The organism is Prevotella sp. C0209C1 (assembly GCF_056583855.1).
This window is the reverse complement of record NZ_JBWPJP010000001.1, coordinates 1-57,671: the sequence shown is the minus strand read 5'-3', so window position 1 is coordinate 57,671 and position 57,671 is coordinate 1. Positions and strand designations below refer to the sequence as shown.

The 57,671-nt window shown below is 35.5% G+C and carries 44 protein-coding genes and 2 pseudogenes (1 of these 46 running past the window's edge); 34 read left to right on the top strand and 12 right to left on the bottom strand.

Annotation, left to right across the window (positions count from 1 at the left end):
* From AC1DCD_RS00230 to AC1DCD_RS00190, 9 genes are all read left to right on the top strand, one after another.
* Nucleotides 1-338 carry the end of a LicD family protein gene (locus AC1DCD_RS00230; RefSeq protein WP_008449772.1) on the top strand. 496 nt of this gene lie to the left of the window's left edge, so 338 of the gene's 834 nt are visible here — the last part of the coding sequence; the start codon falls outside the window, past its left edge; it ends in the stop codon at nt 336-338.
* A gap of 37 nt (nt 339-375) precedes the next feature.
* Nucleotides 376-1,095 carry an IspD/TarI family cytidylyltransferase gene (locus AC1DCD_RS00225; protein ID WP_019036084.1) on the top strand — a complete coding sequence of 240 codons (720 nt, stop codon included), beginning with the start codon at nt 376-378 and terminating at the stop codon, nt 1,093-1,095.
* 1 nt (nt 1,096) lies between these two features.
* Entirely contained in the window at nt 1,097-2,137 is a 1,041-nt protein-coding gene (locus AC1DCD_RS00220) for an NAD-dependent epimerase/dehydratase family protein (protein ID WP_464639308.1), read from the top strand.
* Nucleotides 2,137-3,030, top strand: a complete 894-nt coding sequence (locus tag AC1DCD_RS00215; RefSeq protein ID WP_353585552.1) for a hypothetical protein — start codon at nt 2,137-2,139, stop codon at nt 3,028-3,030. The genes AC1DCD_RS00220 and AC1DCD_RS00215 overlap by 1 nt, the downstream gene beginning before the upstream one ends.
* Nucleotides 3,031-3,169: 139 nt before the next feature.
* Nucleotides 3,170-3,622 (top strand): thioredoxin-dependent thiol peroxidase, encoded by a 453-nt coding sequence (gene bcp / locus AC1DCD_RS00210; protein ID WP_036855239.1) that lies wholly within the window; start codon nt 3,170-3,172, stop codon nt 3,620-3,622.
* Between the two features lie 52 nt (nt 3,623-3,674).
* Nucleotides 3,675-4,466 carry a TIGR02757 family protein gene (locus tag AC1DCD_RS00205; protein WP_019036088.1) on the top strand — a complete coding sequence of 264 codons (792 nt, stop codon included), beginning with the start codon at nt 3,675-3,677 and terminating at the stop codon, nt 4,464-4,466.
* 22 nt (nt 4,467-4,488) lie between these two features.
* Nucleotides 4,489-5,427 carry a helix-turn-helix transcriptional regulator gene (locus AC1DCD_RS00200; RefSeq protein ID WP_036855174.1) on the top strand — a complete coding sequence of 313 codons (939 nt, stop codon included), beginning with the start codon at nt 4,489-4,491 and terminating at the stop codon, nt 5,425-5,427.
* A 490-nt stretch (nt 5,428-5,917) separates the two neighbouring features.
* Entirely contained in the window at nt 5,918-6,154 is a 237-nt protein-coding gene (locus AC1DCD_RS00195; protein ID WP_036855175.1) for a hypothetical protein, read from the top strand.
* A 10-nt stretch (nt 6,155-6,164) separates the two neighbouring features.
* The gene (locus AC1DCD_RS00190; protein WP_036855176.1) at nt 6,165-8,948 is read left to right on the top strand and encodes a hypothetical protein; all 2,784 of its coding nucleotides are present in this window, start codon (nt 6,165-6,167) and stop codon (nt 8,946-8,948) included.
* A 289-nt stretch (nt 8,949-9,237) separates the two neighbouring features.
* On the opposite strand, the gene AC1DCD_RS00185 is transcribed toward AC1DCD_RS00190, so the two are convergent.
* The 6 genes from AC1DCD_RS00185 to AC1DCD_RS00160 all read right to left on the bottom strand — a co-directional run bounded on the left by AC1DCD_RS00185 (nt 9,238) and on the right by AC1DCD_RS00160 (nt 15,886).
* Entirely contained in the window at nt 9,238-9,717 is a 480-nt protein-coding gene (locus AC1DCD_RS00185) for a hypothetical protein (RefSeq protein ID WP_060933204.1), read from the bottom strand.
* Complete coding sequence (locus tag AC1DCD_RS00180) at nt 9,707-10,219, bottom strand: RNA polymerase sigma factor (RefSeq protein ID WP_024992651.1); 513 nt, start codon at nt 10,217-10,219, stop codon at nt 9,707-9,709. Before AC1DCD_RS00180 ends, AC1DCD_RS00185 begins: the two co-directional genes overlap by 11 nt.
* Before the next feature lie 155 nt (nt 10,220-10,374).
* Nucleotides 10,375-12,267 (bottom strand): biosynthetic arginine decarboxylase, encoded by a 1,893-nt coding sequence (gene speA / locus AC1DCD_RS00175; RefSeq protein ID WP_008449602.1) that lies wholly within the window; start codon nt 12,265-12,267, stop codon nt 10,375-10,377.
* 50 nt (nt 12,268-12,317) lie between these two features.
* Nucleotides 12,318-12,899, bottom strand: a complete 582-nt coding sequence (locus AC1DCD_RS00170; protein WP_464639303.1) for a shikimate kinase — start codon at nt 12,897-12,899, stop codon at nt 12,318-12,320.
* Nucleotides 12,900-12,920: 21 nt separating this feature from the next.
* Nucleotides 12,921-15,269, bottom strand: a complete 2,349-nt coding sequence (topA, locus tag AC1DCD_RS00165) for a type I DNA topoisomerase (RefSeq protein ID WP_464639301.1) — start codon at nt 15,267-15,269, stop codon at nt 12,921-12,923.
* An 86-nt stretch (nt 15,270-15,355) separates the two neighbouring features.
* Nucleotides 15,356-15,886, bottom strand: coding sequence for an NUDIX hydrolase (locus AC1DCD_RS00160; protein ID WP_036855187.1), 531 nt, complete (start codon nt 15,884-15,886; stop codon nt 15,356-15,358).
* A 279-nt stretch (nt 15,887-16,165) separates the two neighbouring features.
* On the opposite strand from AC1DCD_RS00160, the gene AC1DCD_RS00155 reads away from it, so the two are divergent.
* Together AC1DCD_RS00155 and AC1DCD_RS00150 are read left to right on the top strand one after the other, a co-directional pair.
* A complete protein-coding gene (locus tag AC1DCD_RS00155; protein ID WP_464639299.1) occupies nt 16,166-16,990 on the top strand; it encodes an alpha/beta hydrolase in 825 nt (274 codons plus the stop codon).
* A gap of 77 nt (nt 16,991-17,067) precedes the next feature.
* A complete protein-coding gene (locus AC1DCD_RS00150; RefSeq protein WP_464639297.1) occupies nt 17,068-19,383 on the top strand; it encodes a glycoside hydrolase family 95 protein in 2,316 nt (771 codons plus the stop codon).
* An 80-nt stretch (nt 19,384-19,463) separates the two neighbouring features.
* Here AC1DCD_RS00150 and AC1DCD_RS00145 read toward each other — a convergent pair whose 3' ends face one another.
* Nucleotides 19,464-20,618 (bottom strand): TlpA disulfide reductase family protein, encoded by a 1,155-nt coding sequence (locus AC1DCD_RS00145; protein ID WP_036855195.1) that lies wholly within the window; start codon nt 20,616-20,618, stop codon nt 19,464-19,466.
* Between the two features lie 618 nt (nt 20,619-21,236).
* Here AC1DCD_RS00145 and rimP point away from each other — a divergent pair.
* The 8 genes from rimP (at nt 21,237) to AC1DCD_RS00105 (ending at nt 31,731) form a co-directional block, all read left to right on the top strand.
* Nucleotides 21,237-21,704: a ribosome assembly cofactor RimP gene (rimP, locus tag AC1DCD_RS00140; RefSeq protein WP_353585542.1), complete on the top strand. Its 468-nt coding sequence runs from the start codon at nt 21,237-21,239 to the stop codon at nt 21,702-21,704.
* A 4-nt stretch (nt 21,705-21,708) separates the two neighbouring features.
* Nucleotides 21,709-22,974, top strand: a complete 1,266-nt coding sequence (gene nusA, locus AC1DCD_RS00135; RefSeq protein WP_008449634.1) for a transcription termination factor NusA — start codon at nt 21,709-21,711, stop codon at nt 22,972-22,974.
* Nucleotides 22,975-23,116: 142 nt separating this feature from the next.
* Nucleotides 23,117-26,017 (top strand): translation initiation factor IF-2, encoded by a 2,901-nt coding sequence (infB, locus tag AC1DCD_RS00130; protein WP_036855199.1) that lies wholly within the window; start codon nt 23,117-23,119, stop codon nt 26,015-26,017.
* 132 nt (nt 26,018-26,149) lie between these two features.
* The gene (gene sufB, locus AC1DCD_RS00125) at nt 26,150-27,595 is read left to right on the top strand and encodes a Fe-S cluster assembly protein SufB (protein ID WP_008449708.1); all 1,446 of its coding nucleotides are present in this window, start codon (nt 26,150-26,152) and stop codon (nt 27,593-27,595) included.
* Between the two features lie 180 nt (nt 27,596-27,775).
* Nucleotides 27,776-28,531, top strand: a complete 756-nt coding sequence (gene sufC / locus AC1DCD_RS00120) for a Fe-S cluster assembly ATPase SufC (RefSeq protein WP_464639293.1) — start codon at nt 27,776-27,778, stop codon at nt 28,529-28,531.
* 7 nt (nt 28,532-28,538) lie between these two features.
* Nucleotides 28,539-29,882: a Fe-S cluster assembly protein SufD gene (sufD, locus tag AC1DCD_RS00115; RefSeq protein WP_008449723.1), complete on the top strand. Its 1,344-nt coding sequence runs from the start codon at nt 28,539-28,541 to the stop codon at nt 29,880-29,882.
* 15 nt (nt 29,883-29,897) lie between these two features.
* Nucleotides 29,898-31,115: an aminotransferase class V-fold PLP-dependent enzyme gene (locus AC1DCD_RS00110; protein WP_008449620.1), complete on the top strand. Its 1,218-nt coding sequence runs from the start codon at nt 29,898-29,900 to the stop codon at nt 31,113-31,115.
* Nucleotides 31,116-31,128: 13 nt separating this feature from the next.
* On the top strand, nt 31,129-31,731 hold the full coding sequence (locus tag AC1DCD_RS00105) for a ribonuclease HII (protein WP_464639291.1): 603 nt from the start codon (nt 31,129-31,131) through the stop codon (nt 31,729-31,731).
* A 46-nt stretch (nt 31,732-31,777) separates the two neighbouring features.
* Here AC1DCD_RS00105 and AC1DCD_RS00100 read toward each other — a convergent pair whose 3' ends face one another.
* On the bottom strand, nt 31,778-34,315 hold the full coding sequence (locus AC1DCD_RS00100) for an ATP-dependent helicase (RefSeq protein WP_464639289.1): 2,538 nt from the start codon (nt 34,313-34,315) through the stop codon (nt 31,778-31,780).
* A 6-nt stretch (nt 34,316-34,321) separates the two neighbouring features.
* Nucleotides 34,322-35,011, bottom strand: coding sequence for a monofunctional biosynthetic peptidoglycan transglycosylase (mtgA, locus tag AC1DCD_RS00095; protein WP_464639287.1), 690 nt, complete (start codon nt 35,009-35,011; stop codon nt 34,322-34,324).
* A 365-nt stretch (nt 35,012-35,376) separates the two neighbouring features.
* Here mtgA and guaB point away from each other — a divergent pair, with 365 nt between their 5' ends.
* From guaB to mutL, 5 genes are all read left to right on the top strand, one after another.
* The gene (gene guaB, locus AC1DCD_RS00090) at nt 35,377-36,861 is read left to right on the top strand and encodes an IMP dehydrogenase (RefSeq protein WP_008449700.1); all 1,485 of its coding nucleotides are present in this window, start codon (nt 35,377-35,379) and stop codon (nt 36,859-36,861) included.
* A gap of 94 nt (nt 36,862-36,955) precedes the next feature.
* Nucleotides 36,956-38,113, top strand: coding sequence for a peptidylprolyl isomerase (locus tag AC1DCD_RS00085; protein ID WP_464639285.1), 1,158 nt, complete (start codon nt 36,956-36,958; stop codon nt 38,111-38,113).
* Nucleotides 38,100-39,557 carry a peptidylprolyl isomerase gene (locus AC1DCD_RS00080; protein WP_464639283.1) on the top strand — a complete coding sequence of 486 codons (1,458 nt, stop codon included), beginning with the start codon at nt 38,100-38,102 and terminating at the stop codon, nt 39,555-39,557. Before AC1DCD_RS00085 ends, AC1DCD_RS00080 begins: the two co-directional genes overlap by 14 nt.
* Before the next feature lie 50 nt (nt 39,558-39,607).
* Nucleotides 39,608-41,497, top strand: a complete 1,890-nt coding sequence (locus AC1DCD_RS00075) for an OstA-like protein (protein ID WP_464639281.1) — start codon at nt 39,608-39,610, stop codon at nt 41,495-41,497.
* Nucleotides 41,498-41,824: 327 nt separating this feature from the next.
* Complete coding sequence (gene mutL / locus AC1DCD_RS00070; RefSeq protein ID WP_464639279.1) at nt 41,825-43,762, top strand: DNA mismatch repair endonuclease MutL; 1,938 nt, start codon at nt 41,825-41,827, stop codon at nt 43,760-43,762.
* 414 nt (nt 43,763-44,176) lie between these two features.
* On the opposite strand, the gene AC1DCD_RS00065 is transcribed toward mutL, so the two are convergent.
* Together AC1DCD_RS00065 and AC1DCD_RS00060 are read right to left on the bottom strand one after the other, a co-directional pair.
* Nucleotides 44,177-44,956, bottom strand: a complete 780-nt coding sequence (locus AC1DCD_RS00065) for an ABC transporter ATP-binding protein (protein WP_464639277.1) — start codon at nt 44,954-44,956, stop codon at nt 44,177-44,179.
* 45 nt (nt 44,957-45,001) lie between these two features.
* Entirely contained in the window at nt 45,002-45,748 is a 747-nt protein-coding gene (locus AC1DCD_RS00060; protein WP_008447545.1) for an MlaE family ABC transporter permease, read from the bottom strand.
* 151 nt (nt 45,749-45,899) lie between these two features.
* On the opposite strand from AC1DCD_RS00060, the gene lptB reads away from it, so the two are divergent.
* The 10 genes and pseudogenes from lptB (at nt 45,900) to AC1DCD_RS00010 (ending at nt 57,182) form a co-directional block, all read left to right on the top strand.
* Nucleotides 45,900-46,751, top strand: coding sequence for an LPS export ABC transporter ATP-binding protein (gene lptB, locus AC1DCD_RS00055; protein ID WP_008447544.1), 852 nt, complete (start codon nt 45,900-45,902; stop codon nt 46,749-46,751).
* A 191-nt stretch (nt 46,752-46,942) separates the two neighbouring features.
* Nucleotides 46,943-48,310 (top strand): trigger factor, encoded by a 1,368-nt coding sequence (gene tig / locus AC1DCD_RS00050; protein ID WP_464639274.1) that lies wholly within the window; start codon nt 46,943-46,945, stop codon nt 48,308-48,310.
* A 184-nt stretch (nt 48,311-48,494) separates the two neighbouring features.
* Nucleotides 48,495-49,160, top strand: coding sequence for an ATP-dependent Clp endopeptidase proteolytic subunit ClpP (clpP, locus tag AC1DCD_RS00045; protein WP_019036115.1), 666 nt, complete (start codon nt 48,495-48,497; stop codon nt 49,158-49,160).
* A 10-nt stretch (nt 49,161-49,170) separates the two neighbouring features.
* Complete coding sequence (clpX, locus tag AC1DCD_RS00040; protein WP_008450764.1) at nt 49,171-50,403, top strand: ATP-dependent Clp protease ATP-binding subunit ClpX; 1,233 nt, start codon at nt 49,171-49,173, stop codon at nt 50,401-50,403.
* A 114-nt stretch (nt 50,404-50,517) separates the two neighbouring features.
* Nucleotides 50,518-52,701: a DNA helicase RecQ gene (gene recQ / locus AC1DCD_RS00035; RefSeq protein WP_353585529.1), complete on the top strand. Its 2,184-nt coding sequence runs from the start codon at nt 50,518-50,520 to the stop codon at nt 52,699-52,701.
* 251 nt (nt 52,702-52,952) lie between these two features.
* A pseudogene (locus AC1DCD_RS00030) lies at nt 52,953-53,084 on the top strand (helix-turn-helix domain-containing protein); the annotation flags it as partial.
* Nucleotides 53,085-53,104: 20 nt separating this feature from the next.
* Nucleotides 53,105-53,386, top strand: coding sequence for a BRO family protein (locus AC1DCD_RS00025; RefSeq protein WP_353585528.1), 282 nt, complete (start codon nt 53,105-53,107; stop codon nt 53,384-53,386).
* Nucleotides 53,387-53,446: 60 nt separating this feature from the next.
* Nucleotides 53,447-54,982, top strand: coding sequence for an McrB family protein (locus AC1DCD_RS00020; RefSeq protein ID WP_464639271.1), 1,536 nt, complete (start codon nt 53,447-53,449; stop codon nt 54,980-54,982).
* A gap of 12 nt (nt 54,983-54,994) precedes the next feature.
* Entirely contained in the window at nt 54,995-56,050 is a 1,056-nt protein-coding gene (locus AC1DCD_RS00015) for a DUF2357 domain-containing protein (RefSeq protein ID WP_464639269.1), read from the top strand.
* Entirely contained in the window at nt 56,043-57,182 is a 1,140-nt protein-coding gene (locus AC1DCD_RS00010; protein ID WP_464639267.1) for a nuclease domain-containing protein, read from the top strand. Before AC1DCD_RS00015 ends, AC1DCD_RS00010 begins: the two co-directional genes overlap by 8 nt.
* Nucleotides 57,183-57,320: 138 nt before the next feature.
* Here the strand turns inward: AC1DCD_RS00010 and AC1DCD_RS00005 are convergent.
* Nucleotides 57,321-57,553: pseudogene (locus tag AC1DCD_RS00005) on the bottom strand (transposase); the annotation flags it as partial.
* Nucleotides 57,554-57,671: the final 118 nt, after the last annotated feature.

The window sequence follows — 57,671 nt, the reverse complement described above, 5'->3', positions numbered from 1 at the left end:
TATCGGTTAATGTCAATCTAAAATTATCTGGTAAACACCCACACTTAGCACAGTTATGTTACACAATATTGCATAATATAGTGTTCCCATGTTTTCGTGTCTTTGGCAAAATGTTTGGCAATCCCACTAACTATATGCACTCTTATGGTGCATGGTTTTATGAGCAAAACCCAGAGAATATTATGTTTCCACATAAGGATATAACGTTTGAAGGGTACACTTTTGAAGGTCCTGCTAATCCTGAAGAATTGTGCCGCATTGCTTATGGCAAATATATGGAACTTCCTCCAAAAAACAAGCGAGATAGACATAAGATAGATATAGTTTTTATTGATTAAACAAACATTTTTTCGTGTTTACATACTTTTTTTAGTTATGAATATAGCCGTAATATTTGCTGGTGGCTCTGGTCAGCGTATGCACACCAATGGAAGACCAAAACAGTTTTTAGAGCTTAATGGCAAACCTATTATTATTTATACTCTTGAGCTGTTTGATAATCACCCTATGATAGATGCTATTATAGTGTCTTGCATTGAGGAATGGATACCTTTTTTAGAAAAAGTTATTCGTAAATTTGAAATTAACAAAGTCGTTAAGATTGTACCCGGAGGAAAAACGGGGCAAGATTCTATTTATAAAGGATTATGTGCTGCCGAAGAATATTCACAAGGTAGCAATGCCACAGTACTTATACATGATGGTGTCCGCCCATTAATAAATGAAGAAACTATAACCGAAAATATAAAGAAAGTGGCAGAATGCGGTAGCTGTATAACCTGTGCACCAGCTACAGAAACATTTATAGTAAGGCAAGAAGATAAAAGCTTGCGCATTCCCTCACGCAAAGACTCGCTTATAGCACGTGCTCCACAAAGCTTTCTTTTAAAAGACATTTTAGAAGTACATCGTAAAGCTTTAAAGATAAACAAGCACGATTTTATCGATTCTTGCACCATGATGAGCCATTATGGCAAAATATTAGGCACTATTATAGGGCCTATGGAAAATATAAAAATAACAACACCTACCGATTTTTTCGTGTTTCGTGCAATGATTGCTGTTCGAGAAGATCAACAGATTTTTGGGTTTTAACATGAATAAAACATTACGTCAGGACATACTACATTTTGCAGCCTCTTTTCCCTTATCAGAAGCTCTCCGCAAAAAGACCATAGCCATAACAGGAGCTACAGGGCTATTAGGTTCATGCATGACTCTGGCTTTATTAGAGCTTAACAAGCTATATAATCTTAACTTGCGCGTTATTGCCATAGTACGCAATACAGAAAAGGCACACAAAATGTTTGGAAATGAGAATAACTATTTTGGCATTTTCAAACATAACTTTAATAAACATCTTCCTTTTAAAGCACCAGAACATATTGATAGTATAATACATTTTGCTGCCCCTACTGCTTCAAAGACATTTATAGAAGAGCCTATAGAAACAATGAATACTGTATATTTTGGCACTAACAGCTTATTAGAATATGCTAAAAAGTCTGGTTTGTCTTCTTTTGTTTTAGCTTCCACTTTAGAGGTCTATGGTACGATATATGACGATTCTACACTATTAACAGAAGATAAACAAGGTTATATCGACCCTATGGCTACACGTAGTAGTTACCCTTTAGCTAAAAGAGCCGCAGAAGCTCTTTGCCACAACTACGCCATAGAGTATGATGTAAATGCCAAGGTGGCTCGATTAGCACAAGTTTTTGGCGCAGGTGTAGCAAAGAATGATAACCGAGTGTTTGCCCAATTTGCTAAAGCTGCCATAAATAATAAGGACATTGTATTAAATACCACAGGAGAACTTTGCCGTAGCTACTGTTACACAATAGATGCAATTACGGCTATTCTTTTTATTATGATAAAGGGTAATAAGGGTGAGGCTTATAATGTTGCCAACGAGAAAAGTTACATATCTATAAAGGATATGGCCAAAATGGTCTTAGAAAATCATCACCCTACTGGCAAATTACTATTTGACATCAAAGAAGGTTTAGGTTATTCACCCACTACTAAGCTACGTTTATCTTCTAAAAAGTTAGCATCTTTAGGTTGGAAACCAGAGTATAACCTTAGTGAAATGTTCGATCGATTAATAGCAAGTTTTAAAGAAACGGTGTAATGGGGATTTTTAGAAATTTATATAATAGTATCTTTCATACTTATACAAGATTAGATTTAAGCAAATGGGATCATAGCCCGCATAATAATAAGCCCATATATGGTGTATACCATATATTAATGGATAAAGGGTGGGAAAGTCTTGCAGAAGCTCAGCTACATAGCTTAAAGCAAAGCGGTTTATTAAGTGTTACCAAAAAGCTCTATCTCAGCTGTATAAGTGATAACGAGGAGAATATAAATAAGCTAAAGAAAAAAATTGATAGTAACAATATCGAGCTGGTAGCCTTTCATAAAGATCCAAAATACTATGAATATCCTGCCCTCGAATTTATTAGAAAATTGAGTATAAAAGAAGATGCTTTTTTATATTATTTCCATTCTAAAGGCATAAGCTATCAAATGGTTGATAGCAAAGACAAACAGTTTATGTCTTTTCGTAGTAAGATAGATGCATGGCGTGAACTGTTAGAGTATTTTGTTTTTTATAAATGGAAAGTAGCTGTAAACGTTCTTTCGGAAGGCTATGATACTTATGGCTGTTATCGTTGGCCTCCTAAAAAACACAAAATGTATAGTGGTAGTTTTTGGTGGGCTCGTACCGACTTTATACGTACCTTACCCTGTTTCGATTCAAATATTATTGCTAATAACCGTTTTTATTCTGAAACATGGCTCTTTGAAAGACCTAACAAGCAGTTTTCTGCTTTCGATTCCATAGTAGATTTTTATTTTGTACATGTTCCACATAGCATTTATATGGAGAAACACCCTCCTTTAAAAGATATTTTTCGCTTTGTAGCTACTTACAATTTTCGTAAGATAGCAAAACATCTTTTTGGATATAACTACAAAAAGGTGAATCAAAAGCGATTTCAAAAATTAAAAAGATAGTATTTTATAAAAACCTTTCTCCTAAAAAATAAAGAAAGAAGCAGTAGCTTTTAATAAAAAAAGCATAATGTGTGCTATTTTGCATAAGAAATACTATCTTTGCAATAAGTAATAAATATATAAAAGATATTATTATATGATGAAAATTGGCGATAAAGCTCCTGATGTTCTTGGAACTGATCAGAATGGTAAAGAAATTAAGTTGAGCGATTATAAAGGTAAAAAGATAGTACTTTACTTTTACCCTAAGGACTCTACTCCGGGGTGTACCACAGAGGCTTGCAACCTGCGTGATAATTATAGCGAGCTACAAAAACAAGGTTATGTAGTGATAGGTGCAAGCATTCAAGATGAAAAATCTCATAAACGGTTTATAGAAAAGAATAATCTTCCTTTTCCTCTTATTGTAGACACTGACTTAAAACTTGTAGAAACTTTTGGTGTTTATGGTGAAAAGAAAATGTGTGGTCGTACCTATATGGGTACTTTCCGTACTACTTTTATTATCAATGAAGAGGGGATTATTGAGCATATTTTTAACCCTAAAGAAATAAAAGTTAAAGAGCATGCTTCTCAAATATTAGGCTTATAAGCATAATATATATCCTTTAAAAACACTACACTTTATAGTTAATATCTCCCTTATGCTAAAAACTGCTATCAGATTGCCTGAAAATATAAAAAAAGAGCTATTATTTTTAGCCGAAAAGTATGAAACTATAGAGTTTTTACAAGGCGACCCTTCGTGGTTTATGCATCAAGTAAAAGGTATAGAAAATCAGGAGACAATGGCTTTCATTGCCTCCTGTTTAAGTTATGGTAACCGTAAGGCGTTTATGCCGAAACTACAAAATATATTAGATTTTACACATAACGAGCCATATCAATGGGTTAGAGAAGGGGCTTTCTTGCATGATATACCAAATAACACGAAAAGCTTTTATCGATTATATTCTAATAATATGATGCGCCATTTCTTATTATCTTTACAAGAGATGTTTATCAATAAAGGCAGCTTAAAGGAATATATTCGTCAAAACATTAATACTCTACACAAAAGCAAACATATAAAAGCAGAAGCCATATCTGCTATAGAAATACTATGCAGCTATTTCCATGCTCATGGCTTTTCTGGAATTATCCCCAAAAACACCATCTCCTCATGCAAACGTATATGTATGTTTATGCGTTGGATGGTGCGTGATAACTCTCCTGTAGATCTCGGAATATGGAGTGATATGTTTGAAAAAAAGTCGCTTATAATTCCGTTAGACACTCATGTCTTACAACAATCTATTCGCTTAGGTCTAAACAAAAGTAAAACTACTTCTATGAAAACAGCACAGCAAATAACCATACAACTATGTAAAGTTTTTCCTGACGACCCTCTCAAAGGCGACTTTGCCCTCTTTGGTTATGGAATAAATTCAAAATAAAAGATAACCTGTATTACTACTTATGCGACTTGATAAACTTAAAAATCAGTTAGAGCTCATTCAACTGTTAGTGGATAGAACAGATTTTTCTATAGAAGAGCTATGCGAAAAGTTAGATATTTCCAGACGTAACCTTTATTATCTTATCTCCTTCCTTAGACGTTCAGGATTTATTATTTTTAAGAACAAAGGATATTATCATATAGATTATCACTCACCATTTATAGCTAAATTGTTAAACAGCGTGCAGTTCACAGATAATGAGATACATGCCATTTATGATGTTCTTACTTCATCAGGAATTAATAACGAAACCATTAACCACTTACGTTATCGTCTTGACAATGCATACAATTTATCTAATATTAATAATACTACTCTACGTAAACAAATAGATGATAATCTTAAAGTTATTACACAAGCCATAAGAGAGAAAAAAATGGTAACTATATATGGATACTCCAGCTTAAACAGTAGCTCGGTACGAGATCGTATAGTAGAACCTTTCTTCCTGATGAATAACTCTCAAGATGTAAGATGCTACGAGCTAAGATCTAAGATAAATAAGACCTTTAAAGTGGCAAGAATGAAAAGTGTAGAGCTGCTCGATACTCCATGGTTACGCGAAGATATGCATAAGGAAATGTTCACTGATATTTTTATGTTTAGCAGCGAAAAGCAGCATCTTGTTACACTACGTATGGGCAGAGTTGCATTTAATCTTTTCATAGAAGAATATCCTCAAGGAGGACGATTTATAGAAAAAGAAGATAATGAACACTGGATATTAAATTTAGAAGTGTGCGATTACCGTGGCATAGGAAGATTTGTTTTAGGTTTAAATAAAGATATCGAAATATTAGGGAATGACAAATTTATAGATTACATACATAATGAAATAAAACAGATGCAAAATAATTTCTTAAAGAAAGATATTAACGGTAAGCAAAAAACAAAATAAATATCTATTTTTGCGTGAGATTTATTTTAAGATAATGTTTTTAGGACGCAATAGATAGTTTGAACGAGTTTTCATTTAAACATAATATAAGCCCGCTCTATATATCTGAAACGGCTGACAAGATGAAAGCCTTACGATATTTTAAGAGAACTTTCAAGAGTAGATTATTAAAAGATTAGTTTAACTTTGAAGATAAACTTTTAATAACATCTATGCAGATTTCAGTATATTGGTAGAACAGCTCTAATGCTAATTACTTGATAATTAACCCACTATAAAACTACTCATAAGCAGGCTATTTACAAAACTTAGTTTTTAACACTATTCATTAACTATTTCTCTTTCAAATAATTACAACAACTTTATAAGAATCAACTAAATAATTTTATCCACTAATGCTTTGTTTTATCTATATCTTTTACTAAATTTGCAAATATAGGATAATCAAAGCAAATTTTGGCTTATATACTACTAATCATTTTTTTTAGTTATGGAAAAAGAAAAACTTATAAAAGCCAAGTACCTTAAGCCTACGATAGAAATTTATCCATTACTTAAGGAGTGTGTAATCTTGGCTGCAACGGGAAGACCTGTTAATGAAACGACGACAATAACACCTTCTGAAAAAAAAGAAGAAGATATTGATTTAGGCAGCGGAGGGAGTATTAGCATCACTTCTGAAGATGGCGATGTCAACATCGGCAATATTACTATTACTAACCCATAAATATGCAAAAATGAAAATGAACTTTTATAAGCATTTTATATTTGCATGTTTCCTTGCTTTTGGGATATGTGCAATGTCTTGTTCTGACGAAATATTTAGTACTGATAATAATAGCAAAGACGGACAGCTACACTTTATAGCAGAAGTAGTACAAAACAATCAGCTAACAAAAAATGGCAGAGCTGCACAGCCAGCTGACGCCTGCATTGAAGCTCGCAACATATCAGAAACCATGTTTCAAGGTAAAAAGATGTGGTTACAGGATAGAACTATTAATGGTATCTTTTCTTCTTCGAAAAATAAAGCTACAACACGTGGTGACATAATACCTGCAGATATTTCTTATCTTAATGACAATGACATAAAATTATCATTATGGGGTTATAGGAAGGGAAAAGAACAAGACAAATATGATGAATGGTTAAATAAAGAGACATTAAATATTAATAAAGATGGATTGGGAACCTTTGAAGAAGATCCTGATAATCCACAAAAATATTTATGGTCGTATAATAAGCCATACTGTAAGTTTGTTACTTTATGTACGAATGAAAATCCTGATGATGAGAATGGTGAAAGTTCCAAAGTAGCATATACTTACGATTATAACAAGGAAGAACAATTACCTCAAATCAAGTTTGAATGTCCTGATGATGTTTCTAAACAATTCGATTTATTGACAGCAAGTACAGATGTAAACTATAATACTCAAGCAAAAGATGCTCCCATAAATCTTAAATTACGTCATGCGTTAACTGCTGTACAATTTTCTATCAATTTAGGCAAATTACCCGATGAGATAACACTAACAGCAGTACAACTAAAAAATATAGTTACCAAAGGAATATATACTTTCCCAACTGCAAAAGAACCTTCTGGTTCTTGGAGCTTTTCTAAAGATGATAAAGGCACTTTATCTTTAACTTGTATTAAAAATTTTAATAACGACGACGATAATACAATAACATTAGGTGAAGATCCATGTAAAGAGAAAGGAGACGACGGAGAAGAATTTTGGTCAGGTGGTGATGGTAATACATTTTTTGTTATTCCACAAGATTATGCAGATATTAAAGTTTGCCTCACACTACATAATGATTTTAAAGACAAAGATCAATATCTTGAGGTTCCCCTTGGTAAAGGGAAATTTGACGCTGGAAAAACAAAAATCTTAAAATTATCAGCTCACAAATCGTTAAATACATTAATAACCAAAGGACCTAAACTCATCTTTATTAATGCTAAAGAGGCTCAATTTTCGGTTTTTAGCTATTTACAAAAAGGACCTAATGGGAATGCTGAAAATGCACAATGGGAATATGTTGGATATGAAGATAATGATCATAATCTACATGAAGGATCTACCCCTGACTGGCTTGATTTGGTTACAAAATCAGGTGAGGGTGGACATAATGAAGGTGAAATAGAAATAAAACCTTTAATACTAACAACTTCATATCCGTGGGATAACGAATTTGATAAAACTGAAAAAGCACCTAAGCCTTATAACCTTGCAAATGCAAATGGTGAAGCAACCATAGAAGAAACTGCTAATTGTTATATTATTTCTTCACCCGGTACCTATTCCATTCCTTTGGTATATGGTAATGCTATTAAGAATGGAGAAACTAATGAGGCTTCCTTTAAGTATAAAGGTAAAAAACCTAAAGATGATAAGAAGCTTGATACTTTTATAAACTATGCTGGTAGAGAAATAACTTCTCCCTATATAAATGAAGATAACGCTAACGATAAAGCCATAAAAGCAGAACTTCTTTGGGAGGATAGAGAAAACATGTTAAGCGTTATACCTAACATAGTAAGTGGGGCGCAAGGTCACGATTACTTAACATTTACAGTTTCTCAAGATCAAATTAAGAGCGGCAATGCTTTAATAGCAGTAAAAAACAATAATGGTACCATTATGTGGTCGTGGCACCTGTGGTTTGTTCCAGCAAAAGAATATGGAAAAACTGTACAATTAACAGATATGTACGGAACCCAACGTAATGTAGCTAAATTACCATTAGGCTATATACCTTTTTTATATGGACCTAATGAAAAATATCCAAGAAAAGTAAAATTAGTATTCACACAAACTAATAATGATAAAATACGAAGTAAGTTTACAGTAGAGCAAGAGACTATAACAAAACACTTGTTTTATACTAATTATTATCAACATGGACGAAAAGATCCTTTTTCAGGTGATGTTGCACATAAGCAAGATGGGAAAATAACCTGTGTTGATAGTACAAAAACTTTAGATTATGCTATACAGAATCCAAACCAGCTAATAAATCATAATTATATGACAAATTGGTGTAGTAATACATATTTTAATCTTTGGTCTGCTAACTTTTCTATATTAGACGAAAACCTTAAACTTAGCAATAATGTTAAGACCATTTACGACCCATGTCCTGTAGGATATAAAGTACCTCCTGTGAATACTTTTACAGACATGGAAGGAGAAGGTACCGGCTACGATAAAGATAAATATGGTTGGACCTTCAAAACCGATAATAACAAAGAATCTTTATTTATATCAATGACGGGGGGCTTAATTTATCAAAATGGAAAATTAGAACCTAATGTATATGTGATAAATGATGAAAATTTTCCATATCCAGATGCACAAGGATTTTATCAATTAGCCACAAGCAATAGCACTCTTGACAAAGAAAATAATTCAAGATGTCGTCTTTTATTGGATAAGGAATCTTATAAGCCTCATGATAAAGATAATAACATGGCTGAAGCTGATGCTATACTACCTGTAAAAGATGAATAGATGAAGTTTTATTTATCTTAAAAATATCTTTCTCCCCATCTTTATAAAATGAAGATGGGGAGAACTTTCTTTACAGTATGAGGATATTGTTAGCTTTCCACAAAAGTGTTCTGAAAAGCAACTACGTTTACCAACATAAGAAAAAACATATATAGAGAAAAAGACGATACTTCTTATGAAATATCGCCTTTAGTAAATATAATATCCAAGATTTCCCATTAAAGGATAATACTTAGATTAGAAATAATGTTTTAATGAAATGATTATTTATTTAGAAAGCTGTTTTCCTTTATTTTGTTATTGTAGAAGTAGTTACTGATATGTTGTGCTGAAGCGAATCACTATGCAGCGAATCGGCTTTAGCCACTGAAGGCCCCTCTGATGTTTTATTAGAATTAGCTACACTCACTGGCAAAGAAGAGCCGCTTTCTGTAGAAAAAGCACCATTTATAGCATTACCCAAAGTAAGAACTATAGCCAACAATGCTGCTGCCTTAAAAAGAGGCAATAATCGATAACGAAAGGTTATCACCTTAGCCTTTATAGGCTTATCTTCATCAATAATGGACAAAACCTTTTCATCGAACTCATCGTTAAGAACATTATCATCTTTCTCCTGCTTTACAAAGCTAAATAACAATTTATATTGCAACAAATGCTCTGGCACTTTTTCCTGTGAGAAGAATGTACGAAGTATCTCTTCTTCCTCAAGAGAAGTTTCACAACGCCAATAACGTTCTAAAAGCTGTTCTATATATTTATAATCCATAATTGTCTAATTTTAAATATAATTGTTTTACAGTTTGCCTTGCTCGAAAAATACTAACCTTTACCTGATCTTCAGATATGGCCAATATATCGGCAATCTCTTTATAAGATTTCCCCTCAAACTCACGAAGCTGCATACAGCTACGCTGCTTTTCAGGTAATGAAGCTACAATTTCCCTTACTATTACTATCCCATCTTTTGCTATCATATTATCTTGTGGAGAATTCGCAGAAGAGAGAGAAGCAAAGGAACTCTCATCTAACGAATCGTTTTTATTCTCCTTTTTCTTTATCCTGTCAAGCGATAAATTACGACATATACGAAAGCTATAAGCCTCTATTGAACTAATATCACTCCAAATGGAACGCTTATCCCATACTTTTATCAAAGTATCTTGCACAATATCTTCAGCCTCTTCTTTATTCATTGTTATCCGAAGGGCTAACCGATAAAGCTCATTCTTTAACGGCAAGACATCATTCCGAAAACTGATTTTCTTCATCTTCTATATAAAAGACGATTAGTTACTTTATAAAGTTACAAAACACTATGCAAAAATATTGTTTTTAACTTTTTTTTATTTATAAAGCAAAGGTGGTAGCAGAATATTCCTACCACCACCTTCTAAATTATATTATAGAAACAAGTTAAAAAAACTCACTCTAAATATGTATAACCATAAAGGCCATTACGATAATTACTAAGAAACTCCTTACCTTCTTCAATAGAAATCTTACCTTCTTTAACACTCTTTGTTACCCATATCTCAAGCTGGCGAACAAGTTTTTTAGGCTTGTATTGCACGTATTCAAGCACTTCTTCTACCGTTTCTCCATCGAATATCTGATCAATATTATAACTACCATTCTTTACCGATATATGAACAGCATTGGTATCACCAAACAAATTATGCATATCTCCTAAAATTTCCTGATATGCTCCTACAAGGAACACACCTATATAATAAGGTTCGTTACGTCGCAAAGCATGTATAGGAAGGACATGACTGCTCTTACCATCTGCCACGAAATTGGCTATTTTACCATCGCTATCACAAGTAATATCCTGAAGTGTTGCTTTACGTGTTGGACGTTCTTTTAGGCGTTGTATAGGAACGACAGGGAAAAGCTGATCTATAGCCCAAGAGTCTGGTAACGACTGAAAGAGGGAGAAATTACAAAAATACTTATCTGCTAACAACTTATCCATATTACGAAGCTCATCAGGAACATGCTTCATAGATTTAGCTATATTGTTTATTTCATGACACACGCTCCAATACATTGCTTCTATTTCTGCCCTTGTTTTTAAGTCTACCATGCCATGAGAGAATAGCTCTAAAGCCTGATCTCGTATTTGCTCGGCATCATGCCAATCTTCTAACATATTACGCTTATCAAGATTATCCCATATATCATACAAGTCGCGTACTAATTGATGATCAGTTTCTTTTGCTTCAAAATCGTCTGACATTTCAGGCAAAGATGCCGTTTCAAGAACATCAATAACCAATATTGAGTGATGAGCTGCCAAGCTTCTACCACTTTCGGTAATAATATTAGGGTGTGGTATATTATTTTTATCAGATACGTCTACAAAAGTATACACACAATCATTAACATATTCTTGTATACTATAGTTTACCGAACTTTCGCTACTTGAGGATCTTGTTCCATCATAATCCACTCCAAGTCCGCCACCACAATCAACAAACTCTACATTATATCCCATCTTACGAAGATTAACATAATATTGTCCAGCTTCGTTAAGAGCTGTTTGTATACGACGTATTTTTGTTATTTGTGATCCTATGTGAAAGTGTATAAGCTTTAAGCTATCATGCAATCCCTTATTATCTAATAGCTCAAGGGCATTTAGTAGCTCTGAAGAGGTTAATCCGAATTTAGAAGCATCACCACCACTTTCTGCCCATTTCCCTGACCCACTCGAGGCTAACTTAATACGAATACCAAGATTTGGCTTAACATTAAGTTTCTTTGCAGCATGTGCTATAAGATCTATCTCATTTAATTTTTCTACTACTATAAAGATTCGCTTACCCATTTTCTGAGCTAACAGAGCTAATTCTATATAACTTTGATCTTTATATCCATTACAAATTATTAATGCGTCGCTTTGACATTGCACAGCAATAACAGCATGAAGTTCAGGCTTAGAGCCAGCTTCCAGTCCAAGATTAAACTTTCGCCCATGTGTAATAATTTCCTCAACAACAGGCTGCATTTGATTAACCTTAATAGGGTAGATGATAAAATTTTCTGCATTAAAATTATATTCTTTCTTAGCCTGATCAAAACATGATGCAGTTTTTTCGATACGATTATCAAGAATATCAGGAAAACGTAACAACACTGGCGGTGTTACATCTCGCAAAGCCAACTCGTCCATGATATCACGTAAATCTATCTCCGTATTGTCTTTGCATGGTGACACACATACATTACCTTTCTCATTAATATCAAAGTAAGATGTCCCCCACCCATTAATATTATAAAGCTCTTTAGAATCTTCTATCGTCCACTTCTTCATTTTATTATTGTATATACTAACTTTTATAAATAATCTTTATTCAAAATACATTATGTATTAAGCAATTCACGCAAATTATATACAGCCTCTTTTATTTTTCCTGCACTACTTAAGAGATTAATATTTAAAACATATTTTGCTTTTAAATAATAACTCTCTCTCTCTGCTACCTGTCTTACAATAAGTTGTCCTATCTCTTCTTCTGTTTTACCCAACAAAAGTGGGCGTATAGTCTTGCCCATCTTCAAATGAGCATATAACACTTCTGGAATAGCTTTTAAGTAAACAGTAGTTCCTTGCCTGTTCATATAATCCATATTATCGAAGAAGCAAGGTGTCCCTCCTCCACAAGCTATGATAACATTTTCATTTTTAGCTACTTCATGTAACATCGCTTGCTCTATTTTTCTAAAGCCTTCTTCTCCTCTCTCTTCAAAAAGCTGCTTTATGTTTCTATGCATACGTGCTTCAATATACCAGTCGAGATCGTAAAAAGGTATATTCATTTCATCTGATAAAGCCTTTCCTATAGTTGTTTTACCAGCCCCCATGTAGCCAATAAGGAGAATGCGAAGCGTGTTTTGCTTCGTATTCCCCTTGTTTTGTAACTGCTTTTTAAGAGGTATAGGCATATTGCTTATTATAAATATATATTAAACCTTTTTCTTCTTACCTTTTGGTTCTGGTGCTTTTTTTATAATATCAATACACTGTTCGTAAGTAAGCTCTTTTACTTTATCGTGTAATGCTTTTGGTAATCGATAGTTTTTACCTTCGTAAGCAATATAAGGACCATAACGGCCATTCATCAATTCCATATTTGCATCTTCTGTAAAGGTCTTTAAATGGCGCATAGCTTCTTGCAAACGTTTCTCTTGGATAAGGCGTATAGCTCCATCAAGAGATATTGTTAATGGGTCTTGATCCTTAGGGATAGATACATATTTCTTCTTGTGCATTACATAAGGACCAAAACGACCTGTGCCTATGATTACATCTTCATCTTCAAATTTGCCAAGATTGCGTGGTAACTTAAAAAGCTCTATAGCATCTTCAAGTGTTATGCTTTCCATATTCTTACCCACTGGCAACTGTGAAAAACGTGGTTTAGCCTCATCATCAGCAGTACCTATCTGCACTACAGGACCAAAACGGCCTATCTTTACAAATACAGGTTTACCCGTCTTAGGATCAATGCCTAACTCTCTTTCCCCTGCTTTATGCTCAGAACGTGCATTCATAACCTCTTCTACTTTTGGCTCAAAGCTATGATAAAAATCTTTCATCTCTTTATCCCATGCAGCTTTACCTTCAGCTATCTTGTCAAATTCCTGTTCTACCTTTGCCGTAAAGTTATAGTCCATTATCTCTGGAAAGCTCTTCATAAGGAAATCGTTTACCACTATACCTATATCAGTAGGTATAAGTTTACCCTTATCAGCACCCACCATTTCTGTCTTTTCTATCGACTTTAACTTATTCTTCTTCAAGGTATCTATCTTATAGCTACGCTCTTCTCCCTTTTTATCTCCCTTCTCTACATATTCGCGCTGCTGAATAGTAGATATTGTTGGAGCATAAGTAGAAGGACGACCAATACCCAACTCTTCAAGTTTTCGTACCAGACTTGCCTCTGTATATCTACCCGGAGTTTGAGAATAACGCTCTGTTGACGATACCTCTACTCTATTTAACATATCGCCCTCTTTTATTAAAGGCAAATTATGCAAGCTCTCTTCTTTTACTGTTTGCTCGTCATTAGACTCTTGATATACCTTTAAAAAGCCATCAAAAATAACTACTTCACCATTAGCAACAAACTGTAATACATCTTGTCTTGCTGCAGCGCAAGGAATTATATTTATATTAACAACAGTCTTTTCTATCTGCGCATCAGACATTTGTGATGCTATAGTGCGCTTCCATATAAGATCGTATAAACGACGTTCCTGCACACTTCCTTCTATTGTTTGGTTATCTGTATAAGTAGGACGGATAGCTTCATGAGCTTCCTGTGCCCCCTTGCTGTTAGTATGATACTGACGGACTTTGCTATATTCCTTACCATAAAGCTTCTCTATCTCTGCCTTAGACGTATTTATGGCAAGCTTAGAGAGGTTCACACTATCGGTACGCATATAGGTAATACGCCCAGCTTCATATAGACGTTGAGCTACCATCATAGTTTGGCTTACTGTAAATCCTAATTTACGTGCTGCTTCCTGCTGAAGAGTAGAAGTAGTAAAAGGAGGAGCAGGAGTGCGCTTTAAAGGCTTCTTTGTTACCGAAGAAACCTCAAACTGAGCATCTTTGCACAATTCAAGAAAAGCAAGAGCCTCTTCATGAGTATAAAAACGCTTATTCAGCTCTGCCTTTATCTCCGTAGGCTTATCTTCTTTATTTCCTAATAATGTGAAAACTGCATTTATTCTATAATATCTTTCCGACTTAAAATTCTGTATTTCACGCTCCTTTTCTACTATTAATCTAACAGCAACGCTCTGTACACGCCCAGCACTTAGAGATGGCTTTACCTTTCGCCATAATACTGGAGACAACTTAAAACCAACTATGCGATCTAACACCCTACGTGCTTGCTGTGCATTAACAAGATTCATATCTAAATGACGAGGATTATTTATTGCCTCCAATATAGCAGGCTTAGTAATCTCATGAAACACTATTCTGTTTGTCTTAGACTCATCTAAACCTAAAACTTCGCACAAATGCCAACTAATAGCTTCTCCCTCACGATCTTCATCGGAGGCTAACCAAATCTTCTTTGCCAATTGGGCTTCCTTCTTTAGCTCGCCAACTACTTTTTTCTTCTCCGTAGGAATTTCATAATTAGGCACTAACGAATCAAGATCTATACTCAATTCTTTCTTTTTCAGATCGCGGATATGCCCATAAGATGACATCACCTTAAAGTCCTTTCCTAAGAATTTCTCTATAGTTTTTGCCTTAGCAGGGCTCTCTACTATAACTAAATTATCTTGCATAGTCTATATATTGTACTTTTTCAAGAGCGCAAAAGTAGTAAACTTTTCCTCTTACACCTTATATAATATAGTTTATTTCTACTTTTTTAAGTTTTCAAATACTTTTCTTTGAATAATCTTACTGCTTTACGAATGGAATATAAGCCAAACTTTTCTTCGTCTAATCTTTCTATAGCTAACCAATAAGAAGCCGCTACATCATCATGTGCCTCCAAACTATCTTCGTTTGTAACCGTGCAAATATAAAACATATCAAGAGTAGGCACTACAAAGCCACTATATAAATAGCTATTAGGAATAGAACAAAAATACGAACTCTTTGCTATATGCAAGCAAGTTTCTTCCATAACTTCACGTACCAATGCCTCTTCTATAGTTTCACCTATATCACAGAAGCCACCAGGCAAATCAAGCATATCTTTGGCAGGCTCTCGCTTCCTTTTAGTAACAAGAACCTCCCCATACGTGTTAATAATAAAAGCTGCCACAGCAGAACTGGCATTTAAGAAAAACTCAAAACCACAACTTTTACAACACTTGCTCTTATTACTTTGCACCTGAAAATCTTTACTACCACATACAGGACAATAACTAAACTTATCTAAAACATGAGACATATAAAAGCTTTTAAATATTTAATGCTATATATTAAAATACGTTTAAACTTCGTATTTAATGTTATACATATATGCAAAAATAACAAAAACATTATATATAAAAGCACTATACCTACAACTTTTTATTATCTTTGCGCATAAATAATCCTAAGGCATAGTGTTCCTTACTTAGCTTTTATTCCTCTTTCCTTTGCTATAATAAAGAGAATAAAATAAGATAAAAATGCAGCTCGCATTGTTTTAGAGAAACAACTTTGCCAAAACAAAACAAGAAATAACATGAATTTTCATAAACTCCTTTTTACAGCCGGATTAGCCTTTATTACTTTATCTACAAATGCACAACGCTCATTTAACATAAACTTATATAATGGTCAGCCACCGCACAGCAGTAATGACCAAACCGACTCTGCTAAAATACGCATCTATCTCCCAGAAGAAAAAGAAGCTACAGGTCGTGCTATTGTGATATGCCCTGGCGGCGGATACGAAACATTATCTTTAGAAAAAGAAGGATACGACTGGGCAGAGTTTTTGCAAAATCAAGGCATTGCTGCTATAGTCCTTAAATATCGTATGCCTCACGGCAAACCAGAAATACCTATTGAAGATGCTCAACAAGCTATGAAAATGGTACGACTCAATGCTGCAAGCTGGAAAATTGATAGTAATGATGTAGGCATTATGGGATTTTCTTCGGGTGGACATCTTGCAGCTACAATTGCTACAAAGTCTAAAGGAGACGCCAGACCTAACTTTCAAATACTTTTCTATCCCGTAATATCAATGATGGAAGGTTATGGAGATGCTGTCAGCTTGGAAAACCTGTTAGGACGACACCCTAACAAACGCACACAAAAACAATATAGTGCCGACCTAAACGTCAGCCGTGTTACTCCACGTGCCTTTATTGCTTTAAGCGATGACGATAACATCGTACCACCTGCTAACGGAGTAAATTACTACACCGAGCTATACCGTAACGGTGTGAAAGCATCATTACATGTATACCCAAGTGGCGGACATGGCTGGGGAAGCAAGATAGGATTTCGTTTTCATGAAGAACTGATAATGGAACTAAAAGCATGGTTAAAGAGCTTTTAACTATGCTTTAAATATAAAAACAACAGAATAACCATAACAACCTTTATACTTACTAACAATCTTTACAAATAACTTTAATGCTTTCAAAACTAATCTTTATAACCATAACACTATGTGCCTCAACACAAGTAAAGGCTCAAAAACATAATACTATATGGTTTGATACCCCTTGCTCTTCATATACAAAAAAAATATGGCTAAAATCTTCTAATACACTAACAGCAGGTGATGAGATGCAAAATGCTGATACAGAATGGGAAAACAGATCACTTCCTATAGGAAACGGATCACTGGGAGCAAACATCATGGGAGGCATTGCCTGCGATAGGTTCACACTAAACGAAAAGAGCTTATGGCGCGGTGGGCCAGGCGTAAAAGGTGGTGCGGCATACTATTGGGACCAGAATAAGCAATCGGCACATTTCTTAAAAGCTATAAGAAAAGCTTTCCTGCAAGGAAACACAAAATTAGCAGCCAAACTAACACAAGACAATTTTAATGGGAAAGCTGCATATTCTATAGCTACCGAGCCACACTTCCGCTTTGGAAACTTTACCACTATGGGAGAAGTTACCATACAAACAGGACATAAAGAGCAAGACATCTCAGACTATAAACGATGCTTATCTCTCGATTCGGCTATAGCTTCGGTAAGCTATCACAACAATACCACCTACTATAAACGATCTTATTTCATATCCTACCCTGACAATGTGATGGTTATTAAATATACAGCAAAAGGAGCCGACTTGCTAAACCTAACCTTAACCTATACCCCATCGCCTATAGCACAAGGACAAGTCGTTAATGACTCTACAGACGGAATAACTTACAAAGGCAAGCTCAATGATAACAACATGCGCTTTACTATACGCATAAAAGCAAACATTAATGGTGGAACAAGCAAGGTAATAGACGGTAAACTGCATATTTTAAAAGCAAAAACAGTTACCTTTTTCCTAACTGCAGATACTGATTACAAACAAAATACCAACCCCTCTTTTACAGACCCTAAAACATATATTGGTGTAAACCCTGACCAAACCACAAAAAAATGGATAAAACACGCACTACAAAAAGGTTATAATAACCTACTAAATAATCATCTTGCAGATTATACACCTTTATTTAAACGCGTGAAATTAATAATAAATCCAGATGATAAAGAAACTAAAGAAGCTCTTTGCTTACCTACCAACAAACGACTACAACGATACCGTACAGGAAAAGCCGACTATGACCTTGAAGCTCTTTACTTCCAATATGGACGTTATCTACTCATAGCATCGTCACGTCCGGGCACACTCCCTGCTAACTTACAAGGACTTTGGCATAACAATGTAGACGGACCATGGCGTGTAGATTATCATAATAATATTAATCTTCAGATGAATTATTGGCACGCCCTAACCACAAACCTCGCCGAATGTGCACAGCCACTTAATAACTTTATTTGTATGCTTGAAAAACCAGGACGTCGCACTGCTAAAGCCTACTATAATGCTCGCGGCTGGACAACATCTATATCGAGCAATATCTTTGGCTTCACTGCACCACTCATAGATAAAGATATGACATGGAACTTATCGCCTATATCTGGACCATGGCTATCTACCCACCTTTGGGAATATTACGATTTTACTCGCAATAAAACATATTTGCGTAACACCGCTTACCCCATATTAAAGGGAAGTGCACAATTTGCAGTTGATTTCCTATGGCATAAACCTGACGGAACTTATACAGCTGCACCGTCTACCTCTCCTGAACATGGCTCTATAGATCAAGGCGCAACTTTCGTACATGCCGTAGTACGCGAGATTCTTACAGATGCTATTGCTGCAAGCAAAGTGTTAGATATAGATAAAAAGGAACGGAAACAGTGGGAAAAAGTGCTCCTGAAGCTATCACCATATCGTATAGGACGCTACGGACAGCTCATGGAATGGTCTGAAGACATTGATGATCCTAACGATAATCATCGCCATGTAAACCATCTTTTTGGCTTATTCCCGGGTCATACCATATCTACCTCTACCACACCTACCCTTGCCCGTGCTGCACGCATAGTGTTAGAACATCGCGGTGATGGAGCTACAGGGTGGAGCATGGCTTGGAAAATATGTCTTTGGGCGCGTTTACATGACGGTGATCATGCGTATAAGCTCTTTCAAAACCTTCTTCGTAACAGCACGTTAGATAATCTTTTAGACACACATACACCCTTTCAAATAGATGGCAACTTTGGTGCTACGGCAGGTATTGCTGAAATGTTAGTACAAAGCCAAATGGGAAAAACAGAACTATTACCTGCCCTGCCTAAAGCATGGAAACACGGATATGTTAAAGGATTAGTAGTAAGAGGAGGTAAAGAGATAGAGCTGAAATGGTAACATACTTATTACCCTATTTCTGGCTAAGCCAAAAATAGGGTACATAATAAGCACATAAAGATATAATAAACTCTTATTTTTTAAAGCAACTTTTGTATCTCTTCATCTAAATTCTTAATCTGTGAAGGATTTTTCACTACATTATTACCACGATCGATAAGGTAAATAATAGGCAACGTTGTTGCAGTAGCCGTATAAGCTTGGCTCACTCCTTTATCATCATAAACATTTACCCAAGGAAGGTTAGCTACCTGTTCCTTCCAGAAATGCTGATTTTCATCGAGCGAAACCATATAAATCTCTAAACCACGTGAATGATATTTATTATAAAGATCACGCAAATGCATTATATATTCCGTAGAGCCTTTCATACCAAATACATGAAAATCGAGCAATACAACCTGTCCTTTAAAATCGGTAAGATGACGCTCATTTCCCATGTTATCACGTAAAGGAAGATCGATAACCCCTCGTACATCAGCCTTTAGCTCTATGGGCTTTTGCCTTGCTTTTACTATGCGTTCATCTTTCATACCCTTAATGGTTATGTTATGAAGATTTTGAGTGCGAAGTGTTCCAGGATAATAAGTATCCCAACTTGTAGCTACAGCTCCAAACACCTTAGTATCTTTTGCGTCCTTTGAAGGGTCGAATATCAAAACAGCTTGATTATTTATTACAACATACTGAAACAGTGCGAAATAGCTATACGACTTCATTGGAGCCTTAAAAATATAGTTTGTTGTAATATCACGTTTATAATCGGCAAGCATCACTTCTATCAAAGAGTCGGCTAACTCTGGACGCTGTGCCAACAACTGCTGACAACGGCTTTGAAGATTAATCTGCTTCAAAGCCAGTTCCTTAACCTTTTCGTTATCAGCCGAACCCTTTATAATATAATTGGTAGCCATCTGAGGATAAACTGCCTTTACTGCAATATGCTCTGTAGAATCGATAGCAATATTAATGATCTGATCGGCTATACGAAGACGATAAAATTCCGGATTATCACCTCTACCACCTGAAAAAGAAAATGCACCACTTTGATCAAGCTTTACTGAATCTATTTTAGCAATACCTTCTAAGCCATTATGCTCCAAGAATAGCACAGAATCTTTCGCATTAGAAATAGTCCCTTCTATACGAAAACCTTCCTTTGCACAACTCGCCAACATTATCATACCCAGTGTACAACAGCCTACAAAGACCTTATTTATAATATTTTTTTTCATATCATGTTTGGTGTTAAAAAAGCATAGTAATATAAGTGTAAAAACAGTGTAAACAAGAAAAAATAATCCTTAATTATAATTTCTCATACACAAACCTATCTTGTGCAAAGGTAGTATTTTTTAAGAAATAGCCCAAATATTTAGAAAAATGTATTAATAAAAAGCATATTTTTAACCACTATACATCTGTTTTTACAAAATAACAAACAATGCTTAATAGAGCAAAAGGTAACTATATTAGAATATTTTTAATCTATTTTTAAGTGAAAAATAGGTTATTTTTCTTTCATTTTTAATCTATTTTTCCTTCCTACAGTTCGTTCTTAATCTAAGAATATGCTTTTTTTTCATCATCAAAAGTCTCACGTATTTTTATATAAAAGTTTGGCTTTTGCTTTCTCACAAGGGTTATATAATGTTTATATATTTAAGACATGCCATTTCTTTTTATTATAAGTGCCTTAAATATTTGTAATGTTTTTCTAAAAAATTAACTATAGATGGGTAAAATAAATCTACTCTTTTTTTTGCAGTACGCGAAAAATGTTTGTACCTTTGCAGTGTTCAGAGGAATGGGGGACTTGACAAAGTTCCTCATTTTTTATTATTTAGCAAATTATGATAGACAAAGCTGTTGTTAAAAAACTCGTATCCGAATGGCTGGAAGGAAAAGAATATTTCCTTGTAGATATTCAGATTAGTTCGGAAAACAAGATCGTAGTAGAAATTGATCATGCAGATGGGGTGTGGATAGAAGACTGTGTTGAGCTCAGCAAATATATAGAGGAGCATCTTTCTCGTGATGAGGCTGACTACGAATTGGAAGTAGGCTCGGCAGGCTTAGGACAACCCTTTAAGGTGGCTCAGCAGTACATTAACTTTATAGGTAAAGAGGTTGAGGTACTTGACAAAGAAGGTAAGAAAGTAAAAGGGCTGCTAAAAAGCGTAGATGGTGACGATTTTATAGTTACTGTCAATGAAAAAGTGCGAATAGAAGGCAAGAAGCGTCCTGTGAAAATGGATGTTGATCATAAGTATAACATGAAAGAAGTGAAATATACAAAATACGTAATAAGTTTCAAATAAAGCTATGGCTGCAAGAAAAATAGAAGAAGATCGTCCTAATATGGTCGAAACCTTCAAGGAGTTTAAAGACACTAAAAGTATCGACCGTACCACTTTGGTAAGCGTTTTGGAAGAGAGCTTTCGCAATGTGCTTGCAAAAATATTTGGTAGTGACGAAAATTTTGATGTTATTGTAAATCCTGATAAGGGAGACTTTGAGATCTATCGTAATCGTGTGGTTGTGGCAGATGACGAGTTAGAGAACGAAAACAAGCAGATAAGTCTTACTGATGCTCGCAAATTAGAGCCCGACTTTGAGGTAGGTGAAGACGTTAGTGAGAAGATAGATTTTAATAAGTTTGGTCGCCGTGCTATCCTCAATCTGCGTCAAACATTAGCGTCAAAGATATTAGAGCTGGAACACGACTCTTTATATAATAAATACAAGAACCGTGTAGGGCAAATTGTTTCAGGTGAGGTTTATCAAACATGGAAGCGCGAAGTATTATTAGTAGATGAAGATAATAACGAGATGATATTGCCCAAAGGCGAACAAATACCTCGTGATAATTATCGTAAGGGAGAAACTATCCGTGCCGTTATCCATCGTGTTACCAATGACAATAATAACCCGAAGATTATCCTTTCGCGCACAGCACCCGAGTTTTTAGAGCGTTTGCTCGAAGCAGAAGTGCCTGAAATAAATGATGGCTTGATAGCTATAAAGAAAGTTGCCCGTATGCCGGGTGAGCGTGCTAAAATAGCAGTAGAAAGCTATGATGAGCGTATAGACCCTGTAGGCGCATGTGTAGGTGTACGCGGTAGTCGTGTACATGGCATTGTAAGAGAGCTATGTAACGAAAATATTGATGTTATAACATGGACGGCTAACACAAAGCTATTTATACAGCGTGCATTAGCTCCTGCAAAAGTAAGTAGCCTCACCATAGACGAAGAGACTAAGAAAGCAGAAGTTTATCTACAGCCAGAAGAAGTTAGTTTGGCAATTGGTCGCAATGGTTTAAACATCAAGTTAGCAAGTATGCTGACAGATTATACTATTGATGTCTTCCGTGAGTTAGATGAAAACGAGACAGAAGATGATATCTATTTAGATGAATTTGCTGACGAGATAGACCAATGGGTAATAGATGCTATAAAAGGTATAGGCATGGAGACTGCCAGGCAAGTACTTAACGCACCACGCGAAATGTTGATAGAAAAAGCAGATTTAGAGGAGGAGACAGTAGATAATGTGTTGAATATTCTAAAATCCGAATTTGACAATTAGGTGATGGCTGGTGGGTGATGGTTGTTAGCAGAAAGCCTAAAGGGTGTGACTCTTCTGCAGCTCCATGTTCGGAACCCCTCTACCGAAAGCTATAAAAGGTAATACTATCTACAACGAACACCCACACCGAAAAAGGAAATTAATGAGTATCAGACTAAGTAAAGCAATTCGAGAATTAAACATTGGACTTCCAACGGCTGTTGAGTTTCTACAAAAGAAGCTCGAATTAAGCGAAGAGTCTATTGATGTTAACTACAAACTAAGCGATAATCAATATAAGGCTCTCATAAAAGCTTTTAAAAACGATAAAGACGTAAAGGACAAAGCCGCAGATATCCTACAAAAGAAAGCAAAAGATAAAAAAGAAAGCACAAAGACAACTAATCATAGTGCAGATAGCTTGTTCGCCTCTAAAAGGCAAAAATATACCCCACTTGGTAAAATAGACCTTCAAGAGAAGAACAAACCATCGTCAAAGGGAGCAAAGCCTGTTAGTACAGATACATCTGTTGCAAAAAATTCTTCTAAAGAAGTATTAGCAAAAGATGAAAAAACAGAACAAGTAACAACTCCTAAGCAAGAAACTCCTGAGGTGAAAGAAGCTAAGGCTGATAAACTATCTGATAAAAAAGAAGCACAAATAACAGAAGTTTCTACAGAAAGCAAACAAGAGAAACAAGCTAAAATAAAAAACGAAACTATTAACGTTTTAGTGAATACAGAAAAGAAAGTAGAAAACATAGCTACTCAAGGAGCAGCTAATGTAGAAACAGAGACAAAGGACGAAGGTATCTTTAAGACAAAAAATGAAGAAAAGATGCTTAACGCCCCAAAAGTGAACGTGCTTGGTAAAATAGATTTAAGTAGCCTTAATCAAAGCACTCGCCCTAAAAAGAAGAGCAAAGAAGAGCGCAAAAAAGAGCGTGAAGACAAGGCTGAACAAAAGAAAGCACAAAGTAAGAAAAAGCGTGTACGCATTAATAAAGAACGCGTAGATATTAATGCATCTGCAAATCAGCAAGGCAGCGGGCAAGGTAATCGTAACAAGAGTAACAACAACAGCCACAACAACAACCGTGGCAGCGGCAAGAAAAACAACCGCAACAATAACAACAACCGCAATCATAAGCCTTTAGAGGTAGACGATGAGGCTGTTGCACGTCAGGTAAAGGAAACTCTGGCTCGCCTTACAAGTAAGACCCAAAACAAAAAAGGTGCTAAATATCGCAAAGAGAAGCGTGAGGCAGTACAGGAAAAACTTAATGCAGAAGCACGTGCAGAGAAGAGAGAAAGTAAGGTTTTGAAGCTTACCGAGTTTGTTACTGTGTCAGAACTGGCTACCATGATGAATGTCCCTGTAACTAATGTTATATCAACATTAATGTCAGTAGGCATTATGGTTTCTATAAATCAACGTTTAGATGCCGAGACTATTAATCTTGTAGCAGACGAATTCAACTTTAAAACAGAATATGTTTCAGCCGAAGTACAGGAAGCAGTAAGCGAGGAAATAGACGATGAGAATGACCTTGTCTCGCGTGCTCCTATTGTAACTGTGATGGGTCATGTAGATCATGGTAAGACTTCGTTGCTCGATTATATTCGTAATACAAATGTTATCGCTGGTGAAGCTGGTGGTATCACACAACATATAGGCGCATATTGTGTGAAAGTGGGTAGCGGAAAGAGTGTAACCTTCTTAGACACTCCCGGACACGAGGCCTTTACAGCTATGCGTGCTCGTGGTACTCAAGTAACAGACATCGCTATAATCATTATTGCTGCCGACGACTCTGTCATGCCTACTACTCGTGAAGCCATTTCTCATGCACAAGCAGCTGGCGTTCCAATGGTGTTTGCCATAAACAAAATAGACAAGCCCGGAGCTAATCCTGATAAGATACGTGAAGACCTTTCACAGATGAATCTCCTTGTAGAAGAATGGGGTGGTAAATATCAATGTCAAGAAATTAGCGCAAAGAAAGGGATTGGTGTTGAAGACTTATTAGATAAGGTACTTCTTGAAGCAGAGATGCTCGACTTAAAAGCTAACCCAAATCGCAAAGCTACAGGTACTATCATCGAGTCGTCTTTAGACAAAGGACGTGGTTATGTTAGCACAGTATTAGTTTCTAATGGTACTTTAAAGATAGGAGATAATGTCATTGCTGGCACCTCATACGGACGTATTAAAGCTATGTTTAACGAGCGTAACCAACGTATTGAAACCGCTAAACCTGCAGAACCTGCCATAATATTAGGTCTAAATGGTGCTCCTGCAGCTGGTGATACTTTCCATGTTATGGAAACAGAGCAAGAAGCACGAGAGATAGCCAATAAGCGAGAGCAACTACAACGTGAGCAAGGGCTACGTACACAGACCAGACTTACCTTGTCTGATATTTCTCATCGTATTGCTCGTGGAGAGTTCCATGAGATGAATATTATAGTAAAAGGAGATACCGATGGGTCTATAGAAGCCTTGTCTGATTCATTTATTAAACTATCAACAGAGAAAGTTAATGTAAATGTTATTAGTAAAGCAGTAGGTCAGATCTCTGAAAGCGATGTAATGCTTGCAAGCGCATCAGATGCTGTCATTGTAGGTTTTCAGGTACGTCCATCTACAGAAGCACGTCGTTTAGCCGATCGTGAGGGGGTAGAGATTAACACTTACTCTGTTATCTACGATGCTATTGATGATGTAAAATCCACTATGGTGGGTATGCTTGATAAGGTAAAGAAAGAAATTATAACAGGACAAGTAGAAGTAAAACAAGTCTTTAAAATTTCAAAAGTTGGTACTGTGGCAGGAGCTTTGGTAACTGAAGGTAAAGTACACAACAAAGATAAAGGAAGAGTGGTACGCAACGGTATCGTTATACACACAGCTCCTATTGATGCTTTAAAAAGATATAAAGACGATGTCAAAGAAGTCGTTACAGGTTTAGAATGTGGTATATCACTTGTCAATTACAACGATTTGCAAACGGGAGATATTATTGAAACATTCACAGAAATAGAAGTTGAACAAAAATTATAATGAAATAACAATAAAATCCCCTAATACACGATGTATTTAGGGGATTTTTTATTATCTTCGTAGCAACAAATGTTACTGCCTTTTATTATGGTATAGCATTTGTTGTCTTTATTAATAAAAGAGATTTAAATAATGTCAGATAACAAAAATAACGAATATGTAAAGAAGATTGCTGAGCAAAAATATGAATTTGGGTTCACAACAGACGTACACACCGATATTATTCCAAAAGGATTAAATGAAGATATTGTACGTTTAATCTCGGCAAAAAAAGGTGAGCCAGACTGGCTTCTTGATTTCCGTTTAGAAGCTTTCAGGTATTGGCAAACCCTTCCTATCCCCCAATGGGGGCATCTAACCCTTCCTGAACTACATCTTCAGGACATCTCTTACTATGCTGATCCGTTAGCAAAAAAGCCTAAGGATAAAGAAATTGACCCAGAGTTAGAAAAAACATTTGATAAGCTTGGCATTCCTTTGGAGGAACGCTTAGCTTTGAGCGGTACTGCCGTTGATGCTGTAATGGACTCTGTTTCTGTAAAAACTACTTTTAAAAAACAATTAGCAGAAAAGGGTATAATCTTTTGTTCTTTTGGCGAAGCTGTTAAGGAGCACCCCGCTTTAGTACGTCAATACTTAGGAAGTGTGGTACCTTATAAGGACAACTGGTCATCAGCTCTTAACTCTGCTGTTTTTAGCGATGGGTCGTTTGTCTACATTCCAAAAGGTGTTCGTTGTCCTATGGAGCTTAGTTCGTACTTTCGTATAAATGCTGTCAACACAGGACAGTTTGAGCGTACGCTAATAATTGCTGACGATAATGCCTACGTTAGCTACTTAGAAGGTTGTACTGCGCCTATGCGTGATGAAAACCAGCTACATGCTGCTGTGGTAGAGATAATTGTAATGAACAATGCTGAAGTTAAGTATTCTACTGTGCAAAACTGGTATCCTGGCGATGAACATGGCAAAGGCGGTGTACTTAATCTTGTTACAAAGCGTGGAGAATGTAGAGGTGCCAATTCTGTTTTATCATGGACACAGGTAGAAACAGGGTCTGCAATAACATGGAAATATCCTTCTTGCATTCTTAGAGGAAACAATTCTCAAGCGGAGTTTTATTCAGTAGCTGTTACCAATAACTATCAGGAAGCAGATACAGGGACTAAAATGATACACATCGGAAAGAACACTAAAAGTACTATTATATCTAAAGGAATATCTGCCGGTCATAGCCAAAACTCATATAGAGGCTTAGTGCGAGCAACAGCTAATGCTGATAATGCACGCAACTATTCAAGCTGCGACTCCCTACTCTTAGGTTCAAAATGTGGTGCTCACACTTTCCCTTACATGGATATTCATAACGATTCTGCCATAGTAGAACATGAAGCAACTACATCTAAAATAAACGAAGAACAACTTTTCTATTGTAATCAACGTGGTATTCCAACGGAAGATGCTGTAGGCTTAATCGTGAATGGATATGCAAAAGATGTGTTAAACAAACTTCCTATGGAATTTGCTGTAGAAGCGCAAAAGCTCCTTTCTGTAACATTAGAAGGAACAGTAGGATAAATAAGAAAGTATTATTAATAAAAAAATTACCTCAGGGCTAACGCCAAAGGAGGTTAATTAGAAAAAAACAAGCCAATTTTAAGAAAATAAGGCACAGAGAATAGACTAAAGCCAATAGGCTTTCTGATATTTTTTAAGATGTGTTAGAGATAATATTAACAAAATAATATATAAAACATTATGTTAGAAGTAAGAAACTTGCATGCTACTATTGCAGGTAAAGAAATATTAAGAGGCATCAACCTCACTATTAACGATGGAGAAATACATGCTATCATGGGACCTAATGGGTCTGGAAAGTCTACCCTAAGCGCCGTTCTTACGGGTAATCCTCTTTATAAAGTTACTGATGGTATGGCAGTTTTTAATGGTAAAAACCTCCTCGAAATGAAACCAGAAGATCGTGCTCGTGAAGGACTTTTCTTATCTTTCCAATACCCAGTGGAAATACCTGGTGTGAGCATGACCAATTTTATGAAAGCCGCAATAAATGCAAAGCGTATATATCAAGGTTTAGAGCCTTTAAAAGCCTCCGACTTTATGACACTTATGCGTGAAAAAAGAAAACTCGTAGAATTAGATTCAAAGTTATCACGTCGCAGTGTTAATGAGGGTTTTTCTGGTGGAGAAAAGAAAAGAAATGAAATATTTCAAATGGCTATGTTAGAACCAAAACTTAGCATCTTAGATGAGACTGACTCAGGTTTAGATGTTGATGCCATGCGTATAGTTGCCGAAGGCGTTAACAAAATGCACACTAAAGAAACATCGGCTATTGTCATTACACACTACGAACGCTTACTCGATATGATCAAACCTAATTTTATTCACGTCCTTTATAAAGGGCAGATAGTGAAAACGGCTGGTCCTGAACTTGCTAAAGATATAGAGGTACGTGGTTATGATTGGATAAAAGAAGAGGTAGATAAATACTAATTATTTCATGAAAAGTGAACAACAATATATAGACCTATATACACAGGCATCACAGCTTATTAAGAGTAAGTCTGTAAAAGTGATGAATGACCTCCGTGATGAGGCTTTTATGAATTTTAAAAAATTAGGTTTCCCTTCTAAAAAAGAGGAACGCTATAAGTATACTAATATCCATTCGCTCTTTGAACCAAATTACGGCTTGAATCTAAACAGATTGGAAATACCTATAGACCCTTATAAAACTTTCAAATGTGGCATTCCTAATCTTAGCACATCACTTTACTTTATTGTAAACGATCAATTATATACAAAAAAACTTCCTAATACTTATTTAGGAGAAGGAGTTATCATTGATAGTCTTGCTAAAGCAGCTACACATTATCCAGAGCTTATTACAAAATATTATGGAAAGCTTGCTAAGACATCAGAAGATGGCATAACAGCTTTAAATACAATGTTAGCACAGGACGGGTTATTTATATATGTTCCTAAAAACGTAAAATTAAAAAATACCGTACAGATAGTAAACATTCTTCGTTCTGATGTAGACCTAATGGTAAATAGGCGTGTTCTTATTATCTTGGAAGAAGGAGCAGAAGGGCAATTCCTCTTTTGCGATGATACTGCCGATGATAGAAATTTCCTAACAACACAAGTTATCGAAGCCTTTGTAGGTAACAATGCTCATATTGATCTTAATTGTCTTGAGGAAACACATACTAAGAATGTGCGTATTTCTAATGCTTTTATTCAACAGGAAAGCTATTCTAAAGCAAGCCATAATGTTATTACTTTACATAATGGTATTACGCGTAATATGCTAAATCTGACATTTAAAGGTCAGCATAGTGAGTGTTTTATTAATGGCTGTATAATAGCCGACAAAGAACAACACGTAGACAACAACACACTCATAGATCATGCTGCACCTCATTGCCAGAGCCATGAGCTTTACAAATATGTACTTAATGACAAAGCTGTAGGTGCTTTTGCAGGACTTGTTTTAGTGCGCAAAGAAGCACAAAAGACAACTTCAATAGAAACTAACCGAAATCTTGTTTCTACTAACACTGCACGCATGTACTCACAGCCCATGTTAGAAATATATGCCGATGATGTACAATGTAATCACGGTTCTACTGTAGGACAACTTAATGATGCTGCTCTTTTTTATATGCAACAACGTGGTATTGATCAGCAAGAAGCACGTACTCTACTCCAAACTGCATTTATCTACGAGGTCATAGATAAAATAGAACTCGATTCTTTACGCGAACGCTTACATCTTTTAGTAGAAAAACGCTTCCGTGGAGAACTTAATAAGTGTAACAGATGTAAAATTTGTAAATAAGAAAGGAATATATTTATGTATGACACTAATAAGGTACGAGCCGATTTCCCTATCCTATCACGCACCATTCATGGCAAGCCTTTAGTATATTTAGATAACGGGGCTACTACCCAAAAACCACTTTCCGTATTAGAGGCTATGCACAATGAATATATTAATGTTAATGCTAATGTACATCGTGGTGTACATTGGCTTTCACAACAAGCTACAGACCTACATGAAGCAGCACGTGAAACAGTAAGACAATTCATCAATGCTAAATCTATAACCGAAATAGTTTTCACACGTGGGACAACGGAAAGCCTCAACCTAATAGCGTCTTCTTTCGCTGATGGATTTCTTAAAGAAGGTGATGAGGTTATAATTTCCACTATGGAACACCACTCTAATATAGTACCTTGGCAATTGCAGGCTGCCAAAAAAGGAATAGCATTAAAAGTCATTCCTCTGACTAAAGCTGGAGAGTTAGACCTGAAAGTTTATACTAAACTCTTCACTCCTCATACCAAACTTGTAAGCATAACTCATGTTAGTAATGTGCTTGGCACTATAAATCCTGTAAAAAAAATAATAAGTATAGCACATGAACATAACGTACCTGTTATGTTAGACGGCGCACAAAGTGTACCTCATTTTAAAGTAGATGTACAACAACTTGACTGCGACTTCCTTGCTTTTAGTGGACATAAAATATATGGCCCTACAGGAGTAGGTGTTCTCTATGGTAAGGAAGAATGGTTAGACAAGCTACCACCATATCAAGGTGGAGGTGAAATGATAGAACACGTTAGCTTTGAAAAAACAACCTTCGAACGTCCACCACTAAAGTTTGAAGCTGGTACACCTGATTATATCGCCACCCATGGCTTAGCTACTGCCATTAATTACGTTACTCATTTAGGTATGGATAATATCTTTGCCCATGAACAAGAGCTTACTCGTTATGCCTTGCAACAACTCCGTGAGATAAAAGATATACACATATATGGTCATACAGATAACTTTGGAGATGCCGTTATCAGCTTTAACGTTGGCAATATTCATCATATGGATATTGGCACATTGCTCGACCAATTAGGTATAGCTGTTCGGACAGGACATCATTGTGCTCAACCTCTAATTGAGACTTTAGGCACATTAGGCACTGTACGTGCTTCTTTTGGACTATATAACACAAAAGAAGAGGTAGATGAGCTCGTAAAAGGTCTGAAAAAAGTTTTAACTATGTTTTAAAGAACACTATTAAATGCTATATTCTCAATATAATATTGGGCTATGTGAAGCTGGCTGTGATGAGGCTGGGCGTGGTTGTTTAGCAGGTAGTGTATATGCTGCTGCTGTTATACTACCTAAAAACTATAGCAATGAACGTCTCGATGATTCTAAAAAGCTATCTTCAAAGACACGCTACGCCTTACGTAAAGATATAGAACTTAACGCTGTAGCATGGGCCATAGGTAAAGTTACTCCAGAAGAAATAGACCGGATAAACATACTTAACGCCAGTATTCTTGCCATGCATCGTGCACTCGATCAGCTTATTATTCGCCCTGAAGCTATCATAGTAGACGGAAACCGCTTCAAGCCCTATCACAACATACCCTATACTACTATTATTAAAGGTGATGGCAAATACTTATCAATAGCAGCTGCTTCTATATTAGCAAAAACATATCGAGATGATTATATGTGTACTCTTGCTAAAAAATATCCCCAATACGAATGGGAACATAATATGGGATACCCTACTAAAGCACACCGACAAGCTATTGCTAAATATGGTATTACTCCTTATCATCGTAAAAGTTTTAAACTACTTGGCGAAACTAAACAACTACTGTTATTTTAATATGTATTCTATGTTTTTATTATATAACTTCAATTATAATTTAACATTATAAAATTTTATATTTAGAAAATTTTAATAATAGAGTTCTTATACCAGCTTCCTTAAAAGAGATCTTTGCCTTTGCATTCTCTCCTTGCCCCTCTATACTTAAAACCTCTCCTATACCAAACCTCTGATGCTCTATTATTGTACCTACTCCTATTAATTTATCATTAACCTTAGACTTTATATTTGATTCATCAGCATTTTGCATTACCATTCCTCCATTAGTAATAGCTGCTGATAAACGACGGAAATTACCTCCTTCTGACAATAATATGCTCTTTGCACGTGCTGATAAAGGGTCGACTGCCACCTCGGCACGTTTACGCTCCGTTATCTTAGGTTTAGGATCCGCACGAAACTGGCTACCTACAGGATTATTATTTTGGAATCTACTGTCAAGCCGTTTATAATCGCTACCATATTGCCTGCTACCCAAATATGGCTTATTAGGCTCATATTCCTGAGTTTTATTGGCTCTATAGCCTCTATATTGTGATGTATAACTTTCTTTTTTTAAGCTCCCTACCCGCTCTTTATAACAACTATTATCAGCCATCATACTCTCTTCCTTACAAATAAGATTCGGATCTATATCCTTAATAAAACGACTTGGAGTATCAAACTGCATCGCGCCATAACGGAAACGATTCTTGGCATTAGTAATAATACAATGACGACCTGCACGAGTAATAGCTACATATAAGAGTCTGCGCTCTTCTTCTATTTCACGTCTTGAATTTGCTGACATCGGACTAGGAAAAATATTTTCTTCCAAACCTACAATAAAAACAGTAGGATACTCTAAACCCTTAGCTGCATGAATTGTCATCATTGTTACCTTTGGGGAATCATCATCAGTCTTATCATTATCAGAATATAAAGCTATTTCTTGTAAATAATCAGTAAGAAAAACATTATCTTCTCTGTTTTCTTCACGTGCAGTATCTACAAACTCTTGCATTGCAGAAAGAAACTCTTCCAGATTTTCTTGTTTCGACAAAGATTCGGTATCAGAGTTAGAGTAAATATCATTAGATATTTTACTTTGCATAACTATATCCTTCCCTAACAAATAGGCATCTGTTGTCGTTAGACGTGCCACAAAGCTATTAATAAGTAATATAAATTCATTTATTTTTGATAACGTTCCACTATTTACCTTAAGCCCATATTGTAATGGATTAGTTATAACTTGCCAAAGACTAACCATGTTTTCTGAAGCACAAGCTATAATTTTTTCTATAGTTGTTTTACCTATACCTCGAGCAGGATAATTTATTATACGACGAAAAGCCTCTTCATCATTATTATTAACAATAAGACGAAAATAAGCTATAATATCTTTTATCTCTTTACGCTGATAAAATGATAATCCGCCCACAATCTTATAAGGTATTGATTGACGGCGAAATTCATCTTCAAAAGTACGACTTTGTGCATTTGTTCTATACAAAATAGCAAAATCAGAATAAGATGCATTATCAATATGTTTAATACGTTGCAACTCTTTAGCAACAACAATAGCTTCTTCTTTATCGCTATAACATGGCTTATATTGTAATTTACTTCCCTCTTCTTCCTGCGAATATACATCCTTTAAAATCTGATGTTCATTATGCTTCATCAACGAATTAGCAGCTTTTACTATAAATTGTGTCGAACGATAGTTCCTCTCCAACTTAAACGTTTGTACATCTTTAAATATATTTTTAAAATTAAGAATATTATCAATATTTGCCCCTCTAAATGAATATATGCTTTGGTAATCATCTCCAACGACGCATATATGCTGATGTATGTTTGCAAGTTGGGTAATTATAGCTACCTGTGCATAATTAGTATCCTGATACTCATCAACAAGAATATATTCAAATAATTTAGCATATTTGTTTCTCACATCTTCATTATCTCGGAATAACACATAAGTGTTTACAAGTATGCTGTCAAAGTCCATAGCATTAGCCTGTTTACAACGTGCTTCATAAGCCTTATAAATAGAATAAACATAAGGCATACGACATTGCTTGTCTCTATCTATGGCTGCCTTATCTTGTTCATACTTATCAGCTGTAATGAGATGATTTTTCGCCATAGATATAAAGTTATGCACCATATTAGGCTTATATACTTTTTCATCATATCCCATAACCTTGATTATATTCTTAAGCAACGAGCGAGAATCGCTCTCATCGTAAATTGTAAAACTACTGTTATAGCCAATATACTGTGATTCTTTGCGTAAAATTCGTGAGAATATAGAATGAAAAGTACCCATATAAATACGGTTAGCATCGCTTTGGTTTGTTATTTTTGCTATACGATCTTTCATTTCACGAGCAGCCTTATTGGTAAATGTTAGGGCAAGAATATTCCAAGGTTTTAATCCTGATTCTAAAAGATAAGCTATCTTATAAGTAAGCACACGAGTTTTACCTGAGCCTGCTCCTGCTACTACCAATGAAGGACCATCACAATATTCCACCGCTTCACGTTGATGAGGATTCAATTCACTTAATAATATTTCTTTTTTATTTTCCATTTCACTTTAATGTTCTTTAGGGAATAGTTTTATAAAAATCATCTGCCTTTCTATTTGTTTCATACGTTTATACATATAAGGACCTGGTGATTTAGAGGAAAAACGCCTTGGGTTTGGTAATGTTGCGGCTATCAAAGCACAATTGCTTCTACTTAGATCTTTAGCTTCAACCCCAAAATTATGTTTAGCTACAGCTTGTACACCATAAATACCATTCCCCATTTCTATTGAATTAAGATACACCTCCATAATACGCTGCTTACTCCACATTGTTTCTATAAGGAATGTAAAATATGCTTCTAATCCCTTTCGTATCCACGATCGCCCTTGCCACAAAAATACATTTTTAGCCGTTTGTTGTGATATAGTAGAACCACCACGTAAGCGTTTACTACTATTAAGATTTTCTTTAGCAGCTTGTTCTATAGCTTTATAATCAAACCCGTGATGAGAAAGAAAACGCTGATCCTCACTAGCTATTACTGCTACTGGCATATAAGGAGATATTTCTTTTAAAGAAACCCACGAATGGTATAACTTTATATCTTCTCCTTTCCTCATTTGTTCAAAGCAACGTGATAACATAAGAGGCGTAAAAACAACAGGAACAAACCTATATATAACAACACTAAGTATTGATGATACAAATAATAATCCTACTACCAAACGGAAAATCTTTAATATTTTCTTTATCATAAAATCTAAAATAAAGCCCAACCAGCAAATGCAAAATTAATCATAAACTCTGAAGAATCATTCTTTCAACATGGAAAAGTTAAAATTATCCCTTAGTCTTCTGTATGTTTTCCCTTATTATTCTTTTTGTAGCTATACTTATATTTACTACTCTTGACACTATTTTCTTATTCATTTGCTTCTATTTCCTCTCCTTAATTATGTTTTCTTCTATAAATATTATCTTATAAATAGTTTCATAAAATATAAAAATCATTTTTCAGATTTCGGTTAAAATCTTTTAATGAGAATATAAAATATACATATAATCTTTGTAAAATAACTAATAATTAGTACATTTGCATGCAACAAATTTTTTACTTATTATGTCTTCATTTGTTGCAGAAAAAATTGTAATGGACGGATTAACCTATGATGACGTCCTTTTAATTCCAGCTTATTCTGAAGTACTCCCTAAGGAAGTACAGTTAAAAACCAAGTTTTCTCGTAATATTGAGCTAAACATTCCTTTTGTTACAGCCGCAATGGACACTGTAACAGAAAGTTCTATGGCGATAGCTATTGCACGAGAAGGAGGTATTGGCGTTATTCATAAAAATATGTCTATTGAAGAACAAGCGCGCCAAGTAGCTATTGTGAAACGTGCAGAAAATGGTATGATTTATGATCCAGTAACTATTCGGCGTGGAAGCACAGTGCAAGAAGCATTGTCTATAATGGCAGAATATCATATTGGGGGTATTCCTGTAGTTGACGATGATAATCATTTAGTAGGAATTGTAACTAATCGAGACTTACGCTTTGAACGTTGCTTAGATAAAAGTATTGATCAAGTAATGACAAGTGAAAATCTTGTTACCACTCATCAGAAAACAAATTTATCTGAAGCCGCAGAGATATTACAAGAAAACAAGATTGAAAAACTACCTGTTGTAGATAAAGACAACCATCTTATAGGATTAATTACTTATAAAGATATTACAAAAGCAAAAGACAAGCCTATGGCTTGTAAAGATGATAAAGGGCGTCTTCGTGTGGCTGCCGGGGTAGGTGTTACTATTGACACTATGGAACGTGCTCAAGCATTGGTTAATGCTGGAGTAGATGCTATTGTTATAGATACTGCTCATGGTCATTCTATAGGAGTTATAGAGAAGCTTAGGGAAGTAAAAAAATCTTTTCCTTCATTAGATGTTGTTGTAGGAAATATAGCAACAGGAGATGCTGCTAAGTTCCTTTTAAAGAATGGTGCAGATGCTGTTAAAGTGGGTATTGGACCAGGCTCTATTTGTACTACTCGAGTTGTTGCCGGTGTTGGAGTACCTCAACTGAGTGCTATATATGATGTTTATTCTGCTTTAAAAGATACAGATGTTCCTTTAATTGCAGATGGCGGATTACGTTATTCTGGCGATATTGTAAAGGCTTTGGCTGCTGGAGGAAGTTCTGTTATGATAGGTTCTTTAGTAGCTGGTACAGAAGAAAGTCCTGGCGATACTATTATTTTTAATGGACGTAAATTTAAAAGCTATCGAGGAATGGGCTCGCTTGAGGCTATGGAACAAAAGAATGGCTCTCGCGATCGTTACTTCCAAGGCGATGTAAGCGATATTAAAAAACTTGTACCAGAAGGTATTGCAGGAAGAGTTCCTTACAAAGGTACGGTTCAAGAAGTGGTTTATCAACTTGTTGGAGGTTTGCGTTCTGGTATGGGATATTGTGGCTCAGCTTCTATAAAACAACTCCATAAAGCTAAGTTTACACGCATTACTAATGCTGGAATATTAGAAAGCCACCCTCATGATATATCTATCACAAGTGAAGCGCCTAACTATTCACGTCATGATTAAAAGGATAATGCTATTTAGCTATTAACGTTAACTTACATTATTTTTTTCAACAAACAGAAAAAAATCCTTATCTTTGTAGTCTGATAAAAAGTAGATGAAAATAATATTATTACTTCTTCTTCTTATAACAAGATGGCAAGCTATAGCTCAAAGTAGCTCTGTTGTTATGTCTATTAATGGTAAGGTTGTTACTAGAGAAGAATTCGAATATGCTTACAAAAAGAATAATAAAGGCAGTCAACACATTAGTGTGACTGCTTTTGCTAAGCAGTATGCTGTTTATAAACAAAAAGTAGCTGCCGCTGAAGAAGCACAACTTGATAAACTTTCTTCACTTAACAATGATATAGATGTTCTTCTTTCGCATAAAGAAGAACCTAAAACTTATATAAAAGACAATTTTAAATCAACTCCTTTTGAACAAAATGCTAATCTTCTGTATCGTATCTATAATGACGAGATAAATAATAATGGAGGACTATTTCGTTATGGAGAAATTTTCTTAAGTATTAAGCAACATTCTACTGCTTATGAAGAAGATAAAATACATCTGCTTGCCGATTCTATTTATATTGCACTACAACATGGAGACAATTTTGAAACTCTTGCAAAGAAATATTCTAATAGAAAAGAAGAAGGTGTCTTTTTTATAGCTACTAAAAATAATATGTTAGAAGATGTAGATAAAGTTCTCTCTACTATGAAGGTGGGTGAAATATGTAGGCCTATTAGATCTCCATTTGGATTACATATTTTAAAACTTATAGGTCGTGAAAATTTTCCTACATATAAGGTTATACGTCCACAATTAATACTACAAATAGAAAAATCTAATCTTCGCAAACAAATTATAGAACAACAACAAAATAAAATTCCTTATACAGAAGCCATCTCTGATATTGACACAAAAAGAAAAGCCAATACTATTATAGATGAGAATTTACGTCGTGAAATACATGATGGATTATTAGTAGCTGCTATAACACAAAGGAAATTAGATAGCTTACTTAATAATGAAAAAGAATTACAACATTATTTTAGTAAGCACAAAAAGATTTTTCGCAATATCAATAAAAACAAAAGTAATAATATAATCTCATTTAAAGATAATCTGCCACTTATAAAAATATTTTATAAACAATTTCTTGAACATATTTGGGAAAAAGAGTTAAAACATAAATATAATGTTGTTTTCAATAAAAAAGAATTGTCGATAATACGTAAGATATTTAAAGCTAATGAAGATAAATAAAGTAAAAAAAATAATGCTGTTATTTTGTACAGCACTATCAATAATGAGTATTCGTGCAGGTATTTACAATACTAAAAGATCTTTATATACAAAAGACGATACAACAAAAACTATAGTACAACAACCTAATAACACACCTATAAGTAAGAAAAATATCATAGATGAAGTGATTTGGGTTGTAGGAGATGAGCCTACTCTACGTTCAGAAGTAGAAATTACCAAGCTACAAGGTGAAGCTGAAGGCACTAAATGGGCAGGTGACCCAGAATATCTTATACCAGAACAGATTGCTGTACAAAAGCTTTTTCTTCATCAAGCAGCCCTCGATAGCTTAACAATTACAGAGAGTGAAATTTATCAAGGAGTAGAACAGCAGATAAACTACTGGATTTCACTTCCTCAAATTGGCTCAAAGGAACGATTAGAAGAGTTTCAACATAAAAGTTTAGCACAAATACGCCAAGACTTACACGATGACTACAAGAATCGTCAACTTGTTCAAAAGATGCAAGAAAAATTAGTTTCTGACATAAAAGTATCGCCATCAGAAGTGCGCACTTATTTTAATAAAATACCTATAGATAGCATTCCTATCGTTCCTACACAAGTAGAAGTAGAGATACTTACTCAAACTCCTAAAATAGAAATAGAAGAAATTAACAGAATAAAAAATCAGCTACGCGATTATACTAATCGTATAAATAATGGAGAAACAACATTTGAGACCTTAGCTCGACTTTACTCAGAAGATCCTGGCTCTTCTCGTCAAGGCGGAGAATTAGGTTTTATAGGTAGGGCGTCTCTCGATCCCGCTTTTGCTGGCGCAGCTTTTAATCTTACTGATCCTAAAAAAATATCAAAAATCGTAGAAAGTGAGTTTGGCTATCATATTATTCAGCTTATTGATAAGCGAGGTGATAAAATAAACGTTCGCCATATTTTATTAAAGCCAAAAGTATCACAAGCATCTATAGATGCAGCAAAAAACAAATTAGACTCTATAGGTAATGATATTCGCTCTAAAAAATACACTTTTGAAGCAGTAACAGCTTATATGTCTGATGATAAAGACACAAAAAACAGTCATGGATTAATGGTTAATTCCTCTACCAATGCTCGTACTTCACGTTTTAAAATGCAAGATCTTCCCACAGAGGTCGCACGTGTTGTAGATACAATGAAAGTGAATGAAATCTCAGCTCCTTTTACTATGACTAACACAAAGGGTAAGATTGTTTGCGCTATAGTAAAGCTAAAATCGCGTACACCTAAGCATCGTGCATCAATAACAGAGGATTTCCAAGAAATGAAAAATATTGTGCTTGCTAATCGTCGTAGACAGGTAATTCATGATTGGGTAGTAAAGAAAATTAAAGACACCTATGTAAGAATGTTACCACAATATAGAAATGGAAAATATCAATATGAAGGTTGGGTTAGATGATTTCATACCGTTTATATAAAGAATTGACTAGGCATATTATCATTATAAAAATGGTATTATACCTTTTTGGGATATGCCTATCAGAACCTTTGTGTGCACAGGTAAAAAGAAAGGCTTCAATAGCAAAGATTTTTTTAGATCATGCTGATATACTTCGGCACAGTCCTAATAATCAGACAAATGTGCAAGTAGCTAAGGGTAATGTTATAATGCGTTATAAAGGTTCAACACTAAGGTGCGATAGTGCTTATTTAAACAATGTAGAAAACAGCTTCTCTGCTTTTGGACATGTATACATTACTCATAAAGGAGGTATAACGCTAAATAGTGAACGTGCTTTTTACGAAGGTTTTAACCAGATGCTAAGAGCACGTGGTAAGGTAATGCTACGTGAGCCAAGAAGATCACTTAGATGTGATAGTTTAGATTATAATATGGCATCTAAGGAGGCTAATTTCTTTGGAGGACGTGGCACTTTAGTATATAATGGGAACACTATTATTGCCGACCAAGGCGATTATAACACAGAAACAAAAGATGCAAATTTCTATGGGAATGTGATAATGCGTAGCTATAAATATCACATAACCACTCCTACTGCACATGGTAACACTGAGACCGGAGAACTACACGTAGTAGGTCCTTCGGTCATTCGCACAAGAAAAGGCGAAATTATACATACTAGTGATGGTACATATAATAGTATATCAGATGATATGACTCTCAACGGTCGCTCTACAATAAAATCTCCTCAACGTGATGTTGAGGGTGATTATATTACTTATAATAGTAATACAGGAGACGCTACAGGTCATGGTAAAGTAAAAATTGTAGATAAAGTTAATAAACGCATTATTACTGGAGAAGATATTATTTATAACTCTAAAACAGGATATAGTGAAGGTAATGGAAACGTAAAGATAATAGACAACCGCGAGCAGCGCACCATGCTTGGTGATAAGATTATCTATAATTCTAAAACAGGTTATAGCGAAGGACATGGAAACGTAAAGATAGTAGATAAGAAAAAGCAACGCACCATGACAGGCAACAACCTTTTTTATAATAGCAAAACTAACGAAGGAGAAGGCAAAGGAAACGTTTTCTTTATAGATCATAAAGAAAAACATGCTTTTAAAGGAGACTATATCCATTACACCGATTCTGCTGCTATTGGCTTTGGAGGAAATCCGGGCGCAGAGATTATGGATTTTTCACAAAGCAAAGATACTCTCTATATACATGCTGATACTATTAGCATGAAAGGGTTTCACATGAACACACCACAGATGTATAGAAAAATATATGGTGTAAATAATGTACGTGCTTATCGTGCAGACATACAAGGAGTATGTGGCTTCTTAGTAACAAACACAAAGGACTCTACCATTACCATGTACGATTATCCTATTATATGGAACGGCAACCGACAATTAGTAGGCGACTCTATTCGCACTTACATGAACGATTCTACTGTTCGTGAGGCATATGTCTTTGGAAATGCTTTTTCTATAGAGCAGCTACATGATAAAACACATTATAATCAGTTATCTTCAAAGATGATGCATGCCTTCTTTACTAATGGTAATATTCGTAGAGTAGATGCTATAGGCAACGTACTATCAATATACTATTATACTGAAAAGAATGATACCACCCTTATGGGTCATAATTACACAGAAACCGACACGTTACGTATGTTTATAAACGATAAGCAGCAAATGGAAAAAATATGGCTATCGAAATCGGTAGGAACACTCAGTCCTATGACACAGATACCACCTGAACGCCTTAAACTTCCACATTTCGAATGGTTCGAGGAAGTACGACCTAAGGATAAAAATGATATTTTTCGTAAAGCTGCTCGTATGTCTGCAACAACTATACGCAATGCACAAGTAGCTCCACCTCCTATGCAACATATTGAAGGACGGAAATAAGAAAAAATAAAAAACGATGCTATTTTTTTATAAAAGAAAACCTCGACGATTTCACCATGAATATATTTACGTTGATGAGCGAAAGGAATTTATTGAGAAATTAAAAGAAAAATATATACAACATAAGTTATGCTCAAAGGATAATAATATAAATTCATCTCTTTGTAGACGCGAAAGGATAAAAGAACGAGTCAAAGAAGAGTTTAATAATAATTACCAAAGAGTAAAAAGAAGAAACTATTTTAATATTATCCCACTTGGACTAATAGGATTAATACTTATAGCATTACTTGGAGCTGTGTATATTTGTTTTTATAGATATTTTTTATGAGCGATATAATACAATTATTACCCGACAGTGTTGCCAATCAAATAGCTGCAGGCGAGGTTATACAGCGTCCTGCATCTGTAATTAAAGAGTTAGTTGAAAATTCTGTTGACGCTAAAGCCACCATAATCAACGTATTAGTAATAGATTCAGGACGCACATCAATACAAGTTATTGATAATGGTAAAGGTATGTCTGACACAGATGCACGACTATCCTTTGAACGACATGCAACCTCTAAAATTAGAAAAGCTGATGATCTCTTTGCCTTACACACAATGGGCTTTCGTGGAGAAGCACTTGCCTCTATTGCTGCTGTATCACAAGTAGAACTGAAAACACGCATAGAGGGTCAAGAATTAGGCTGCCATTTATCTATTTCTGGGGGTAAATTTATAGCACAAGAGCCATGTCAATGTACTATAGGAAGCAATTTCCTGATAGAAAACTTATTCTTCAATGTGCCTGCAAGAAGAAAATTTCTAAAGTCAAACACTACAGAGCTTAACAATATTATTACAGCTTTTCAGCGTATAGCTCTGGTTTACCCTGATATAAATTTTACTCTTCACAGCAATGGCTCTGAAGTATATAATCTTAGAAGAGGTAGTTTTAAACAACGCGTTATAGAAATATTTGGTAAACGACTAAATCAAAGTTTATTACCCATAGATATCGAAACAACCCTATGCAATATACATGGCTTTGTAGGAAAGCCTGAGTCTGCCAAGAAAAAAGGAGTTCACCAATACCTTTTTGTTAATGAACGCTATATGAAGCATCCTTATTTTCACAAAGCTATAATGTCAGCTTATGAACGTCTTATACCGCAAGGAGAAATGGTTCCTTATTTTATCTATTTCGATGTACCACCAGAAAATATTGATGTTAATATTCATCCTACAAAGACTGAAATAAAATTTGAAAACGAACAGGCTATTTGGCAAATTCTTATGGCTGCAGTTCGCGATACTATAGGTAAATTTTATGATGTTTCTTCCATTGACTTCGATACTGAAGGACGTCCTGACATTCCTGTGTTTTCACCAAATAACGAAACTGCTGCTCCTGAAACTAATTTTAATCCTAACTTCAATCCATTCTTAGAAAATAGTTTTTCTGATAAAGAAAACCATATAACTACTACTAATAATAATACTGATAACCCAAAATATAATATTAACTCCAACGTTTCTAACCACATAAAAGTTAATACTGATAATTGGGAAGAACTATACGCAGGCTCTTTACAGAATAACACTACTACTAATAATATACAACAAACCTCTTTGCAGGATTTAGATTTTGACGAAAATGGTGAAGAAATTTTAATACAATCGAAACTATCTAAAGATATTGCAACTGCCATAGAAGAAAAATCTCCATCTCATTATCAATATAAAGGAAGATATATTATAACAGCTATAAAATCTGGACTTATGTTTATAGATCAGCATCGTGCACACATAAGGATTTTATATGAAAATTATCTAAAACAATTCACAGAACATAAAGGGCATAGCCAAAAGGTATTATTCCCTGAAGTAATACATCTGACAAAGACAGAACGCTCTATCCTTGAAAAGATATTACCCGAAATGCATGATATTGGTTTTCAAATAGATAATATAGGAGGAGATAGCTTTGCTATAAACGGGGTTCCCATAGGATTAGAAGGGCTAAACACAATAAACCTTGTACAAGAAATTATAGCCACAGCAAGTGAAAAGAATATAAGTATAAAAGAAGAAATTAACATATCCATAGCCACCAAATTAGCATACAATGCTGCTATTCCTGTAGGACAAGTATTAGGAAATAAAGAAATGGAATCGCTTGTGAACGACCTTTTTGCTTGTGATACTGTCAATTATACACCTAATGGTAAAACGATTATTGCTATTTTAAAACAGCAAGATATAGATCATATGTTTTAGAAAAATGAAAGAATCTCTCTATAAGTAACAATTTTATATATTATAAAAACTAACATTTTAAATAACAAAACATTACTATTAGTATAATAATAAAACATCTATACGGAACAAAAATAACCTATTTTTGATGCAAAAATAAATTAAAAATGCTACAAAAATAGGTTGTTTTTTATTTCCACAAGTTATTCTTTCTCCTACAACTAATGGCTTTTCTCTCTTGCAAAGATAAGCCTATCCAGCTTTTTTAACACCTTATATTTGTAGTTTTTCATACTAACAAATAAAAAAAATATATGAAAATCCCTCTTTTTTTGTTTTTTAAATAGCCCAATAGGATACCTTACATATAATAAAAAAGTGGAGGATATTATACTTATCTCTATCCTACACAAAAATTACAATTAAGATAGCTTTTTATCTTGTTATATTATTGCTTTCCTCCATTTCTACTTGCTTAATCTTTTTAAATAAGTCTGAAGCAAATATTAGGTCATTGAGCTTTTTGTTTTTAGAAGTTATAATATCATCTTTATTTCCTTGCCATTCCGCTTTTCCAGAAGCAATAAACACAATATTCTCACCTATACCCATCACCGAATTCATATCATGTGTATTAATAATAGTTGTTATATTGAGATCATGAGTAATATCAGTAAGCAACTTATCTATAACAAGGGACGTTTTTGGATCGAGACCAGAATTTGGCTCATCACAAAATAAATATTTAGGACTCATCACTATAGCACGAGCAATTGCTACACGCTTCTGCATTCCACCAGACAATTCTCCTGGATATTTTTGTTCTGTTCCTGCAAGATGCACACGGTCAAGACATTCTCTAACTCGTTCTTGACGTTCTTCAAAACTCATTGAGGAAAACATATCTAAAGGAAAACGCACATTTTCTTCTACTGTTTGCGAGTCGAATAATGCAGCACTCTGAAAAATCATGCCCATTTCACGACGCATAAGCACCTGTTGCTTCTTTTTTAGATTTATAAAATTACGTCCATCGTATAACACTTCTCCTTTAGTTGGACTCATAAGCCCTGTTACACAACGCATTAACACAGTTTTTCCTGCGCCACTCTGACCTATAATAAGGTTTATTTTACCATCTTCAAAGACAGTGTTTATGTTTTTTAATACTTCTTTTTCTCCGAATGATTTATATAAGTTTTTTACTTCTATCATTATAGTCTTTTTTTTAGCTGTTCAGCTTTTCCTGTTTTATCTACTTTAGCTTAATAGTTGTGTAAGGAACACATCGCTAAAAAGTATTAGTACACTCGACTTTACTACTGCATCAGTAGATGCTTTACCCACCTCTTGAGAGCCTCCTTTTACTGAATACCCCATATAGGAAGATACACTTGAGATTATAAAAGCAAAAAAGAATCCTTTTAAAATACTCATCCACATAAACCATTGATTAAAATGATGTTGTACTCCTTCTGTAAGGTCGGCAGGCGATATAACATGTCCGATATAAGCTGTAGAATATGCACCTACCATGCCAATAGCAGCAGAAAAAATAACTAAGAAAGGCATAAGGGTCATTAAGCCTAATATTTTCGGAAGAATTAAGTAACTTGCAGAGTTTATTCCCATAATTTCAAGAGCATCTATTTGCTGTGTAACACGCATCGAACCAAGCTCTGAGGCTATGTTAGACCCCACTTTCCCTGAAAGTATCAAGCACATTATACTGGAAGAAAATTCCAATAGCATAATTTCTCGTGTTACATATCCAGACACCCAATGTGGCATCCATGGGCTTTGCACATTTAAACGTATCTGAATGCAAATGACAGCTCCTATAAAAAAGGAAATTAATAAAACAATACCAATGGAATTAACTCCTAATTGCGACATTTCTCTCACATACGATTTAAAAAACATTCGCATACGCTCTGGCCTACTAAATGTACGCTTCATAAGCATAAGATACTCACCAAAGCTGAAGAGACGATCCTTTATCAACATTTATTACAGTTTTATTTTATTCAATTGCAAAAGTAACTAAAATATACTATATATAGGCATAATAGAGAGTTGAAGTTATAGAAAAAGTCTTTAAATGTAAATGATAACAAATTTAATTTCTTATATTTGCAAAATAAAGTATGACTCAGAAATGAATGAAATTGAAAAAACTGTAGTTAGTCAAGAAAAAAAAAGTAGCATTTTACATACCGAAAATCTTGTAAAACGATATGGTAAACGCACAGTAGCTAATGGTGTTAGTATAAATGTGCGACAAGGAGAGATTGTAGGATTGTTAGGGCCTAATGGAGCCGGAAAAACCACTTCGTTCTATATGACGACAGGATTGGTAGTTCCTAACGAAGGGCATGTGTATATTGATGATAAAGAAATAACAAAATATCCTGTCTATAAACGTGCTAAGGCTGGCATAGGATATTTACCACAAGAGGCTAGTGTCTTTCGTAAAATGAGTGTAGAAGATAACATAATGAGCGTCTTAGAAATGACTAAGCTTTCTCGTGAACAACGTATAGAAAAGATGGAGAGCCTTATTCGCGAATTTCGTTTGGAGAAAGTACGTAAGAATCTTGGCGATCGGCTTTCAGGAGGAGAACGCCGTCGCTGCGAAATAGCGCGATGCTTAGCTATTGACCCTAAGTTTATTATGTTAGATGAGCCTTTTGCTGGTGTAGACCCAATAGCAGTAGAAGATATTCAGCATATTGTTTGGCAATTAAAATTTCGCAATATAGGTATTCTCATTACCGACCATAATGTGCACGAGACACTTAATATCACTGACCGCGCTTACCTTTTGTTTGAAGGACGTATCTTGTTTAAAGGTACTCCGGAAGAGCTATCAGCAAATAAAGTTGTAAAAGAGAAATACTTAGGTGTCGACTTCGTTCTTCAAAAAAAGGATTTTCAGCTTATCAATGAACGTAAACGGGCACAAGAAGCCGAAGAGAAAGCTGAAGATGAAATTATTAATACAATTTAATATAATTAGATAATTAGAATAGAAAATAAATAAGGTTAAGTTAGGGCAGATTGTTTTTAGACATTAATAAATTGGCTGTCAATTAAAAAATCATTATCTTTGCACTTTATAATGGTTTATGGCATATTATGTGCTTTTATGTAAAATACGGTTTTAATAATAATAATAAATAATATAATAAACATCTAAAAATGAATATTTCATTTGAAAATCCAGACAAAATTAATGGTTTGATGACCATTACTGTAGAAGAAGCAGACTATAGGGAAGAGGTAGAAAAAACTCTAAAGGACTATCGCAAGCGTGCAAACATTCCCGGTTTCCGTCCAGGGCAAGTTCCTATGGGGTTGCTTAAACGTCAGTATGGCACACAAATTAAAATGGATGTTGTTAATAAACTTCTTGGAGAGAATTTGCAGAAGTATATTGTTGATAATAAAATTCAGGTATTAGGTCAGCCAATGGCTTCTGAAAAACAAGGGGCAGTAGACTTAGAAAAAGAAGCTCCATATACTTTTATGTTTGATCTTGCAATTGCTCCTGAATTTAAAGCAGCATTAAGCGGTAAAGATAAAATAGACTTTTATGAAATAGAAGTAGATGACAAATTAATAGATCAACAAGTGGAAATGTATCAAAATCGTGCAGGTCATTATGACAAAGCAGAAGATTTTGATATAGAAAAGCGTGATATGCTAAAAGGAGATCTTCGCGAATTAGATGCAAATGGCAATACTCTCGAAGGAGGTATAACGGTAGAGGGTGCAGTATTAATGCCACAATACATTAAAGTAGAAGATCAGAAGAACTTATTTAAAGGAGCTAAGTTAGGTGATATTATAACTTGGAACCCACGCGCAGCATATCCAGACAACGACACAGAGGTATCATCTTTATTAAAGATTAATAAAGAGGAAATAGCTAACCATACAGGCGACTTCTCTTATCAAATTACAGAGATTTCTCGTTTCGTTAAGGCTGAGAATAATAAGGAATTATGGGAAAACGTTTATGGTAAAGATGCTAAAATAGAAGACGAAGCAGCTTTTCGCAAAGTCATCGCAGAGGGATTAGCTTCTCAGCTTGAAATCGATTCTAATTATAAGTTTATCCAAGATCTTCGTTCTCACATGGAAAAGAAGGTTGGGAAGTTAGAGTTCCCTGAAGCTTTGCTTAAACGCATTATGATAGCTAATAATAAAGATAAAGGGGCTGATTTTGTTGAAAAGAACTATGAGGGTAGTATAAAAGAGCTTACATGGCATCTAATAAAAGAGCATCTTGCTGAAGCTAATGATATTAAGGTAGAAGATAAGGATGTCCGCGAGAGTGCTATCCAAATGGCTCGAACTCAGTTTGCACAATATGGCATGACTAATGTTCCTGATGAATATTTAAATAATTATGCTGACGAAATGCTAAAGAAACATGAAAATGTTGACTCTTTTGTAGAAGCTGCTCTCGAACGTAAGCTCGCTGATAAGCTGAAAGGCGTTGTTAAATTGAATAAAAAGACAGTGAGCCTTGATGAGTTTAACAAACTGGTAAACGGCAAATAATATATTTTTTAGAAAATAATCATTTATAATATATAGAGATTACCGATTTTTTCGTTATCTTTGTGTTAAGTATAATAGGTTCTGTCATAACTTTTGGCATAATCTTTGACACTAACACATAAAGATAAAGCGGAGAGGTCAGTAATCTCTATTTGTCTAATTAAACAAAAGGTATAAATAAAACATGAATGATTTTCGCAAATATGCCACACAACATCTCAGAATGAGTGGTATGGTTATAGATGATGTTATAAAAACTCAAAATCAGTATCTTAACCCTTACATTTTAGAGGAACGTCAGCTAAATGTTACCCAAATGGATGTATTTTCACGTCTTATGATGGATCGTATCATTTTTTTAGGTACTCAGATAGACGATTATACTGCTAACACTCTACAGGCACAGCTACTTTACCTCGACTCAGTTGATTCAGGTAAAGACATTTCTATATATATAAACTCCCCTGGAGGAAGCGTTACAGCAGGGCTTGGCATTTATGATACAATGCAATTTATTTCTAGCGATGTTGCTACTATCTGTACTGGTATGGCTGCATCTATGGGAGCTGTTTTGCTTGTAGCTGGCCAAGAAGGGAAGCGTTCTGCTTTGCCTCATAGCCGTGTAATGATACATCAGCCACTGGGAGGTGTACAAGGTCAGGCTTCTGATATAGAGATAGAAGCAAAGGAAATTCAAAAATTTAAAAAAGAACTTTATACTATAATAAGCACCCATTCGCATCAGCCTTTTGAAAAAGTATGGAACGATAGTGATCGTAACTACTGGATGACAGCAGAAGAGGCAAAGGCTTATGGTATGATAGACGAGGTTCTTGTACGTAAAAAATAATAAGTATTTAATGGCTTTGAATAAATGTAGCTTTTGTGGTAGAAGTGAAAAGGACGTAAAACTTCTTATAAATGGTCTTCATGGATTTATCTGTAATGATTGCGCTCAGCAGGCTTATCGAATAGTTATGCAATCTGGCATAGTATCAGAAGAACATACATCATCAGATAATAATAAGAAAATAAATCTTAAGAAAGTCCCAAAACCACAAGAAATAAAAAAATATCTCGATGAATATATAATAGGACAAGATGAGGCTAAACGATACCTATCTGTTTCTGTGTATAATCATTACAAGCGTTTACAACAGCAGAAGAAAGATGATGGTGTAGAGATAGAAAAAAGCAATATCATTATGGTAGGTTCTACAGGCACTGGTAAAACCCTTTTAGCACGTACCATTGCTAAATTGCTTGAAGTCCCATTTACTATTGTCGATGCTACAGTGTTTACAGAAGCAGGTTATGTAGGTGAAGACGTTGAGAGTATCTTATCACGTTTACTCCAAGTAGCCGATTATAATGTAGCCGCTGCAGAGCGTGGTATTGTTTTTATTGACGAGATAGATAAGATAGCCCGTAAAAGCGATAACCCAAGCATCACCCGTGATGTTAGTGGTGAAGGCGTACAGCAGGGCATGTTAAAATTACTCGAGGGAACTATAGTTAATGTACCTCCTAAGGGAGGACGTAAGCACCCTGATCAAGATTATATTCATGTAGATACTAAGAATATATTATTTATCTGTGGTGGTGCTTTTGACGGAATTGAACGCAAAATAGCTCAACGCTTAAACACTCATGTTGTGGGATATAATTCTGTACAAAACGTAGCTAAGATAGATAAAGAAGATTTAATGAAGTATGTATTGCCACAAGACCTAAAATCATTTGGGTTAATTCCTGAAATTATTGGTCGTTTGCCAGTACTTACTTATCTCACTCCTTTAAACAGAGATGCTTTACGCCGAATATTAGTACAGCCTAAAAACTCTATAGTAAAACAGTATATAAAACTCTTTGATATGGATGGCATTAAGCTGAGTTTTACTGATTCGGCTCTTGATTATATTGTAGATAAAGCTGTAGAATATAAGCTCGGAGCACGTGGTTTACGTTCAATAGTAGAGTCGGTAATGATGGACGCTATGTTTGAAATTCCATCACAAAACATTAAAAATTTTGAAGTAACTAAAGATTACGTTATAGCACAGCTAAATAAATCACATCTCAAGAAGATGTAATTCTAAAGATTTTAGATAAATAATGATATTCTAAGTATGTAGTTATGTTACTACATATAAAAAAGTTTGTTTCAACTCTAATATAAAGATAGCAAAAACATTAATCTATTTACAATGATTAAAGAGGTAAATCTTATTGAAAAACTGAAACATTTCTTTGGTTTCGACAACTTTAAAGGTGAGCAAGAATCTATTATTCTTCATCTTCTTGCGGGCAATGATATTTTTGTATTAATGCCTACAGGTGGAGGAAAGAGCCTATGTTACCAGCTACCTTCACTTATTATGGAAGGCACCGCTATCGTAGTTTCTCCACTTATAGCATTGATGAAAAATCAGGTAGATGTTGTAAACGGTATAAGTGAAACTGATGGTGTTGCACATTTTCTTAATTCTTCCCTTAAGAAAACAGAAATAGATAGTGTAAGAAATGATATTAGAGTAGGTAAAACAAAGTTATTATACGTTGCTCCAGAGTCGCTTAATAAAGAAGATAATATAGCTTTTTTAAAAACTATAAAAGTTAGTTTTTATGCTATAGATGAGGCTCATTGTATTTCAGAATGGGGACATGACTTTCGTCCAGAATATCGTAAGATACGCACAGCTATCGATGAAATAGGTAAAGCTCCTATCATAGCTCTTACGGCGACAGCAACCGATAAGGTACGAACGGATATTGTGCGCAGCTTAGGCATAGAGGGATGCTTAGAATTTAAGAGTTCTTTTAATCGCCCAAACCTTTATTATGAAGTACGCTTTAAGAAAAATGAAGATGACACGAATAAGCAGATTATTCGTTTCATAAAGCAACACTCTGGTAAAAGTGGTATCATATATTGTCTGTCTCGTAAGAAAGTAGAAGAACTTGCTGCAATATTAATTGCTAATGATATAAAAGCGGCAGCTTATCATGCAGGTCTTGATTCAGAAACACGCTCTAAAACGCAAGATCAATTCCTCATGGAGGATATTGATGTTATAGTTGCAACTATAGCCTTTGGAATGGGTATTGATAAGCCTGATGTTCGCTTTGTTATCCATTATGACATTCCTAAGAGCTTAGAAGGTTATTATCAAGAAACTGGTAGAGCCGGACGTGATGGAGAAGAAGGTATCTGCATAGCTTTTTATTCTCGAAATGATCTAAAGAAATTAGAAAAGTTTATGGAAGGAAAGCCTATAGCAGAGCAAGATATTGGGCGACAGTTATTGCAAGAGACAGAGGCATACGCAGAATCTTCAGTATGTAGACGCAAACTTTTACTTCACTATTTTGGAGAAGAATATCCAAAAGATAATTGTGGCATGTGTGATAATTGCCGTAATCCTAAGACACTTATAGAAGCGAAAGACCCTTTAAAGATAGTTCTTCAAGCTATTAAAGAGTTGAAAGAAAATTTTAGACAAGAGTATATTATTGATTTTGTAAAGGGCAGAGCCACCGATGATATTCGTGATCATAAGCATGAAAAACTATTAACTTTTGGAGCTGGCGAAAATATAAACAACAAAGTTTGGAATCCCGTAATACGTCAAGCAATTTTAAAAGGATATATAAAGAAAAGTGTAGAATTATATGGCTTACTAAAAATTACTGCGAAGGGAGAGAAATTTATTAAATCGCCAGAGTCTTTTATGATAGTGCTTGATGCTGAGTTTAAAGAAGATGTCAATGATATTGATAGCTATAATGGAGGATCAGTTTTAGATCCTGAGCTTTTTACTATGCTAAAAGGATTGCGAAAAACAGTTGCACATAAGTTTGGCGTACCTCCGTATGTTGTTTTTCAAGATGTTTCTTTAGAACAAATGGCTATGATGTATCCTATTAACGAACAGGAACTTCAAAACATTCAAGGTGTTGGAGCTGGTAAAGCCAAACGTTATGGCGAAGAGTTCTATAAATTAATACATAAATATTGTAAAGAAAAAGAAATAGAACGTCCTGATGAACTTCGCGTACGAACTGTTGCCAAGAAATCTATGCAGAAAGTAAAGATAATACAAAGTATAGATCGTAAAATTCCTTTTCATGATATTGCTTCTACAGAAGGACTATCATATACAGAATTACTTGCAAAAATAGAAGAAATAGTATATAGCGGGACAAAGCTAAATATAGATTATGAAATAGAAGAAATTTTCGATGATGATCAAATAGAAGATATACATGACTACTTTATGAATAGTACATCTGATAGCATTGATAGCGCTATGGATGAGCTTGATGGTAGCTTTTCTGAAGATGAAATACGATTAGCACGAATAAAGTTCTTGTCAGATATGGGTAATTAAAAGCTTCACTAAAATAAAATTTTTCTATTCGGTAAAATGACTATCTTTACTCAGAGTTATATTTTTATTTTACAAGAACAAAGATAACCAAAAGAGATTATATCTCGTGAGAAGCGTTACCCTAAATTATTCTTGCTTTTGCAAAAAACAACTATGAGCAAAGCGCGTCATTGTATATGATAATGATAGCAATACTTAAGTATATAAAATAGATAGAAACTACAATATTAGGCGTAATGGACATTTGGTAGGCTGAACAATTAGGTAAAGAGCAAACAACCATATCAAAATGGTGTACCAATTCAAGTCAGCCAGACTTAGGCAATATAATGCAGATAGCCAAAATATTAGATGTAGAATTGACCGACTTAGTAAGGTTTTAAGAATTTAAGCACGAGACAGAATGAAAAAAGAAGAAATACAGGCATTGTTCTCTCAATTTGAACAAGTATCACGTGTTACAAATGGCATAGAATGTTGGAGCGCAAGAGAATTATGTTCTCTATTGGGATACACCCAATGGCGTAATTTCTTGAAAGTCATTGATAAAGCAAAGGAATCGTGCAAAAATGCTGATCATGATATAAAAGACCATTTTGCTGACGTCAGCAAAATGGTTGTACTTAGTTTAGGTGCTGAGCGTCAGATAGGCAACATCATGCTTACGCGCTACGTTTGCAATTAAGAAAGTGAAACGCAGATTGACAAGCGAACAGAAGAAAGCAGTGGAGAAAAAATAAAAACTATGGATTCCAGAAAAAAAATAAAAGAAGAATTTACATATTACCTTTCAAATATAGTAAGGTCATCTCGAAGGACAGAAAAAGGATTCAATTTACAATCTACAGCAGTCCAAAGTTTTTTGGCATTTCTGGAGGTTGACGTTCTTTTTGACTATAATCCAGAAATCTGGAAGCATATAAAAAGTATGTATGACATTACTGTTCCTAATGAAGTTGAAAATATTGCTGATACTCTTTTGGACGATGAAGAGTTCATAAAACACGATAATGATAAGAACCAACACTGGCGGTCTGGCAGTATAATGCATTATGTGTGTTTTATCAGGGCTCGTTCATACTTTATGCACCAAAAGACAGAAGAATTATCTGAATCTTCAGACCAGAAAATAATAAATAAAGTTTCATCAGGCGTGCAACATTCAACCTACCGCCCTTACATCACCGCCATCAAGTCAAAGCCTTTCCTCCTGCTTGCAGGTATCTCCGGCACAGGTAAAAGCCGAATAGTGCGAGAGTTAGCAAGAGCATGTTGGGAAGAAGGCACAGATGAATACAAGGCAAAAAAGAACTTCCAAATGATACAAGTGAAACCAAACTGGCATGACTCAAGCGACTTGATTGGTTATGTGAGCCGTATTAGCGGAAAGGCTGAGTTTGTGGCAGGAGAATTCTTGAAATTTATCGCCAAAGCATGGGAAGATACTGAAACGCCATACTTCTTGTGCTTGGACAAGATGAACCTTGCACCTGTAGAGCAATACTTTGCAGAATATTTGAGTGTGATAGAGTCTCGCAAGAGTAATGAAGATGGAACAGTGACTACAGACCCAATTGTTGAAAAGGCAGACGAGGAATGGTACTTCAACTTGACAGCTTCACTGACATCAGATGAAGACATTCGCAAGCAATTCAACGAAGAAGGTATCAGCATTCCTCAAAACCTCATAGTCGTAGGAACGGTGAATATGGACGAGACAACATTCTCGTTCTCTCGCAAGGTGCTCGATCGTGCCATGACTATCGAAATGAACGAGGTTGATTTGCATGGCGGTCTGACCAAACGTCACGAAAACATAGGCAAGTTGGGTAATGCAGAGCTTATCGGCTCTGCTGTGGAAGGCGTGGATGTTTACAACGACTACACCGATATTTGCGACATTGCACTTCGCTATCTACAAAATGTAAATGACGTGTTGGAAGGTACTCCATTCAAGATAGCCTACCGCACCCGCAACGATTTCCTGCTTTATGTGGTAAACAATCTGCCTTACAATAAGGGAGAAAATGACGAAGAGTTGCCACAAGGATATGTAGTGGCTCGTGCTTTGGACGAGATTACCAGCATGAAAGTCCTGTCGCGCATTGAGGGTGATGACACAAAGGTTAGCGACGAACTACTTGACAATTTAAGCAAAGCCATCGAGAACGGATTGAAAATTGTGTCGGGAGAAGAGAATACTGTCAAATCAATATCTTTGGCGAAACTGAAGGAGATGAAAGCCAAACTCGTTTCGGGATATACAAGTTTTTGGAGCTAAAAAGCAATACGGATGGAACTATTGACTATTGAGCATAAAGATTTCACGATGATTGTCGAATGTACGAAGTTCGACGGTATTTGGAACAAGGCTAAGAGTAACGTGGGCGAGGACAAACTCTACTCCACTTACTCTTGGTCGGAGGGTGTCAGGTCTGTTAAGCGGACATTGGATGCCGACCATGAAATAGACATTGAGCAAGGTGTTCCTGCTCCCGCCACATTTTTCGACAATGCCGACTATCCCATCTGGATAGAGTTCAAAGACTATGTGAAAGACGCTCAATTTGGGTCCATCCTGCAAAACGACAACGACCGCTTTTCCTTTCGTCGTCACATCTTGGCTGGTTTCATCAACTACAAGAACGAGATAGGACGAAGCGAGATACAGATTATATATAAAGTAGACAAAAAAACAAGGGCATTCCGTTTCGCTTTTGAAGTTCTGAGTACGAAGCTCGACTATCATGAGCATTGGCGCACAATTGTGGAGGATATAGAGCGAGAATACCGTATGTTGTCGTTAGACTATATGCGACGCACGTTTCATGGTTTCTCGCCCGACCAAAACGGCGAGCACCCAGATATCGTTTGGTGGAGCGTGTTTGAGGGAGAACAACAGAAATTCATAAAAGCCTGCAAAAGCATCATTGACCGACCTCGCCACAGACTTCACGGTGAGGAGGTGTATCTGAGAGCGGACAAACTGAAGCAAACTCCCCATAACATAGAGAACAGACTGGCAGAACATCGCAAGGAACCTGCATACCTCTATCGTGTGGAGCAATATATACTATCTAACGACACGCAAGAGAACCGCTTCCTGAAGTTTGCACTTCATAAGATAAGCAAGCGGTATGAGGATCTGCGCCAACGCATTGAGGCGATAAAGACTGCTTCTGGCACGATGAAGTCTGCCATGCTTGCAACCTCGGAAACATTGAAACGGCTGCAACATCATACCTTCTTCAGAACAATAGGAAGGTTCAAGGGAATAAACCAAGAAAGCATGGTACTGCAAAAGGCAACGGGCTATAGCCAAGTATTACCGTACATGGAACTTGCTTAGAAGAGCCTATTCGCTGAACGACGGCTTATATCGCTTGCAGACGAAGGATATAGCAACGCTCTATGAGATATGGTGTTTCATAGAGGTGAGCCATATTGTCAAGGCACAGTTGCGTTTGGAGAATGAAGATGTAGAACATCGCAACCGTATAGAGATGAACAGCATCTTCTCTTGGGAGCTTGGCAAAGGCGAACACTCACGCATATTGTTCCGCAAGGATGGCGTGGAGCTGGCAGAATTGGTATATAACCCAAAGAACGCCGACACGGAAAACGACAATGTGGGCATGAAAGACCTGGTTGTGCCGACCGTACCGCAGAAACCAGACATAGTATTGCAGCTCACCAAGAACGACTTGCAGCAAGGCATGAAGATGACCTATCTCTTTGATGCGAAATACCGTATAGACGGCAAAGACAAGGGCGTGAATGTACCACCAGAGGACGCCATCAATCAGATGCACCGCTATCGTGATGCCATATACTACAAAGACTATGACGCTAATGCGTTAAAAAAAGAGGTTATAGGCGGTTACATTCTCTTTCCTGGTGATGGTGAGCCGAATGATGTGGCTGTATCGAAGTTCTATAAAACCATCAAGGAAGTGAATATCGGAGCCTTCCCTCTTCGCCCTAAAGATGTAGAGAACAGAAAACTTTTGGAGAATTTCATTGATGAACTTATACATACCAAATCATACGAGACCATTGCTCATGTTATACCGCAAAAGGGTGCGTATGTGGAGATAGGCAACCGTGTACTGATTGGATTGGCGAAAGAGGACAACAGACTGTTTCAAGCGTTTATGAACGGAACTGCAACTCTGTATTATTCAGGAAAACAGTTCCCAACAACCATCGCCCTACAAGATCTTCGCTTCTTCATGCCATATATCAAAGGAAAAGGAATACGTGATGTGTATGAGATTGTTAAGATGCGGACTATAACAGGCAAAGAGGCAAAACAAACGGATGAAGATGATAACGAGAGCAAGGCTCTCCGCCTGGCTTTTGAACTTCAGTATGTTCGCAAGCAATATGCAGAATTCCAACCGATAGACACAACAAAGATGATAGTCCACACGTTTATTGATACTACCTTTGATAAGTTGGAGGAATGTATAGCCAAATAAACAACTAAGTTCGTAAGTTCAATTAAGAAATGCAACTTTTGGAGATAAACAAAAGGAGCGAAAAAGATACCCCAGTTCGGGTTAAGCCGTCTATATTTTGATAAGTTAGGAGCAATGTTCCTTGTTAAAATCAGACCTATAGCTTTTGCGCAGCATCATTCTATCATAGAAAGGCATGAGTTTGTTTTCATATTTACCATGAGCCCCGTCTCCAACTGAATACCATCTTCAAAAAGAAAGTCAAAAAGTTTTTGTGATATGTATCCTTTGTCAGCGAACAGCTTGCCATACAGACGTTTGGCAAGAACCTTGAAAACCTTTATGTCTTTGTCACTGACATTTGCTCCTGTAAGAACGAAAGCTATGATTTGTTAAGAATGAAACCAACAAGGAATATCTCTCAGGACTTGAATATATAGTCCACCCTTAAAAGCCTAATATTCATCTGATTCATAGTATATTATGCTATAAATTATTTGCAAATATCTG

Coding starts and splice junctions, on each gene's coding strand:
- AC1DCD_RS00100 (WP_464639289.1), bottom strand. CDS start 34,315: ATGGAAAATAAAAAAGAAATATTATTAAGTGAATTGAATCCTCATCAA.
- AC1DCD_RS00155 (WP_464639299.1), top strand. CDS start 16,166: ATGAATTTTCATAAACTCCTTTTTACAGCCGGATTAGCCTTTATTACT.
- AC1DCD_RS00145 (WP_036855195.1), bottom strand. CDS start 20,618: ATGAAAAAAAATATTATAAATAAGGTCTTTGTAGGCTGTTGTACACTG.
- infB (WP_036855199.1), top strand. CDS start 23,117: ATGAGTATCAGACTAAGTAAAGCAATTCGAGAATTAAACATTGGACTT.
- sufC (WP_464639293.1), top strand. CDS start 27,776: ATGTTAGAAGTAAGAAACTTGCATGCTACTATTGCAGGTAAAGAAATA.
- AC1DCD_RS00220 (WP_464639308.1), top strand. CDS start 1,097: ATGAATAAAACATTACGTCAGGACATACTACATTTTGCAGCCTCTTTT.
- AC1DCD_RS00185 (WP_060933204.1), bottom strand. CDS start 9,717: ATGGATTATAAATATATAGAACAGCTTTTAGAACGTTATTGGCGTTGT.
- AC1DCD_RS00110 (WP_008449620.1), top strand. CDS start 29,898: ATGTATGACACTAATAAGGTACGAGCCGATTTCCCTATCCTATCACGC.
- AC1DCD_RS00200 (WP_036855174.1), top strand. CDS start 4,489: ATGCGACTTGATAAACTTAAAAATCAGTTAGAGCTCATTCAACTGTTA.
- AC1DCD_RS00205 (WP_019036088.1), top strand. CDS start 3,675: ATGCTAAAAACTGCTATCAGATTGCCTGAAAATATAAAAAAAGAGCTA.
- AC1DCD_RS00190 (WP_036855176.1), top strand. CDS start 6,165: ATGAAAATGAACTTTTATAAGCATTTTATATTTGCATGTTTCCTTGCT.
- clpP (WP_019036115.1), top strand. CDS start 48,495: ATGAATGATTTTCGCAAATATGCCACACAACATCTCAGAATGAGTGGT.
- AC1DCD_RS00225 (WP_019036084.1), top strand. CDS start 376: ATGAATATAGCCGTAATATTTGCTGGTGGCTCTGGTCAGCGTATGCAC.
- AC1DCD_RS00025 (WP_353585528.1), top strand. CDS start 53,105: ATGAAAAAAGAAGAAATACAGGCATTGTTCTCTCAATTTGAACAAGTA.
- AC1DCD_RS00060 (WP_008447545.1), bottom strand. CDS start 45,748: ATGTTGATAAAGGATCGTCTCTTCAGCTTTGGTGAGTATCTTATGCTT.
- AC1DCD_RS00020 (WP_464639271.1), top strand. CDS start 53,447: ATGGATTCCAGAAAAAAAATAAAAGAAGAATTTACATATTACCTTTCA.
- recQ (WP_353585529.1), top strand. CDS start 50,518: ATGATTAAAGAGGTAAATCTTATTGAAAAACTGAAACATTTCTTTGGT.
- lptB (WP_008447544.1), top strand. CDS start 45,900: ATGAATGAAATTGAAAAAACTGTAGTTAGTCAAGAAAAAAAAAGTAGC.
- AC1DCD_RS00105 (WP_464639291.1), top strand. CDS start 31,129: ATGCTATATTCTCAATATAATATTGGGCTATGTGAAGCTGGCTGTGAT.
- AC1DCD_RS00065 (WP_464639277.1), bottom strand. CDS start 44,956: ATGATAGAAGTAAAAAACTTATATAAATCATTCGGAGAAAAAGAAGTA.
- AC1DCD_RS00080 (WP_464639283.1), top strand. CDS start 38,100: ATGAAGATAAATAAAGTAAAAAAAATAATGCTGTTATTTTGTACAGCA.
- AC1DCD_RS00215 (WP_353585552.1), top strand. CDS start 2,137: ATGGGGATTTTTAGAAATTTATATAATAGTATCTTTCATACTTATACA.
- mtgA (WP_464639287.1), bottom strand. CDS start 35,011: ATGATAAAGAAAATATTAAAGATTTTCCGTTTGGTAGTAGGATTATTA.
- AC1DCD_RS00170 (WP_464639303.1), bottom strand. CDS start 12,899: ATGCCTATACCTCTTAAAAAGCAGTTACAAAACAAGGGGAATACGAAG.
- mutL (WP_464639279.1), top strand. CDS start 41,825: ATGAGCGATATAATACAATTATTACCCGACAGTGTTGCCAATCAAATA.
- rimP (WP_353585542.1), top strand. CDS start 21,237: ATGATAGACAAAGCTGTTGTTAAAAAACTCGTATCCGAATGGCTGGAA.
- sufD (WP_008449723.1), top strand. CDS start 28,539: ATGAAAAGTGAACAACAATATATAGACCTATATACACAGGCATCACAG.
- tig (WP_464639274.1), top strand. CDS start 46,943: ATGAATATTTCATTTGAAAATCCAGACAAAATTAATGGTTTGATGACC.
- topA (WP_464639301.1), bottom strand. CDS start 15,269: ATGCAAGATAATTTAGTTATAGTAGAGAGCCCTGCTAAGGCAAAAACT.
- AC1DCD_RS00160 (WP_036855187.1), bottom strand. CDS start 15,886: ATGTCTCATGTTTTAGATAAGTTTAGTTATTGTCCTGTATGTGGTAGT.
- speA (WP_008449602.1), bottom strand. CDS start 12,267: ATGAAGAAGTGGACGATAGAAGATTCTAAAGAGCTTTATAATATTAAT.
- sufB (WP_008449708.1), top strand. CDS start 26,150: ATGTCAGATAACAAAAATAACGAATATGTAAAGAAGATTGCTGAGCAA.
- AC1DCD_RS00150 (WP_464639297.1), top strand. CDS start 17,068: ATGCTTTCAAAACTAATCTTTATAACCATAACACTATGTGCCTCAACA.
- AC1DCD_RS00180 (WP_024992651.1), bottom strand. CDS start 10,219: ATGAAGAAAATCAGTTTTCGGAATGATGTCTTGCCGTTAAAGAATGAG.
- nusA (WP_008449634.1), top strand. CDS start 21,709: ATGGCTGCAAGAAAAATAGAAGAAGATCGTCCTAATATGGTCGAAACC.
- AC1DCD_RS00015 (WP_464639269.1), top strand. CDS start 54,995: ATGGAACTATTGACTATTGAGCATAAAGATTTCACGATGATTGTCGAA.
- AC1DCD_RS00195 (WP_036855175.1), top strand. CDS start 5,918: ATGGAAAAAGAAAAACTTATAAAAGCCAAGTACCTTAAGCCTACGATA.
- AC1DCD_RS00085 (WP_464639285.1), top strand. CDS start 36,956: ATGAAAATAATATTATTACTTCTTCTTCTTATAACAAGATGGCAAGCT.
- AC1DCD_RS00075 (WP_464639281.1), top strand. CDS start 39,608: ATGGTATTATACCTTTTTGGGATATGCCTATCAGAACCTTTGTGTGCA.
- bcp (WP_036855239.1), top strand. CDS start 3,170: ATGAAAATTGGCGATAAAGCTCCTGATGTTCTTGGAACTGATCAGAAT.
- guaB (WP_008449700.1), top strand. CDS start 35,377: ATGTCTTCATTTGTTGCAGAAAAAATTGTAATGGACGGATTAACCTAT.
- clpX (WP_008450764.1), top strand. CDS start 49,171: ATGGCTTTGAATAAATGTAGCTTTTGTGGTAGAAGTGAAAAGGACGTA.